Here is a 55,024-nt window from a genome sequence, read left to right on the forward strand (position 1 = left end):
GGCCAGCGTCGTGGTCGTAGCAGGCGACCCGCCGGCCGGCCGTGGATAACCTGGCCGCACTCTCGAATGGGAGATAACTAACGGAAAAACGGATCGCGAAAGGGCTTGACTTCCATTGCCCCATAGAAGAGCGTACTGTCAGGACGATGCCCCGTGACGACGCACGCGGCGGCCTCTCGTGCCAGCGCGTTTTACGGGGATGCGTCGATCTGAGCCGAGTTCGGACTTGAGCCAGTCGGCGGCAGCCGTGTGCCGGTCGCCAGGATATTCGATGTGAGCCTCAAGCGCGTGGGCGGTCGCGATCTGGCTCGCAATGTCGCCGGGTACGGCGCCGCATGCGATGAGCACGCCCTTGCCTGCGATGACGAGCTCCAGTGGCTTGCCTGAATGTGTCAGACGTACTCGAAACCAGGGTTCCTCATCGTCGCCCGGTGAATACACGACGTCGACCGACGAATCAGGATCTGACATGGCTTGCCAGAGCGATTGAAGTTCCAGAGCTTCGCTCGCAAGCAGTTCTGACGCGCGATCAAAGCCGTCATTTACCTTTACGACGGTACGATGGCGCGGATCAATCAGATAACACAGAAACATTCGCGCACCTCTGCTTCTCGTCGATGGCCACAAAACCAGCGTAGCAAGCGGCTCGCCTCCCCGAAAGGCAGAAGGCACACCTCTTTGAGGCGCTACGCGGGGCGCACCGCTGCGGCACGCCGTTATACTGCGCAACACGACAACCAACGAAGCAGCACTCGTTTATGAAGGGAAAAATAGTTGACGGCGAAGCCCGCGACCGGCTGATCATCTGGATACGTCGTCGGATGGAAGAATTCGGCATCACACTGCAAGCGCTCGCTGACTCAATCCAGCACGACCTCGATCACCCGGCGCTCTACCGGGATGCGCACGGTAACGAATGGAATGGGCTGGGCGATACGCCGCATTGGCTTCGCGCGGCGCATAACGCGGGCGTCGACCCCAGCTTTTTTCGCATCGCTCGTGGGCCTGCGCCGACCGAAGCGAACAGCGAGGGTCGCAAGTCCGATCCTCGGCAAATGGATCTGTTTAAGCCGCTTCCGTAGCCTACTTTTTCGCGCCAAGTGCGATAAAAACCTCGCATCAATGCACGCACCTCGGGATCGGGACCAGCTGCCGAATACAAAACAATGCATCCGCGCATTGATTCATATTTTGAAAATACCCGGTTATATGTTTTTCGCTTTTGTTTCAGATTAAGCAAGAGCAACCTGAGCCGGCTCAGGTCCCTTTGTGCCTTCCCAAGTTCGCAACCACCGGGCAGCGCACGGTTAACTAATTGAATTGCTTGATTTTTCTCGACTGAAAGACACCAAAGTTCCGAAAAATGAGCCTGTGGAATGCGTGGAATCCGCTTTCAGAGCCAAACCGGAATAAAAAAACCCCAGCACTCGGCCGGGGTTGGGTTAAGGGAATGAGCAACATCGTGCGCTAACAGATCACTTCGACCATCTCACCGAACGGCGCCTTCTTCGCCCGCTTGAGAGGTGTCGTCGACGCCCACAGGACCGGGTAGTCCGGAGGATCGTCGGGAAACGGGCCGTCCATGTCGGTGAGATAAACCAAGAATGCGGGGCGGATTCCTTCTTTCGCAAGCCGCTCGAACGGCTCGACGAATGAGGTCCCCCCACCGCCGCGCACAGGTAGCAGTTCAAGATCAACCGCGTCACCGCGCTCGAATGTCTGGACCTGTGTTACTCGCGTGTTGCAATCCATCACGATCAGCCGGCGCGGCTGCACACCGGCGTTCACTGCGATGATTTCCGCCGCGAACTGCGCCTGCGTTTCATCCCACACCGATCCGCTTGAGTCGCGGACAAAGACAGCATCGCCCACTGCCGGTTCGTTCAGCGACGGCAGATACAGGCCCATGTGCAGATACCGGCGATTCGGCATCGCGAAGGTGTAGTCAGTCGGCGACGATTCCTGCGCAAAACGATGCAGGATCGGACGCCAGTCGACAACGGGTTCAACAGCATCCGTCACCATCGCTTGCAGCGCACCGGGCAGCGAGCCCCGCATCTTTGCCGCTTTCGCGGCCTGCAACACGGCCACCTTCCATTCCGATTCCTTCAGGGCCTTGTCGTCGCCGGTGTACTGGCGAACCTCGCCACAGGAGGGGGCGGCATCGGGAGTCGAGCCGGGGTCGGGATTGGCGGACGGTGTGTTCGCGCCGTTCGCGTTTGAGGACTGCGGCGGGCTGTTACCCCCGCATGCACTGTCAGGCTGCTTCGGCTGTGGAGCCGACTGCTGGCCAGACTGTGCATCCGGTTTGCCACCGTCCTTCTTGCCCTTCCCTTGCTCGTTTTGCTGCTTTTGCTGCTTTTCCCTCTGCCGCTTCTCCTGCGCGAGAATGCCATAGATCTCTTCGGCCGACTTTCCCTTGAAGCGCGCATCGACCAGCACACCCTTTGGTAGCAGCATGCCTGCCTCGAGCACGATCGGATTGATCGCATAGTCACATGCGTCGTTCCAGAGCTTCGGATCGCGATCGCCCTGACGCCAGCAGTGGCCATTGGCCACGTGCAGAACTTCGTGCGCCAGGACACCACGTGTCTCAAGATCGTTCAGTCCGCCGAGATACGCCGGGTTGTAGCCCAGCGACTCCCCGTCAGTCCAGAACGTCTTGCACGACGGATCTTCGACCGCCTTCAGTCGAAGCGCCAGCGCGCCGAAAAACGGCTGGTCCAGTACAAGCGCCGTACGCTGTTTCGAGATTCGCGGGTCCATGGCCACCTCAGGCAACGAGGCGCAGCAGCGGCGTCTGTTCCGGCTGGACGATCGGTTCGACCGGCGCAAACGCCGATTCGCGATCCACCATCGGTTCCGGCGCCGTGCCCATGAATGCCGCCATCAGCCCCTCGATTTCCGAGGCCTTGGCCGCGACCTGCGAACGCAGCACGTTCGACTCCTTCAGATCCGCACCCGTATGCACGGCGAGATGACGCTTCGCCTGCTCGAGGATGTGATTGAGCTTCGGATCATTCGAGAAGTTCAACTTCGGCAGCAGATCACACAGTTCGCGCACGTTGTTCGTGACGTCCAGGCGAACGTTCGTCGCGCCGTAAAGGCGATCGGCAAGCTTCGAGACTGCTTCGAAAAGACGACCAACGAGATCATTGTTCGCCGTCGAAATCGAGGCGAGCACGTGCTGATCGATTTCCGTACGCAGATCGGTCAACACATCGGGCGGCAGATCCACGCCAAACTGGCTGGCGTCCGGAAACGGCAGCACCGCAAGCTTGACGCCGAACTTGCCCGACATCGCGGCAAGCGTCGGATAGTCCGCCTCGTTGTACAGGTCCTTCTGCTCTTCGCGTGCTTTTTCCTTCAGGTCCAGATAGTCCGTCAGGAAGACCGATACGGCCAGCTCGAACTCGTCTTTCATCTTGCGCAGCTGCTCGGCGACGTCCATGTAGATCATCGTCGGCAACAGGCGCACGCCCAGCTGGTCATACTGCAACGTGTGGGCGTAGTAATACGAGCGGATGCGATTGCCGATCGACATGACCTCGTGATAGCTCGGCGCGTGTTCAGGTAACAGACGCTTGTTAAAGCGGCCGATGCCCTTGGTCTGATGCTTCGCCTCGACGGCTTCAGTTGCCTTCATGTCGAAGCGGCGACCCTGCCAGGCAGAGACGGTGACCGACGACAGCATGACCTTGGATTTCAGTTCGGTGATGTTCATGGACGACTCCAGAAAAGATAGGGATTGGATTCAGCAGACAGAAAAAAGCCACGGGCCGCATGGCGGGCCGTGGCAACAGGAAAGACAGGTAAAGCAGGAAGCGCGGTCCTTATTGACCGCGGATGATCTGACCGAGCGGACCACCCTGTGCGCGGATGAACGCGTGGGTGTTCTGCAGTTCAGGCTTGCGCCGCACTGCGTCACGTGCGAGCAGCGCCGCGAATTCGCGGCGGCCAGCATCAATCAGCCGGTCGTTGTAGGTCAGCACCCGGTCGAAGTTGCCTTCGGTTGAGTGTGCGGCCAGTGCCGTGCTAACCGCATAGAGCGCGGCGGGCGTTTCGGGAATCGGCGCACTATCCGGCGCGAGCAGGATGGCGTCGGGTGATGGCAGCTCGCGGTAGATTGCGAGAAAGCTCATCAGTTCGCCCGCCGCCGCTTCGCCGACCGATCCCGCATACGAGATCAATTCAAGCTCTTTCGGCACGACGCCCATCGTCTTCGCGACGAATCCCCAGGTGCGGGGACTTGCCGAGTTTTCGATGTCGCGCGACTTTTTCTGCACGTACAGCAGATCCGGCCGGAAACGCAGAAACGCGATCAGTTCCGCAGGCACGTTGTTGCGCACTGCCCATGCGGTCCAGTCATCGATAGTCGGCTCCAGCTCCACCACCGTCGCAAAACGCGAGATGACGGGGTCGAGAATGCCCGACACACCAGCGTTGTCGCCGCGCCGGTTGGTAGCGGCGACGAACGTGACGCAGTCGGGCAATACGTGCTCGCCGATACGACGAGCGAGCAGCAGCTGCATCTTCGCTGCCTGCACCGCTGGCGAGGCCTGCCCGAGATCGTCGAGGAACCAGAGCAATGGCGTAGTCGCCCGCAACGCGCGTTCAAGATCGCCGAACGGGAGAAAGCGGGCAATGTCGCCCTTGGGAAACGGCAGACCCTTGGAGTCTGTCGGATCTTCGACGACGGGGTGGCTGATGAGCAGATCGTGACCGGTTGCCTTGGCAACCTGATCGACGATATCGCTCTTGCCGACACCCGCTGGCCCGGTGATGAGCACCGGGAGACGCTTCGGAATGTAGGCAGAGAGCAGTGCAAAGAGTTGCTGGGGATTGACTTTCATGGGGTACCTGAAAAGGAAAAGCCCCACGAAACGACGCCCCAGGGGACGTGGTCCCGAAGGGGCGAGTTGAGTGTGCCGCTTTCGCGGCCGGTCGAATGCGTCGGTTGACGCTTGAAAATCGGTTGGGTATTACGCGAGCGCGCCGGCCAATGCAGCCAGTTGCGCCTGCGTGAGCGATCCGCGCGACACCGAGGCCTCGCGCGTGAAAATCAGCTCGCCGTACAGGTCGGCGAGACAACGTGCTTCGGCACACAGCACCAGCACATCCGAGTCAAACATGGACGGATTGCGGTTGCGCCATACATTGATCGCGGCTTCAACCTGCGCGATCGAAACGCGATCTCGTTCGGAAGCGTTCTGTTGAGTCATGGGGGCCTCAGAATGTAGTACCCCGGTGTCGCCCGTAAAGGGAGGACGTCCCCCAGGGCAGCCTTGTTGCCGGAATCCGGCGGGTCGATGCGTCAGTGACGCAGGTGATGATGCAAGTCTATGCCGGGAAAGCGCCGCTAGTTGCCCGAATCATGCGCAAAACAACCCCGCTTTGACCGCGAGTCTGATACCGACGGCGAAAAAAAAGCCGGCGCTGAGCGCCGGCTGTGTTTCAGGAAAATTGCTTCAGAGCAGCGAGGTCTGCGCGAGGCGTGCACCGTCAATCCGGGCAATCATCGCCACTTCCCGCTCGCGGAACACGCGTGATTTTTCCGCGCCTACGCCATTGTGCTTTTCCATCACATAGGAGAAGCAGACAGGGTTGGCCGGACCGCGCCACGCTTTCCACTCTCCCATGATCAGCTCGCGCACTTCGGCGGGACACGCGAAGTACTCGCGACGCGCGTCACGCCACTGGCGGGCAAACAGGTCACGCATGCGTTGCTCGCTGCGGTCGAACATGCGCTCACGACGCTCCCTTTCTTCGTCGACCGAAAGCGCACGTGGCGCTTCAATCTGGTCGGCAAACAGCGGATACGCCTGCGCAATCCTGTCGGCGGCACGCTCCTGGCGACGCAGGTGCAGCGTCTCCATGCGCGACGTCCAGCGGTAGCCCTCATAACGAGGATATCGATCGAATCGCACGACAGTCTCCTCAGGCTGCAACGCGCTCGAGCATCGCGCGCGCATAATCCAGCGTGCCATCCTTCGCACGCAGTGTCCTCGCCTCGCCACGCTCGGGATTCACGAGCGCATACTGCCTGCTCGCCCCCTTGCGCCAATCGCGGATCTCACGGAAGCCCTCCTCGATCGCAGCTTCGACATGCTGTGCGCCGTCGATGATGACGCCGTCGGCGCGCTGATACTTCGTGCGTTGCGCCGCCTCCTTCGCACGTTGCGCATCTTCCGCCTTTCGTTGCGCCGCCTTGCGTTCCGCATCAGCCGATTCCCACGCTGCCTGGGCCGCTTCATCCATACCGCACAGGGCGAAGATTGCGCGACGCCGGGTTTTCGAGTTACCGCCACGCAGTTTGACGCCGTAATGCTCTTCGACGGCGCGCTTGCTGCTGCGGTTTCGATCGTCGGGGCTGTCCAGCACCTCCAGCAACAACGGGAGGTGATGCTGTTCGATGGCGACGGCCATGCGGTTTGCCCATTCGAAGGTCTCACGACCGTGCGAGAGCAACGCCATCTCACGCTCCAGCTTATGCCGTCGCGCAGTCGTGCGCCCCTGGGTGCGCTCCATGTCGGCCCTGTCCAGAGATTTGTCCCGCTTCGAGTCGGCCAGAATCTGGCGCAGACGCCCGGCGAAAGCATTAACGGGTGTTCCCAACGTCAGCGGCTCGTTGAACATCGGCGGCAATGACTCCGCGGACAGGATACCTGCCGCGAAAAGCGCGTCGTCGACCGAGACGAAATCACAGGCAGCCGGCAAGCCGTCGACGGCCGCTACGATCGCGTCCACGTTCTGAGCCGTAATCGGCAGCTTCGCGGCTCGCATCACCGACACCACCCACCGATGTTTCTCGGCCGGCATGCGCCCGCGTAGCTCAACCACGTTGAGCAACGATTCTGCCCACTCCAGGTCGTAGCGAAAGGCACGCTCCATCTTTCGATAATCCTCGAGCACCACATCAGGCACAGGCTCGTTGCGCAACAGTGCGTACGCCACGTGCACCTCATGCCTGGCGTTCACGCCACCACCCGGCGCGGGCGGCCCGCCTGCCCCGAAGCCGAAGCGCTCAACGGCTGCGTGATGGAACAACGGCGACAGGTCGAAGAACTGGCGAGCGTTGCGCGCTGCTGCACGTTCCGCATCAATCTGGCTGCTGGACAGGAAACGCTCCGGCGCGCGAGAAAGATCGAACAGGCTGAACAGTTCGTCCCAATGCGCCGGGCGGATCTGCCACGGCTTCGGCTCGGCGCCATATTGGCCGAGCCAGTGCGCGCGGACCTCGTCAAAGAGGGATGCGATTACTTCGGCCGCCGTGCCAGCGCGGCGGATCGCCAGCGTGCCGTTGTAGCGCGTAACGGTTGCGGCAGCGCTGTCGCACTGCAGCCCGATAAGCGCCGTTTCGGTTGCCTGCACGCACTCATCACGGAACAGGGACAGCACACCGGCGAGCGTGGCGACAAGGAAGGTTTCACCGGGAATCGTCAGTTTGTACATAGGGAGTTGGCTCCAAAAGAAGCGAGGCCAACACCCCATCTGGGGACGTTGGCCCCGAATGGGTGTGAAGTAGATGAAAGACGGGGGTGATCAGTCGATGTCGAGCATCCGCGACACGACGGCAGCGACGGCCCACGCTCGCGTGCGCGACAAGGTCTTGATGCGCAGAACGGGCTGGCTCTTCCAGTGGCCAGCCTCGCCGGTTTCGATGAACTGGATGAAGTCGATCTGGATCATCCAGCCTTCCGAGTATCCGCGCGTGACAGACAGCGCGAGACGCCGACGCGGGGTGCCGCCATCAGGCCAGTCACGTGTATCGACCAGCCCGAAGTAGTCTTCGTTCGGGTCGCCAACGAGATTGGCAGCATCAACCCATTCCGGTTCGATTTCAGACTGACGAAGGGCATGCTCTATGTGGTCGACGACCTGCCGGACAGTTTTTTCGGCAGGATCAAACGGCGTGCTGGCGTGCACGGCGGGTGGTTCGAGTAGTTCGGGCATAGGATTCAGAAAGCAAAAAAGGCCACACCCGGGTGGGTGCAGCCTTTGATGAATGACGGGCTGAAGAACTCCAGCCCGGATCGAAATTTGATGTCTATCGCGGGATGCGCGGGAAACGACGCTCCCGCTTGACCTTGCGTGCATTGTGCTCCATCAGCGAGCCAATTCCACACATGGCAACCGCGACACCGAGTACAAGAAAACTGATGTCCATGCTTATTCTCCCTTGATGGAAATCATGCCCTGAACGAACGTTAGCACAAAACTTGCGACCAGACTTGCCTCCAGCTTGACGTCGGCGAGGGTCCAAACCTGGGTCGAGTGCCACACACCCACAGCGCCCAGGAGCGCGGCGGCGGCAAGCGTATGACAGAAGCGACCGAGCTGCTGGCGTTGATCCTTTGTAGGATTCAGGAAGAGCTGGAGTACAAGCCCGATAAAGCCGTCCTCCTTCCCAACGACGCCGATTGCATCACCGACAGAGAAGCCCCCGTCAACTCTGCTATCCAGCTGCACGGTCGCGCCATCGATAACGGCCGACACAGCCGGCGGCGCTTCGCTGACGCTGAATTCCCGAAGCAGCGTCTGCAGGCGCTGCGAGGGATATACCTGATCGGTTTCTCGCATATAGGTCGCGCGATCGCTGATTGTCATCCCGGACGGATATCCGACGAAGATCTCGACGATTTCCATTGAACCTTCTACCGGCGTTCGCAATCGAGACCGCCCGCGAGCAGCAGGCCGCCGAGCAGCGTGTCGTATCCCTCGCGTGAGGACAACTGTTCGAGCGACACGGCGTTGTCGCCGCCCCCGGACATGTCCGTGCGGCCGCGACGCGTGCGGAATGACACAGCAACCTTCTGGCGTGTCGGGGTGTCCGCAACTTCCAGCATGACGGCGGGGGTACGGAGGGTGACGCGGCAACCGCGATTGCGGCGAGCCGGTTCGGCGACGATTTCGTGCTCGCCGGAGCGAAGACGAAGATCGCGTGCGACACGACGCAGCATCTGGGTCGCGTGGTGGGTGATAGCGGCGTCACCAGCCGCACCCGCACTGCGGCGGTCGGCATAGAACACCTTCGGAACTTTCAACATTGCTGCCTCAATAAAGAAAAAGCGAGGGTCCCTTTCGGGACGCCTCGCGATGAAGGAATGGGCCGGCAACGCCGGCTGTGGAATAGCGGATCAGTGCGTGACGCGCAGACCCGAGTTGGTGGTGATGAGAAGCACGTGATCGCCCGGCGCGAACGGCTGGTCGTCGGGTTGTGCCACAACGACGTTGCGACCGGTGTTGGTGCGCACAATGATTTCGAGGCCCGAGTGATGCGACAGGACCTGCGAGACCTTCTGCGTGACAAAACCGGATGCAGCACCCGTCAAGGCACCAGCGATGTAGCGGCCGGTGCCATTGCCGATCGTGCGCGAACCGAGGAAAGCACCGACACCTGCGCTGATGAGCGACGTCAGCCCGGAGTTTTCCTGGGTGGCTTCGATCGTGATTGCGCGAGTGCGGACAACCGTACCTTCTTCGAGCGTGCCCGAACGCTGAACGTCATAACGCTGGTACGTGTTCGGCGAACCGAAATCGACACCGGCGCAAGCCGACAGCATGGATGCGAGAACGAGACTGACGATGCTCTTGAACATTTGATTGCCTCAACAAGATGAAGGGCAACCATCCCGTCGGGGAGGTTGCCCTGACGGGAAAGAGATTTGGTATTCAGTGGGCAGCAGCAAAGCGAAGACGCAGATTCACGTTTCGCTCACGCGCACCCAACCAGTTAACTGCGATGAGCAGCGCGGCCGACAGCGGCGCGATAACGAAGACGAACCAGAAACCAACGCCCTGCAGGAAAGCGCCATATGCGTAGCAGTGTCCCGTTATGGACTCGAGCATGAACGCGGCGAACGGCAGTTGATGCGAATCGACGTGCGCCAGATAGGCATCGACAGCAGCCGGTCCAGATGCACGCAGCAGGTCAAGCTGGCTTTGCGCTTCGAACGCACAACCAGAAATGACCAATATGCAGCCGGTTAAGGCGAGAACAGCAGCAACGAGCAGGACAAACTTGAGCGAAACGTTAGCAGCCGTGCTGTTGCGATTCGACATGGAACAGCTCCTTGAAATGCGGGAGCCGGTTCCCCGTTGGGATTGGCTCCCAACGAGAGAAAAAAAATAGTTGCGTCAGGCGAAAGCGCCTGACGCATTGAACAGTTGCTGGTTACGACGAAATGCGGGTGAGGTAATGCAGATCGACGCGACCGCTTCTGACGAGCTCGCGCTCGGCATCAAAGGGGATTTGAAAATCAAACTTCACGGTGGCCGTTCCGTCGCTCCACAGATACAGAATGGAGCCGTGGAACTGCCGGATGGGCAAGGTTGCAACTGCTTGCGCGAAAACGCGTTGGTTCTCACGAAAGCCCCACTTTTCCGAGATACGTTCAGGGTCGTTGGCGATTGCCAGGGACTTGACGAGCTCTGCGGACTGAGTGACTTGCTGCAGCATGGTGCGGCTCCTAAAAAAACGGGAGCGGTCCCGTTGGGATAGCTCCCAACAGGGTTGACAGACGGGGTTGCCCTCGTGGAGGACCGGCATTTGCCGGTCAAAGGTATGAGCACTCCAGAATCTGGAGTGTTCGTTCGATGCGCAGAAGCGCGGGTGATGGGGTGAGTCTAGGGTAGTTCGAACGCGACGAAGCCTGGAAACATCGGCAAAACCACCTCGCTTTCGCATTTTGTGTGTCACGACGAAGGTCATCCCCCTGTCCGGTGCGCCCGAGACAACGAAAAAAAAGCGCCGTTCCTGAGGAACGGCGCTGGCTTAAGATTGTACGGTCACAAACGGCAACATGACGACGCCGTTGCTCCGCCTCGCGCGAGTGACGGGGCAAGGTGCGGCGTCACTCGTGCATCAGGCGGACTTCAGCCCGCCGTCGTTGCCCTCTTCTGGCCAGCAAAGCCAGAAGAAGGCGAAACCCAGCCCGAGAACGTCGGCCAGCATCTGAATCAACTGGCTCGGGTCATGGCTGGCAAGGTATTGGCGCCCGTCGTGCAGCAACGTCGAAGCGACGAAGTAGATAACGACGAACGTCCCCGCGAGCAGCGCGCGGTTGCGCGTCGTCGGCTTAACGAAGATGCCCCAGAACAACGTGAACAGAGCGCAGAGCGCGAACGCCCCGAACAGATGTTCGATGCCGCCCGGCGCCCAGCGTCCGAGGTACTGTATTTCGTCGAGACGGAACCAGACCTGATACGGTTCGGCAAAGCCTTCATAGCGGTGAAACGCCGCCAGAAAGAGCGCAATGAGGGTAATGACGAAAGCGCCCGCGTGCGAATGGACGGTGCTTGCAGTCCGCGCGGGCGCGGTGTTAGTGAAGAAATTTTTCAGCATTGTTTGTGCTCTGAAAAGAGGTTGGATGATTGTTGCGTAGGGATGCAGCGACAAGCAGCACTGCTTCTTGGTATAGCGTTTCAGACCTCCAATAAAAATGCCGCTTCCCAAAGGAAGCGGCATGTCAGTTTGCTGCGGCGGATTTCCGGCTCTTTCGAGCCTTCTTTTCCTTTGGTTTGGGTGCCTCGTATCCGAAGCGCGCCCACGCAGCAGGGTCAGTCGCGACCGGATTCGTTCTCCCCGTTGCGAGGTTCACGAACACAGCCGACCAGTCGAGCGAACCGGTTCGAAACAGCGTCCACAACAGATTGAACGCCTGCACCGAGATCGCCTGATTGATGACCAGCGACTGCTTTCGCAGCGCGTCAGCCATCGAGCATGAAGGCGTATCGTCGCCCTTGTCGTTCTTCGCGTTCAGCAGGTCGGGAAACAGATCGCCCACATGGGGCAGCCTGTCGTGCCGTGCCTTGCCGAACTCGCCGAGAATGACCTGGCCGCGATCCGTCTCGTTGCCACAGTCGAGGTAGTAGGCGCACGACCCGCGGTTCGCGGCCTGCACGATTGCGTGCCGCGCGCGCCGTGTGTCGACACAGCCGATCACGAGGTCCGCGTGCAGCCGGACACTCGAATCGACTCGCCGAGCTTCAGCAACCCAGCGCGTTCCCATCAGGTTGTTCAGCCGGTTCACGAGCAGCAACGCCTTATACTGGCCGACGTCGTTGGGATAGAACCCTTGTCGACCGACGTTCGTCTCGCTGACCGTGTCGTCGTCATACACCGTGCACTCGATTCCACCCGGGTGCCCAAGCTCGATCATTGCGTGGTGCAGACGCGCGAGGCTGGGCAGCAACGCACTGCCCGTGCCGCCCGCGCCGACAACAACAACCTTCCAGGCTCGCGTAAGCATGTGCTGCGGAATCCGGTGTTTGATGGCGGTACTCATGCCGTCACCTCCGAATCCAGCGCCACCCGCCACGTTTCAGGAATCCCGCCCTGCTTCTCGTCGAAAATCCCCTTCACGCATAGCCGGAACGCCACAGACGGCGCACGTTCGCAATGACCGAGCACGAGCGCGAGCTTCACGTCGTGCCGGTCATCGTCGTTGTCCGTCCGCGAGAAGAAGGCCGCGCCCGAGCCATGCGAATGGCAGTCCACCACAACGCTCTCGCCTTCGTCCAGCACAGGCCGCTCGTACCTCAGATGGCCCGGACCGTGCGACAGCGACGGCAGCGGCACCGTGCGGAACTGGCGCGTATGCCGATTCCAGACGATCCAGGCGCCCGCCTCGTTGGGCAGCGCGGCCCGAGCAATCTGGTAAAAGGCGGACACATGCTCAGCCGGTATTGCGCCACAGAGCAGCTCCGTCGATTCGGCAACATCGCCGTACGGAATTGCGGTGGGTGCGTCATACCGCGCGACGCGCCGAACCACGCGAATCCATGGCCTCAGCACTTCGAGCCAGATACCGTTGGCGGCGATCAGCAGCCGCTCGCCGTAGGCGGTCATGGGTTCCACCGCCTCACTGCGCGGCACCATGACCGACGGGAACGACTTCTGAAGAGCGGTGTCGAGGGCGTTCATGCCACACCTCCGACACGACCGTTCACCAGCGCCTGGACCGCAAACTTCATCGGCACAAGGCACTCCAGCGGAAACGAGTCACCGAATTTGCCGTCCAGCATGTCGCGCCAGAAGGCATATTCACCGTCCTTGTACGCCACGCGTTTGCCGCCGGCGTTCGGATGGGTGAATGCCGACTCGAAGAACCCCGCTTCCCAGCGAGGGATCGACGCGACATCCACGCGCTTCGGAACGCGTGCCGTCCCAATGCAGATGCCTCCGTTGTCCCAGGTGTTGAAATACGGCGGTTCATACAGCTTCGTGTCCGCAGCCGGCCGATCGTTTCCAGCGACTGCAAAGACGCGGAACCCGGCATTCGCCGCCTGGAACACGAGACCGGGATGCGGCACGATCGCCGAGCGCTCGCCAAGGGTCTGGCATTTGAAGAACACGCGACGCATGCCCGGCGGGCACCACCACGTCACAGCAGAGGGGGAGATTCCCAACACTGTGGGCGGCAGAAATTCCGCTTTCGGTGCCGCATGCTCAGCCAGCTTCGTGAGCGCCGAGATGAGTGCGTCACGTTGCAGCGGCCGTCCTGCACCGATTGTGGGACGACCTTTCACGAGGGCAATCGGGTGCGCCGTTGCGAACACCGTTTCTTCGTCCTTTGCGCCATACAACAATAACGCGGACTGAAGCGATACATCCGCACTGGCGCGGCCAGTCGAGATACCAGACATGGAAAACTCCTTAAACAATATGCGTCACGAGCGCCAGCAGGCTGTCGAGACGTTTCAGGATGGAAAACCCGAGCGTCCAGTCGGCGTACTGCCGTCGGATCGCGCGCGCGTTGTTGCCCAACGCGATAAAGCCGTGGTATGTCGTGGCTTCACCGCTCTGGGATTCACTATCGAAATGACAGTCCAGGATGTCACTGATGAACTCGTTGCCATCGATGACAATCCCGCAACCCGCGTAGACGGGATTGGTCTCGTGCGAGGCGTCAAACAGCCTTTTACGGCGCGTGCCGTGCATCAGCCGGTTCAGCCTTAGCAGTTCAGTGCAGACCCGCCGGACCGTTCCCCGACTTCTGGAACGCAGGGCGAGCAGCTCTTCGTCATCGAGCGCAGGACGTAGCCGCCAACGACCTCCTGAGAACACGGAAGGCTCCGCGTCGTCGGGACACAGCATCGGTCGTACCGTCGAAGGCAGATACGCCTTTCGGGCCTCTGCGTCTTCGCCAAAGCGCTCCTTGAGCATCTCTTCCGCATCCGCGTCAGTGATGCTTTCGTCGCCTTCCCAGTACCAGCACGCAAACTCGTACATGAACCAGTCCGGCGTGCGCATCCAGACGGTGCGCCAGGCGGCACGATTAATGACGGACATGACCGTACGCAGGAGCAACGGGTGCGCCGCGCGTAGCTTGCTAACCATCGGCCCGAAGGAACAGACCCACTCCTCCGGTGACTCCAGCGCGAAGAACATAGGCGAAGGGTCTTCGTCGTTGCTCGCCGTGCCGGTGTACCGGAGAACGTCCCGGACCGCATAACTATCGAAGAGACGGGGCTGTATCGTGATGCGCGCCAGCGGCCCTGTGTGGCGCTTCGCCCAGGCAAAGAAGGCCTGCTGGAACGCGTCACCGGCATCGATCGGATCGTTCACGTCCGCTGCGCGCAGCGGGCCGTGCAGGAAGTGCTTCCTGACGATCCCCGTCAGTGACACGTCCTCGCGCCACTTCACGCGTGCGACTTGCGGAACATCGTCGCCGACGCTCGGAAGCGTCAGAAAATCAGCGGCAGGTCCACGTCGGGCAAAGGGAGCGCGTGGCGGTTGCCACGACCCACCGGCGCCGAGAGCGAACCGCGAATCAGTTGTTGAAGGATCGAAGAGCATGAGCGGGCTTCCTCGTCATATAAAAAAACCGCCCTTTCGGGCGGTTCCTGGTTGAATGCGCCGTCCTTACCGGACAGGGCTTTGAGCAAGGCGTCCTTACGCATGGGAACCTTTGGCCCCAGCAGCGCGGACGAACGTGTAGCGCATGACCGTCCCCTTGATTTCAGGCCCGTCTACGGCGGCCGTCGTAAGTTCCGGATACTGCGCGGTATAGAGATCGCGAACCTGATCGGGGGTGAACGTGACGCCCGGATCGGGCAGGTTCATACCGTTGTAGGCGAATTCGCGAGTCACTGCGGCGATGGCGATAGACATGGGAAATCTCCTTATCCGAGAAGCGACAGAAGATCCGTGCCCTTCGGCTCGGTCGATGCAGCGGCAGGCGCAGATTCAGTCGGTGTCGAATCCGACGCTTGCGCATCATCATCGTCAGCGTCTTCATCGTCGCCCGCAGTGCTGTTCGATGCCGGCGCTGAAAGCGCTTTTTTCGAACCGCCCCGCAGCGTCTGTTGTGCCTTGCCGACCTGTGCCTTTTTCGCCTCGTCAAGAATTGCCGTCGTGACGGCGACCTGCTCCTCGAGCGACTTGTGCGAACCTGTGTAGGTCAGCAGCGCGTTGGCAAAGCCCTCGTCGAGCTCTGCTGCCGTTGCCGTAAGCATGAGCGGCTGACGTAACGTCGGGTTCGATGCGCCTTGCGGCACCACGAACACAGAGAGTTGGTCACCCGAGGCCTGCAAGGTCATGACGACCTTGCCCGCCGCGCGTACGAGCGCTTCCAGTTGCTGAAACATGAATAACTCCAGAAAAAAGGAACGCCGCGCGGTGGCGGCGTATACATATAGAGAGGAACGGGACGCAGAACGCGCCCCGCGATTTCAGAACTTCAGCACCTTCGGCAGCTTGCCCGTGTAGTCGAAACCTTCGACCTTGAGCAACGCCTCGATGACTTCCGCCTTCGATTTCGCGAACACCTTCTTGAAGTTGTCGCCAAGTGCGGCCCGAATGCCAATTTCCTCGGCGAGCACAAGCATTTCCGACTTCGTGATCAGCTCCAGAAACTCCTTGTCGAGCTTCCAGTGCTTTTTCAGATCCAGCTTGTGCGCCTTGCACAACTGCGTCAGGTTGGTCAGCTCCAGACCTTCGATCGCGGCAAACAGCATCGCGATCATCAGGTCCGCCTGTTTGCTTTCACCCACCGCTTGCACGGCGTCGACAGCTTTGGGCAGGTCGGCCAACGGCGCTTCGCGGTCTGCAATCTTCTCGAAGAACTTGCGAAATGCGCCGTCATCGATCTGACGGGCATGACCACTCAGCACGACTGCAATCAGATACTGGCGAGCCAGTTCGTGATTCATGCCGATGTCCACACGCAGCGCCTTGCGCCACAGCTTCACGCGATACGCCCTTACCCGCTCGGACTCGGCGATTACCGTGACCGACGGGTTCGTGGACGCGGGGGCACTGGCCGACTTGCTGCCGGTCCCGGTCGCGCTCTTCGCCGCGGGCGCTGACTTCGCACCATCGGCCTGTTGGGGCTGCTTCGCAGCCTTTTCAGCCTTGATGCGGGCCGCCACCTTCTGCATGTTGCAGACGGTGTCGAAGCATTGGCCGCGATAGACCTTGCCGATCGAATCCGGCAGGCCGCTCACTGCCGCGCCGTAATTGGCGCAACCGTGACAGGCTTGCGCCTGTTCGAGGCCGACGCCATTCGACCCGTCGACAGCCAGTTGCACTCGCGTGTTGTTGTCGCCAGCCCGTACGATCCGCACGGTCTGGAACTCATCGCGCAGCCCAGCGGCTGTCGCCTCAAGCTGCTTCTCCGTTTTTGCATTGAAGCAGCTACGGTTCGTGCAGTTGCCGGTGCCAATCGCTTCGCCAAACATCTGCGCCTGCGTCGACGAGTTATGCGGGCAACCCGCGCAATCCGCCTTGTCGAAAATGGCCGAGGCCAGTGCGCACGACGCCGATTCAACCAGCTTCTTCACGTCGGCGACGGACCGCTTCTCCGCAACGACGACGGGCAGGACCTTGTCCTGATTCTCTTTCGAGAGCGCCGCCAGCAGTTCGGCGTGAGCGATATTGATCTTTCGCTCGCTGAGCGCATCCAGTACCGCCTTCGAGCAGTTCAGCAGCGCGAGGCGGCTGTCCAGTGTCGAGCGCGACCACCCAAGTATCTTGGCCGTCACGTCACGATCGCCGCCGTGCAGACCGAGCAACTCAGCAGCGTCGACGGCTTCTTCCGAAGGCGACAGGTTATCGCGCTGGATGTTTTCGGTGAGCGCAATACGGCGCGCTTCGACCTCATCGACGTCCTTTACAACGATGGGCATCGGGAAGTGTTCACCGTGAGCGTCCATGGCACCGCGATAGCGGCGACCACCGGCGATCACCTCGTAGTCAAACTCGTCCTCCGTTACGGGGCGGACGATGATGGGCGTGTCAACGCCATGCGCCCGAATCGATTCGGTCAGTTCCGCCATTGCCTTCGGATCGAAGTACGTACGCGGATTCCGGCCGAGCCTGATGCGCTTGAGGGGAGCAGTAAGTTGTTGTTGCATTGCAGGTTCTCCGAAGTGGGAACCTGCCCCCGAACGGGAGTGGTTCCCGATGGGGTCTAAGATGGGTGCCGGATATCCGGCGGATCAATGCGTCAGGGACGCGTAAAAGCGGCTCGTCAGTGCTCGAGATGCGGGCACTGCCAGATTTCGTGGCCCTTGAAGCAGAAGGAGCACATGCCCGACATTTCCTCCTCTGCCTCGTGGATCGCAATGCCTCTCTTCCACGACTCAGCCAGGTTCGGCTCATCGGCAAAGTAGATGGGCACCTTCAACTCACCAGCGTTTGCAGTCGCAGCGTTGCGTTGACCCAACGCCTCAGCATCAGCCATCGGTACCGCAAAGCTGTCATCGTCGGGATCGACGATCGAGGCTATCTTCGCTATCGCGAACGCGACGCGCACATCAAGGTAGGCGTTTGACATACAGGTTCTCCGGGGAGGGAACCAGCCCTGCGGGAGTGGTTCCCGAAGGGGTCAAAATGGATGCCGTGCGAGCCGGCGGTTCGATGCGTCAGGGACGCGGATGATTTATCAAAGATACGCCTCCGCGATAGCGGAATTCCCCGAAAAGCTGCACAAATCCATGCCGCTAAGAAAAAAAGGCCCACCGTCCGGTGGGCCTTCGCGTTACGGCGCGACGCTATCGCGCTGACACTGTTCGAGGACGAAACGTGCGATCGTCCTCGCAAGCGGCATCGCTACCGAGACTTCGCGCCGGTCGGCCGGCGCTTCCAGCACATACAATACGAACGCGATTGAATCGACGACAGGTGGGCTGCCGGTTGCGTGAGTAGCGATCCATTCGATGAGTGACGCCTGATCGCGCTTCCAGTCTCTGTCGTCATGAACATAGCCGAAGCGTTCGCAGAGCAGTCGATGGAAATTTTTGAACTCGTGCTCCGCTCGCGCGCTGGCTTGATTGCCACCATCGGTCGGCGAGTTTAGAGAGGTGTTGCTTTCGGAAGGTTGAGGTTGCACGGCAGATTCTCCTGAAATGGGAGTCGGCCCCCAACGGGAGCAGACTCCCGTTGGGATCAATAGAGGTGCCCCCGTTATCGGGAGGGCTCCGGTTTAGAAAAGCGTTAGCTGGTCGATCGTATCGAACACGGTGCGTTCCCGTGTACCGCTTGCCAGCGACTGCTCGAAAAGCTCAGCCAGCGACGTCGCACTGCGACTTACCTGTGCAGGCGTAGTCCGCGGCGTTTCGCGTTCCAAAACCTCCACGTCCGCAGTTTCGATCTCTGTTGCGACAGCGACTTCCTGCACAACGTCTGGCGACTCAGCCACATCAACGTCCGGCTGCTGTTCCGGCGCGACAGCTTCACGAAGCAGATCCGCCTCGAGTCGGCGCCGTAGCTTGAACGTCCAGCCTCCGAGAATGTGCGCGGGCGTGTACCAGGTGCCCCACACCTCCATCGACAGCGCATTGCCGTGCACGACCGTTGCGGGAACGTGCAGCAGCGACAACTGGACGTACGTCATGTGGACGCAACACGGATCGATATCGATGCAGGTTGCGTGCATCGAGTGCTGAAAATTGTGACCTGCAGCGAGGATTGAATCCGCCGCGGCGATCACCATGCCACCAGCGCCACAGGCCGGTTCATGCACCCGGAGAAAACCACGGCGCTCAACCTCCGCACCTACATCTCCCATCAACATCATCGACATCATGCGGGACACGCTGTAGGGCGTGAAGAATTGCCCTGCCCGATCGTTGCCAAGGCCTAACATCATGTACGTCTCGCCAAGGACGTCGGTCAGGCCGCCGCTAACTGGCAGACCATCTGCGGTTTGCTTGCGGATCACCGCCACGCGTTGCTCGAACGATTCAACGAGGAGACCGAGCATCTGCGGGAACCGCTCCACTTCCTCCCGCTTGTACTTGCCGACGATTTCGAGATAGCGCTTTTCGCGCGCCTCGAACTGCGCGCGATCGGCGCTATTGCTGATCGCGAGCGCGCTCATCTCCACAAAATCGGAAAACACCGTGTGCAGATGGTGGCCGTAGGAAAACGACTGGATGAGCTTGACGAGCTCCTTCTGTGCCGAGTCCGCGGTCAGATCATGCTTGCGTTGCGCAGGTTTTCGGCTCACAGCAGATCCTCCACCGGGCCGAGATGTGCCTGAAGAACTGCGTACAGCTGGTCGAAATCAGGAACCTCTCCCAACGCGAGGGAACGCTCTACATCAAAGCCAGCCATCTTGAATATCGCGGCTCGATCGACCACGGGTCGCACCGACCCAGCTGCGAACTCATCACGCGCCTTCCAGATGATCCGGGTGGCCAGCGTCTCATAGGTACGACGCAGTTCGCTGATAACCTGTTCGGTTGAAGGTACGCGTACCGCAGCGGCATGAGTCTCGCCAAACAGGCGCTTTTCGGTTGCCGCGACAGCGCTGTAATGCCGCCATGCGGCCGTTTGCGCATCAATGAAAGTTTGAATGAAATGATTAAACATGCCGGATTCCGTAGGTGATCCGGAGCGCATCCCCAGCGGGGGCGCGCCCCGGCGGGTAGATGAGTGTTTGATCAGATGCCGTAGTACCGGCGTACACGCCGGCGTCGCTCAGCGAACGGGCGGCCGCAAGTCACTGACAGGGGTGCTTCCGCTACGAGATGACGGAGCGCTGCCGCTCGAAAATGCGCGGGATGGCGCTTCTTCGCTCTGACGATCCGCAGCAGTTGGTCGTGAGGGAGGCCGTAGCTCTGCCAGACCATCAGGCCGAATCGAAGAATGCGTTGTCGGTTCATGGTGTGCTTCCAGTCGAAATGACGGGAGCACGCCCGTCGGGTGTGGGACCCGTCGGGGTAAATAGGAAACGCCTGCAGGTGCAGGCGTTCGGTCGATGCGTCATGGACGCGATTGATAAGACCATCTTAGCGCCCCCGCACTTCCACTCAACGGAAAATGGGCGCGTAATTCGTACGGCTTTTGCGGAGGGCGCGATCCGATATCCGGGCAACCTTATCCACAGATTTTCTGGATAACCCTGTGGATTGCTCGCCAGGAACGTCCGCCAGAAGGGCGGTGACCGGCCTTGCACGCGAGAGCGGCACGAGAGAGTGGCCCGAGAGAGTGACCCGATCCGGCTCAGGTCCCTAACCCGGAAAGCTTCAGAAATCCATATAGCTTTCGCCGCTCTACCGCGCAGATCAAAAGCTTGCCGCAAAGGTCCAGCTTTCGCATGACACCCGAAGCGCCGCGCGATCGACAATTACATGCGCGCATGTACGCGCGCTTAGCTGGCTGTTGCAGTGTCCCCAGTGTCGCGACGTGGCTGCAACGTCAAAGGGCCATCTCAGGGTCGTCGACCTCGCAGCGATGCTTTGCTCACAGGCATTCGTGCCCTGCGACTCGATACACGAAGTCGCTATGGCGAACCGGCTGGTTGCCGAGCGCCGCAGTTTCGTCAAGCCCGTGCGAATGTCGCCGGCAGACGACATGCTTCCCGATTTCATCCTGCGCGATACCAATCCGGAGACTCACATTGAGGTTTACGGCATGAACTGCGTCGCTTCGTATGAGGCACGCAAGAGGGAAAAGCAGGCACTGCGCGCCGCGCGCCGCATTCCCGCCGCCGAATGGAATATCGAACGGGAACCGCTGGAAAACGTCGTGCTCCCACCCTCGCGCATCGCATCGCCGACCTGACGGCGCGCCCGCCTCGATTAATACCCGGCAACATTCTGAACAGGAGACGCCATGTCGCCACAACTCGCCGAGATCTTGCAGGATGCCTTGAACTTCACCCGTTACGCCGCCTCGCCATTTATCCTGAATGGGAGACCAGACTCCATCCGGCTGTGGCTTGACGCGCTGCGGGAGCAGCTTTCCTGTCTCATCGCGAAAGTGGACCGCGCGATGGACGCTGTTGCGCTTCGTCCCGAAGGCGACACATGGACCGACGAGGAACGCATATTGAGCCACGAATGGGTCAGGCGTCACTACCCGAACGAGACGGCCTCGACACAGGCCGCGCTTCGCATGGCCTGGCGCGATGGTCAGCGTCTCAGATCTGCGCACCCGGATTCGCCGCGCGCGTCCGCTGGCACGCAGTTTGAGCGGCTCACGCTGGAAGCATTGCGCGCGCTGGTCCCGTCGGACGACAAAAACTCCGAATGGTGTAGGTCAGCGCACGAGTTACTGCAGGCGCTGCCGGCCGGTCGCGGGTTCAGGTACCTCGACATTAACCGCACCGTGATCCGCGATGTGTTCCTGAAGCACGGCGTGTTCCCTGCGCAGTCGCCCCGCGACATCCCCAACTCGGCGTGTGAGGCTGTCGAGGAGTTGCTGAACCATGCGGAGGAAGCGGACGAGTACAAGCACCTCTATCGCGATGCCGCCCGCGACCTTGCCTCAATCCGGCAGGCGCTGAACATCCCGAACGATGAGATCGGGATCGTCGGCGGAGTCGGACTCGTCCTTGAAACGATCGCGAATCTCAAGCGTCCACAACAGACGGTAGCCTGACCGGGTCGCGCGCCGTCGCGCGCGCAACCTTGACTTTTCGTCTCGCACGCCATGATGCCTATAAGCCGCTCTTCGAGGGGCAACCAACCAACGAGGCATTCATGCAAGGCAAAGCGTTTTTCCTGGAGCGCGCAATTTCACGCGCGCTCGACTGGGCCGGTCGCTACCCGGCGCTCGGCTGCGCAGCCCACGATCCACATTCCATTTCCAACGGCCGGCAGGTCGTCGCCGCCGCTCTCACACCTGACGGAATCCGCTGCGTCTTTTTCAGCGCTGTCGGCTCCGTGCTCGACTTCACGGCGACATGGGCCGAGCTCGAGCGCGCCAAAACGTGGTGGTACTTCGTCCAGCGCTGGTATTTCTGGGTGGTACCTGACGCGAAGACACTCGATCGCCTGAACGTCACGGGCCTGCGGCTCGACCACGCGATCGTGCCGATGCACAGCAGTTCGCTCGACGCAGTCACCTATAGGGTATGGCTCGGCGGCATTGAAGCGCGGGCACGGCTGCGCGGATCACTGGCAGCCGTCCACCTCGAACTCGAAGCGTAGGAGGAAAGTCATGGGTGCGCTTACCGCAATCGAATGGACGGACATGACGTGGTCGCCCTGGGAAGGGTGCCAGAAAGTTGGCCCGGGTTGTGACCACTGTTACGCGGAGTCGATGAACCACTGGCTGCGCCGCGGCGAGAACTGGGGGCCCGGCGCAGAGCGACGCACCTACAGCGACGCGCATTGGGCAAAGCCCGTGCGCTGGAATGAATCGGCCGCCCGCGCCGGTCAGTATCGGAAGGTGTTTCCCAGCGTTTGCGATCCGTTCGACAATGCTGCGCCGGCGGGTGCGCGTGAGCGATTCGGCCAGCTCATCCTCGCCACGCCGCACCTGATCTGGATGCTTCTGAGCAAGCGCATCGGGAACGCGTCCACGATGCTCCGCGCCATGTTCCCCGACGGCACCCCTGACAACGTATGGCTCGGCGCGACGATCGTCAACCAGGCAGAAGCCGACCGGGATATTGAGAAGCTGATAGACGCGCCCGTTGGCACCCGCTTCCTCTCGATGGAACCTTTGCTCGGTCTCGTCAGCCTGTACGACTGGATTGGCCCTTGGGGCAAGCCGAACGAACTCCAGGCCCCACCGATGATCGACGGCATCTTCGTTGGCGGTGAGAGCGGCCGCAGTGCGCGCCCGATGCATCCATCATGGGCGCGATCGCTGCGCGACCAATGCGCCGCCGCCGGTGTTGCGTACCACTTCAAGCAATGGGGTGAATGGGCGCCGGGTAATCTATCTGCTGGTGGCGATTTGATCGAGCGCGACCGATCGAAAATCAAGAGCGGCTTTTTCGACTACAACGACCACTGGAATCCCCAAGGCCCCAACCCGTTCCGTCAGACGATGGACCGCATCGGTAAAAAAGCCGCTGGGCGGATGCTCGATGGCCGCATCCATGATGATTTTCCCCGGATTTCCCCTCTTCTATTATCCGCCTCTGAATAAAGAACCTTTTCTGGATGTAAATCAGGCTTCTCGCGTCTCTAATGTCCAACGATAATCTAGGATAGATATTGGAACGCGGGATTTCCGGAAAATGTACGAACAGCTCTACCCATGCGACCACTGTGGCGGCCGTGCGACCGTCGGCCTATCCCAACGTGTGGTTGCTGAGATCGGCGAACCCGGCTTTGACTACGGCCAGTTTGGACGGCATGCCGGACCGCCCAAGATCGGCGATACCCTCAGGCGCCCCCCGTACGCTCCACAAACAGAACGCCTCGCCTGCATATATTGCGCAGACTGCGGCATGTCGACGCCGTGGTTTCCGTACGCCGAAAACGAGGCCGATGCTCTGAAAGAAGCGGCTCCCATCTGGAACAGGCGCATCAGCCGCCCTAAGATTACCGAAGGCGACCTGCGCGACCTCATCGAAAAAGAGCTTGGCGCATGCGACGCACAGATGGTCATAGACATGCTCTCCCGCAATGACGAGGACTGGGAGACTCGTGGACCCATCTTCAAGATGCTGGCACAGCGTTTGGTCGACGCTTCGGTTTCGACCATCGACAGTTGGCCAATCGAACCGGTACTGCGCGACGCCGCCCGTTACCGGAAGCTGGTTCAACTCGTGAAGTGGCTCGACGTTGACGGCAACCGCTACATCCAGTTTCCGACGATCCCAACACCGCAGGAACACTCCGACCTGATGTTCGAGGACCGGATCGCCGTCGCGATAGACGGAATGCCCGATCGCGACAGGTGGTGATCGCGTGTAGGGGTCTCTCCCGCCGACGCCAGTGCGTTTTCCGTCGGTCTGCGGTTACGCACGAAAAAAAAGCCGGCTGCTAAGAGCCGGCTTCAAAAAAGTTCCGGCACATTCCGAGGGCCGATGCCAGAACCTGAGAGACGATTCATTGTGCGGCAACGCCGGCACCCTGCGTGGGGCATATGGCACACAATATTGCTGCTCATTCCACTGGACGAACGAATCTTAGCCTTGCTTTTCGCCGTCGCCAAGAATCCGATAGAGCGCCTGCCGCGAAATGCCCAGCGCCTTCGCGGCGTGACTCTTGTTGCCAGCCGCAGCCCCCAATTCGCCCCGCGCTTCGTCTAGCGTCGGGAGTTTCCGCTGCATCCGGTCCTGCATCGCGAAGGTCGACAGGTATGCGCCCGACTTGCTCAGGCGCGAGTGACCGGCCGCCTCGACGACGCGGCGCATTGCCTGTTCGTGAAGTTGCGGGTCTGGGCGCTCACCGGCTCGCTTGATCGGAGCCTCCACACCAGTCGTCTCTTTGTAGAGCGTCTGCAGATACTCATGCCGAAGACCGTGACTCGTGATGCCCATGCCTCTTTTGGTGACGCCGTGCTTTTCAAGCACGTAGTAATACCAGTCACGCCATTGGCTTAACGTCCGATCTGCAGGCACCGTCGATCCAGTCAACCCGTTACTGAGTCTCGCCGCTTCTTCAAGTATTCCAATCTTCGTCTCGATAGGTACCTCACGCGGCCTGCCTCCCTTCGTGCCGCGCGTCACTGCCAGCATTCTTGGGTTACGCACGGCTTCCGCCGGTCGCAGCATAAAACTCTCTTCGATGCGCAAGCCAAACGCCGCCTGCAACTTCAGTTGCACGGCGGTGTACGGACATGTTTGTGCGATCTCCTCGATCTTCGCCACCGCGTCGACACCGTGCGCCGCCCATGATTTATCTTCTGTTGCTACGTAACTTCGCTTCAGGCCGAGCGCCTCCCGGTCCGCGTAATCGTCAAGGGAGCCAACCAGGTTTGTCTTGCCCATCCATCGCGCGAACGCGCGAAGGTACGTCAGCTTGTTCTCGATTGTGCCGCCGCTCTGTCCGGCCCTGATCCATGCGCCGACCAAAAACTTCACATGCTTCTCTTTCAGCGACCAAGGCGTCTGGAGCGCGAAGCCGCCTTCTCGCAACTCCTTGAACGCCTTGCAAAGCTTGGCCGCGCGGTACTCCTGTGTCTTGATCGACAACGCCCTGTTGCTGATCCGTGTGGTGCTGTGAACGCGTGAGACGTTCTCGTCGAAAAGTCTAAGCAGCGCATCCCGGAATTCAGGTCCAAACCCATATCCATTAACGATTGCGCGCACATTCAATATTGCGGCCATCCGATACCTCCGCCCGCGGCGCTGCGCCGCGATGCCTTGTTGTTCCGTATTCGCCGATCGATCGCTGCATCCCTACCTGATGCCGTCACCCGACCACCCGGGCTTGCCTGTTCGCCGCACTGTGCGGCTGCGCCGTATCCCCGTCGCGTGGGTCCTGCCTTCCGAGCCTTTAGCGATTCCATCCGATCGGCCAGTTGCACGGGAAGAACATGCAATCCGACTGTCCAACCTGCTGCCTGCCAGCCTGAATCGCGCTTCGCGCAATCCACCACTGACGTATTCCGCGCGTGGCATCTCTGCCGTCGCGCTCCGCGGTGCACTACCCGCGCGATGCAGCTTCGTGGCTACCCTGCCAGCATGACGCTTTCGCGCCTCCGAGCCGTGTTCCGCTTCGCGGATCTCCGACCGGTGCTAAATGCCGGGTAATACCTGTACGCGTTTTGTGTACGGCCGCGCGCGCCGTGTCCTCTTCCGTCAGGGAATCGCGATGACCCGGCCTGTGCCGATCCCGCAAGAGTTCCCCCGCCCCCAAGCACGTTCATCCTTGCCGCTGTGTGTCGGGCAAGTCGAACGCACCCAGCCGTAGCTGTAAAGGCGTGTACAGACGCTGCTGAGATGCGGAAAGCTCTGGTGTCCAGACACTCCACATTTCCTCAACGCGTCACAACTCGGCTAACCGCCGCCAATCGTATGGATATCGCACTGTCCGGTGGTCCTCAACGTGGACCAACTCGGACTTGATTTACTTCAGAAAAAGGCCGCATCACTGTGCGGCCCGGTCAGTGGGATATTTCTGGCCCATTGCGGGCGTGGGGTATAGACGTGCGGGTGCCTTGCACTCGCATTCGATGCGTCAGAGACGCGGTAGGTAAGCCAAGGATAAAGCTACTCGCACAAGCGTCGCACGCCGAAAGATGGGCAGAACCGGTCGGCTTTCGTTGACTTGACTTCGCTACGCGCTCGCTAGACTGAAACCAGGTAGAACTGACAGAAAACTGTTAGTTCGCTCCGATAGAACCGGTGCGACGCCCAAACTGACACTTAAGTGTCAGTTATCTGATAGTTCGCCGGCCCCATGAGTCCGACCCGATACAAACTGATACTTTACTGTCAGTTTTCTGTCACTTCGGCGCGTGGGCAACTTTAACGCATGGAGTCATCTTGAAAACTTCCGTCTTCGCAATCGACGTTGGCTATGGCAACACCAAATACGCTCACCGCGCCGCAAGTGGCACCATCGCTACTGGTATGTTCCCGTCACTTGCTCCGGTAGCCGCGAGCGTCGCATTGTCTGGTTATGACGATAGAAAATTGGACCGCAAAGTCCTCGCCAAGATCGCCGTCGACAAAATCGACTACGAAGTCGGTCCCGACGTGTCGCTCACGGCCGCCTATGGCAAGACGGGCCGCGCGTTGTCGGACGATTATGTGCAGTCGAAAAACTACGCAGCCCTGCTCTACGGCGCAATCCATTTCGCTGGAGTTACCCATATCGAACGGCTAGTGCTGGGATTACCGGTTCACAACATGCCGAGGTACTCGAGCGAACTGCGAGACCGGTTTACGGGCGACCACGATTACGGCCTGGGTCGGGTCACCATCGAGAAGGTCGTCGTGATTCCACAGCCGCTCGGGTCGCTGGTAGCGGCGTCGTCTAACCGCCAGAACGAATTCGGGCGCGACAGCGCACATCTCGTGATTGACGTTGGCTATTTCACGACCGACTGGGTCTACGCCAACGGATTCACGATGGACGACCGGCGCAGCGATGGCATTCAGGGCGGCGCATCCCAGATCTATCAGAGAATCGCCGAACTCTTAACGAAAGAGTGGAAGCGAAAGGTTGTAGATATCGAGCGCATCGATCAGGCATTGCGAGAGGAAAAGCCATTCTTCTTTTACAACCACAATATCAATCTGGCTCCCTACCTTGACCAGGCGCAAAACGTTATCGATGGGGTCGTCGATGTGATGAAAAACAACGTCGGCGAACTTTCGAATGTGCGCTCTATCATCCTTTCTGGCGGCGGCGGCGCCCTGTATCGAACGGGCATCCTGAATGCATTTCCCCTTAACACAGTCGAGGTCATCGAAGCGCCCTGCATGGCGAATGTGAAGGGCTTCCTGATCGTCGGCGAAGCCGGGCTGATCCGTGAGCGCGCGACAGCGAAAGCATGAGCGAGAAGTTCGACATGAAGCTGGTCATCGATGCGGTGACCACGCCTCTCCTTCATGCCAGGCTGAGTCAGTCCACCTCATACAGGGAGCGCGCGGCGCTCCTGCGCTCCCTGGCCGAGGCAGCACTGCGGGGGAATAACGTCACGTCCGAATCTGAGCGGCAAGTCGCGGTGCGTCATGTCGATGGCGTCGCCACGCCGGAGCGCAATTTCATCCAGTCGCCTTTTTCCGGTCAACCTTCGCCGGCCACCCGCGTTGCGACTGAATCGAGCGTCGAGAAGGTTCAGATTCTCTCAGTCAACGAGCAAAATGGTCCCGAATCGCACGACACGGATCAAATCGCTGATGCATTTGATGCGTTCTTCTGAGCCAAGACTTGACTTTGGCGCAATGATGCGATGATGGGTCATGGCTTCGATGTTCATCGCGCGCGGGGCGGTGCATCGAAGCATCAATCACCACCGGCGGGAAGAATATGCTGGAATTTATTGAGATCGTGCGCCATGGTCTGCCGCTGACCGAGCCGCGCTCGTGGCTCTTTATCGCGACGGTCATTGCTGCGGGCATCGCGGGCTGGAAGAGCCTGAATGTCGTCGAGCGCTTCGCAAAGAACAACGAGGAGTAAATGGACGCTGACGATCGACTCACCAGGTACTACACGAAGTTTACGGCGCTGCCGTTCTTCACGCGCCGTGCAATCATCTTCGGCGCGTCGCTCGCGCTCTGGTGGTTCGGCGCGCTGCTTTCTAGCATGCATGTCAACAACAATCTGTGCGTCATGTTTCTTCTCACGGGCGCCGCCGGCGCTATATGGTCTAGCGGGTTGTGGCGCATGTGGAAGGTCTTCGCAGTCATCGTTGCTGTTTGCGTAGCGATCATGCGATGAACGGAACGAACGGACGAAAAAAAACGGCTCCCCCTAGATTCTGGGGGAGCCGTTTTCACTTTAGCGGTTCAGTGCGGCCGAGGGGTCGCAGTAACAAGAAGGCGATGCGCGCAAAAATCCCACGCATCCACAAAAGTTTTGTCGCGGCACGCGTATGCAGTGTTGCCACTGGCCGTTCGATCAATCACGTCGAACGCGACAGCCTCTGACTTCCCTACCCGCTGGCGGCCACCTTCGGCGCCGTTGGTTGCGACGATTGCAAAGCCACCCACGAGAACCTGAAATGAAGCCATTTCCACTCCAAAGAAATTGGCCCGACGAGACAATCCCCGATGGGGAATATCCCCACCGGGCAGGTTGAATAAATGTGCGGCTCTAGCCGCGTTAGAAAATCGATGCCGCTTACGCGGCGACGTGTTGCGGGACAGCAGATTGCGAGACGCGAGCTACGTTTACCGTCGGGACGTCGTTGGCGAAACGCGCGCACCACTGGTCGGCGTAGTCGGTTCCCCGCACGCGAGGCCGGTGAACAAACACGGTGAAGCCTTCCGACTTGAGCCGCTTCGCCAGTTCGAGACCGCCCGCGACACCTACCGACTTACCGGTCTTCGGGTCAATGTCGTCGAAGTCCACGAAGATGTGCACGACGCGGATGCCGAGGCCATCCGGGACCACGAACTGGCGCAGCAGGCCGATGTTGAGGCAGTACCACATCGGAACACCGGACTCCATGTAAGCGCCAAGGGCCGATTCCAGCCCTTCCGCCACTCCGATCTCGCCGTCTACCGGCTCCATCAGGCGTACTGCGCCACCCTGGAGCGGATTCAGCGTCATGTCGTTGAGCCTTGAGTCGAGAATTTCTCCGTCACCCGAAATGATCTTTGCCTTCGACGGCGTCGATCGCTCAAGGTATGTGCGGTGAAGCGTGCCGAGACGACCATCGGGCAATTCGAACCGGGCGAGGATGCCCGGCCAGCTGCCGATGACCTTCTTTTCGTGCCGGTACTCGAGCATGCCGAGTCGCAATGCGCGCGACGGCACGAAACGGAGGCCCGGCACGCGTGCGCCCAGATACCGCATCACCAGATCGCCGCTCGACACGGGCTTTGCTGCGTCCCACATCGAGTTAAGCCGGTTTGCGATGAACTTCGGGTCCGCCTTGCGCTTCGGCTTCGGTGCCGTGGCTGCCGCAGCGTTGTTAACCGCATGCGGTGCGGGGCCACCATCCAGTTGACGCATCAGGCGGTACAACCCCAGCCGGTTCAGACGCGTGATCAGCTGGAGGCCGTCACCGGCCATTGCCTTTCCGTTGTTGCATTGACGGCAAACCCAATCACCTCGCCCACGCTTGTTGTCGTAGGTGAAACGATCGGTACCGCCGCAGATCGGGCACGCGCATGGGTCGCCAGTGAGACGATCCGCAGGCACGCCATAGCTCACAAGGAGCGAAATCCATTGCTCCGGGGAACGCTCGAAGCTGGCGAGCTTCTGCTGAAGCCACGCGTACTGCTCGGGCGACAGCTCTCTTCCTCTTACAGTCATGAGTCACTCTCCTTGTGTTGAGTGGGTTAGGTCGGTGCCTGAGGCAGGCGTGAAAACGCGTGCTCAAAAAAGCGGTCCGCGTGCGTGAGCGGGGGGCTTTTTTCAGCAGACGGGGGTGTTGGATATGGAACGCTGGCGCAGAAGGCCGGATGGAAGAACCGCCGCACGACACACCCGTAAGTGTGCCGTTGCGAAGGTGAGGTGATACGGGAGTAGAAGTTAGTGAATGGTGAGAGCTTCCGGGATCAGATCGCAGACCATCCCGCCCGGCTCAGGTATGGCCCGAACGGTTCTGTGTTGGAACTACGTAAAGATTGCCAGCGGACGACCTGAGGACATGCTTCCCACCAGGGTGCATGCGAACAACTGTAAAGATATGGCAATACGGGGCATTGGCCCTGAATTGATCGTCGATGCGCAATCTGCGCGGGGATTGGACTGATTCTAGGCCGAGCCTAGGCGATCACTTCTTCGAATCGTGATCAATTCGACCCAGCTTTCTTCCTTGGGAATCGAACGCCAGTTCAAACTCTTCCTCCCCTCTTGCCATTTATTCGATATTTCGACTAATATCGAATCATGGAAACGAACCAGACCATTGCCGCTCTTGCGGCGCTCGCGCACGAGTCCCGACTCGCGGTCTTCCGTGCACTGGTACAGGCGGGGCCCGAGGGCCTGCCCGCGGGCCAGATCGCCTCGCTGCTGGATGTGCCACCGTCATCCCTGTCCTTCCATCTCAAGGAGCTGGCACACGCGCAACTCGTCACGAGCCGCCAGGAAGGTCGATTTGTCATCTACTGCGCGAACTTCGCAACGATGAACGGCCTGCTGGCCTATCTCACCGAGAACTGCTGTGGCGGCAACCCCTGTTCGCCTGCATCAGCGTGTTCTCCTTCCCGGGAGAAGCAGTCATGAAACGCTTTCATCTTCACGTCGCCGTCACGGACCTCACTGCGAGCATCCGCTTTTACTCGGCGTTATTTGCAGCAGAACCGACTGTCGTCAAGAGCGACTACGCGAAGTGGATGCTGGACGACCCGCGCATTAATTTCGCGATCTCGCAACGCGGTGCAAAGCCCGGCCTCGATCATCTCGGCGTGCAGGTCGAGAACGAAGCCGAGCTGGCCGAGATGCATGATCGGCTCCGGGGGGCCGACTTGCCGATCGATGAGCAGATGGGGACCGCCTGCTGCTACGCGAACTCAAACAAGTACTGGACCGTCGATCCACAGGGCATCGCGTGGGAGTCGTATCACACGCTGAGCGACATTCCCATGTTCGGCGAGTCGCGCAATGCGCACAGCGGTACGGCCACTTCCGAGGTTGCGGCGTGCTGCGCGCCGTCGGGCACACCTGGCGTCAAACAGGTCAAGTCCTGCTGCTAAGTCCTGCACACGTCTAACCGAGAAACGTATGACGACCAACGTATTGATCCTGTGCACGCACAATTCGGCTCGTAGTGTGTTGGGCGAAGCCATGCTGAACCATTGGGCCTCGAAGCTCGGCAAGGAGGTGCGAGCTTTCAGCGCCGGCAGCGCGCCGCGTGGTCAGCTCAACCCGTTTGCTGTCGAGGTGCTCAAGCAGGCAGACATCGACGTGAGTGGCTTCTACAGTAAGAGCTGGGACGAGTTCTCCCGCGATGGCGCGCCCTCGATGCGCGTCGTCATCACCGTATGCGACAGCGCTGCCGCCGAGACATGCCCGTACTGGCCCGGCAGTCCGGTCAAGGTTCACTGGGGTTATCCGGACCCTTCAGACGCGCGAGGAGAAGATGATGGCAAGCGGGTAGCCTTCGAACTCACCCGTCAGGCGCTTGGGTACCGCATGCTGCAGCTGCTCGCACTACCACTGGAAACGATGAGCAACGAGGAGCTGCAGCACGCACTCGCGGCGATCTCGACATCATGAACACCCCGATCGGACTGAAGCGCAAGATCCTCGCTGAACTCCTCGGTACGGCCCTGCTGCTCGCGATCGTGATCGGCTCCGGCATCATGGCCGAGCGGCTTGCGGGTGGCAATGTCGCGATCGCCCTGCTCGCCAACACCATGGCGACGGTCGGTGGCCTGTACGTGCTGATCGACGTCTTCGGGCCATTGAGCGGGGCACACTTCAATCCCGCTGTCAGCGCTGTCATGACGCTGCGCGGTGAACTGCCTGCCTGCGAACTGCTGCCTTACATCGCTGCCCAGCTGATCGGTGCGGTGCTAGGTGCATGGCTCGCCCATGCAATGTTCGGTCTGCCGATCATCGAATTTTCAGGCAAGGTGCGCGCCGGAACCGGCCAGTGGATTGCCGAAGCCGTGGCCACGGCTGGCCTGCTGCTCGTCATCCTGCGCGCACCGGCCGCACGCGCGTCGGCCATGGTCGCAGCGTACATCGGCGCCGCATACTGGTTCACGGCGTCAACCTCATTCGCAAACCCGGCGGCGGCGTTCGGCCGTATGTTCAGCGACAGCTTCGCAGGCATTGCGCCATCCAGCGTGCCTGGGTTCATCCTTGCCGAACTGATCGGCGCGGCACTAGGCCTCGCGCTGCATACGGCGTTCGAGCCACGCACGCGCCGTATCGGCCATCCGAATCTGATTGAATCCTCTGGCGAGCACGGGGACGTGCGCTAAGGTGGCCCCGCGGCTACACGCCTTTCCGGTTGAGATCGTCAAGCGGTTGATCGAGCTCCTCAATGCTCATGCCCTTTCGGGAGCAGTGGTAGGCAATGCGCTGCCAGCGCTGCAACCATTGCTGTTCCAATGCTTCGTACCGCCTGATCTGCGAATGTAAATTCGCCAGTGTCTGATCGAGATACGCAATTTCATCACTGTTTGCGCGTGACCGCGAACGCCGGGCAGGATCCGCGAGCGCACGCTTCGCCTCCTTGTAGGCATGACTGATCTCCTGATGTCGACTCAGTGCCTGCCGTGTGAACCCTGAGAACGCCTCAATCCGCTCCCATGTCAACTTTGTGCCGAGTTCGCCCTCCCGCCAGCGCTCGAGTTCGGCGACGATGCCTGCCGCCTTGCTCTCACTAATTTTCGAGTTAGCGCGGATCGCCTTCGGCATTACAGCCTCCTTCGTCGATACATCGCACAAGATCCGTTTCATCGAAGTCCAGCGTGGCCAGTTGGGTCATGAGCTGGTCGTAACGGATACGGAGGTGCCTCAGCCAGTCCGGCTCGACCAGCGCCTTCCTGTCAATCTGGATCTGGGCATTCTGCAGGCTCAGATAGGCGACGGCTGCCTGTCGTTTGAGTTCATCCGCGCCCGACACGTCATGCCGCAGCCAGATGTATTCGTCGCAATTGACTGTGCACTGCAGATGACGCGGACACGGTGACATCTGGAAGTCGTGGATGCACATGCCCGGCCCGACATCGTGGACGGCATGAATGCGTGCTGCGAGAAACGTATGCGCAACCCCAACCGGCAGCACCTTCACCATCTCCGCCACTGCGCCGCCCACTTGCCCGTCCATGATGTCAGCGACCACCTTCGCGGCTTTCTGGCCGGGCGTCAGGTGCTGATAGGCCTTGGTGTCGGCAGCGTGCTTGCGCCCGAACCATTTGGTTTGCACGAGATCCGGCGCACCGCCCTCGTCCAGGAGATGGTTAAGGAAGTGACGGAACCCGTGTGATCGAACGTTTATCCGGCCACCGTGACCGTCCACGATTGCATGACGATCGAAGATCGAGCCGAGGAAGTCCCGCACGTTCTGGTAGGTGATTGGACGCGCCGCATAGGTCAGGGTTGACCTGGTTCCCCGGTGCATCTGGTTCGTGTAGGCCACGCAGAGCGCTTCGTGGAGCCGAAGCCCGCTGTTAGAAGATCCCGGTATCGTGGGCAACGTCCAGTGGTCGCCACGAAGGCCTCGAAGCAGCGCGTCGCGGTTCACCCGTATCCTCTTCGCCACGACGTCGTACGCAATGTTCCGCGCCTTCAGGAATTGCGCGACGTTCTTGCTGCGTAATCCCAGTATTGCAGGCAACGAGCCCCCGTCAATCTCTACCGGTAACGGGATGTCTAGCAGTTCACCTGACGCATTGAACGAGCGGGCAACCTGTCGAGCGCCCTCCGTCGCCTCGTGCAGTTCGACCAGCGCTGTCTCGACGACCTGTTCCGTCTCTGTCAGAAGCGGTTTGCTTTCCCACTCAACAGCCACGCCATCCGCGCGTCCTTTCAGACGTGCATAGCGCAACATCTTGCTACCGTCCTCGGCAAGCGAGATCGGCTTTTCGGGCAACGTCAGCATTTCGCCGATACGCAGCCCCGTGCACACCATCACCGTTGCAATCAGGATCATGATGCGATCGGCGCTGACCGGATCATGCGGCGATGCACCACGTGGGATCTGCTGATAGAGATAACCGATCGCGTGAATGGCCTCCTCATCTGGCAGACGGTTCCGTGGCCTGGTCTCCTTAGCCTCAGCGTCGATACGGTCAGGCGTCATCGATCTCGGACGGGTTTTTCGCCGGCAACGCCAGTCGAGTCGTATGCGGCACAGACCGTTGCGATCCAGTGCATCGGCAAACTCTTCGATGTGACCAACGACCTTGTATGCCGATGACTCCCGCTCACGTTCAAACAGCGTCGCGGCGGCAGCGTCCAGATGATCAGCCGTTAGCTCGCCGATGTCGTGGTCACGATCAACCAGGGCATCGAAGACGTAGCGCGTGGCCCGGACGAACACCATATGGCTGTTTGCCGATTGACCCCGTTGACTATGTCGCAGGCAAACGAGCGACTTCACCACATCGCCAAATGAGCCGCCCAGCGGCGCTCCGGGCGCGCGTGGCCTGCAGCCGTGCTGCGTAAACAGCAGCCGCTGTGCAGGCCTGTCCGCCTTGTACCCACGGGTGCGATGCTGGTAAGCCTCCGATACGTCCCAGATCGGACTGTCCCAAGACACGCCTGTAAATGGAACAGCCGACTTGGCTCTGGATACGAGCGTCGCACGATTGACAAGCCAGTTATCCGACAGCGCACCGACCGCGCAAGCTACCGCAGCCATCGATTTACGCTTTCTTGCGAAGCTGGCGGACATATTCATCAACCTCCCGGATGACCTGCGCGACTGCGTAAATGACATCATCGAGCTGGATCGACAGGCGCAAACCGTACTTCGTTTGACGATTCTCGCGGCTCGCGAGCAGCTCGTTCAGCACGGCCTGATGGTCGGCTTCCACATAGGGCTGGAATTTCGGGCAGAGGTAGCAGGAGAAAGGGGGATCGAGAGCACACAGCCGGTCTTGTCCACACGCTCCAATATCAACCGACGGCACGGCAGACATGTCTCCGATGAACCTGATGCTTTTCGCGGGATCGGAACCGTTCACGGCGGTCGCCGACGACGGCACCAGCGTTCCGCGAAACAGCCTCATCAGCGGTCCGATCTTCAGCGCGACGGCACGATCCAGGATTGTCGTCAGTCGCCTCCCCTTCAGCGCGTAGTAAACCTGAACATGCCGTGTATCGGAGTGATCGAGCATGGCGGCCAGCACCTTCCTGGATACGCCCAACTCAACCATCGTCGTCGCAAACGTGTAACGCAAGCGGCGCGAACTGATGTGAAGGGGCCGCGATGTGCGAGGCGATACGAGATTCATGCGCTTCGAGAACTGCCTCAACAATAGGGTGAACGACTGGGAAGTGAGGTGATACCCGTAAGTGACCGTATCCGTTCCCTCACGCCATTCGTCGACGTTGAGCCGCATGAAGAACGGCCTGGGACGGTCACCGCAGTCGATCGTCTGGTTGACCGCAATCAGCTCCCTTAAGAGGCCTGCCAGTTCATCGCTCACCCGCTCCTCGATGAACGCCTGTCGCGCGCCGACGCCCGGCTTCTTGATTCTCGGAATGGCCAGCATCCATTGAGGGGGTACTTCGAATTCGTCAAGGGCATTCCTCAGGTCCGTCTCCCGAAGCAGACAGAAGTTGGCCGGATTGCGCCCATACGCAAGACTGAGCGCGACGGCCGCGCGCTGCATCACAGCGCACCGGTCCATCGATCTGTCATCGAGCAGCGCGCGACGCAGCAGCGTCACCTCAGTATCCCAGAGCGGGCCACACTCCTCATCGTCCAGCTCTACTGCAAGGCGTGACGGCCGCGTTGGTATCCGGATTTCATCGAGTTCCAGCGCAAAGTCCTCGTCGAAGCCAAGACAGTCCAGCATTTCTGATGACCAGAGGTACCAGCTACGCAGGACGTAAAGCACTTCCATTGCTTTTCGCGCGCGCAAGCCTTGGATCGCTTTTTCCATCAAGGCCCGCAGGGCGCCCCGCAGGCTTGACGGATCATTGACTGCCGACAGAGCCTGCCACATCCGCTCCAGTTCGCCCGACACACTCCCGCCGTTGCGATACCGACCGCACAGCGCACCAACGATGGCACAGATACCCGTCTGAACCGTACTACCGGACTGCTGGGCAAGTAGCAGCACTGCCCATCGACGCAGTGCATAGCCCACAAACACGTTGCACCCTGGAATGCGTGACCAGTCGACGGCCACATGCTCGGTAACGACGTTGAATTTCCATACGACACCTTGGAGGTCCATCCGCCGCCCATCGCGGTCGACGATGTACTCAGGCAGCGGAGGCAGTCCATACCGTCGCAAGTGCGCAGCCATGGCGCAGTTAATGTCACTGTTTGTCACATGTCACTCCCCACGATCGGCCTACCGAATAGTGCAGCCTGGTAGCTCAGGCTGATCTCGCCCGATTCGCGACGGATTGCGGCATCGATGTACGGCCTCACCGAGTCGGCCGAACGCCAGCCGAAGAAGTACATCATGTCCTTGTCGACACGCTCCTCATCCAGGCCATTGCGCAAGCCTGCTGCCCGGAAGTTGGTGGCGCATGTGCTGCGTAGGCTGTGCGGGTGCAGATCGTCGTATTCGGGATGCACGGCGGCAACCTGATCGAGCAGACCGTTCACGCGCACAAGGCTCATCGGCTGCCCGATCCGGCTGAGAAACAGAAACGGACTCCTGTGGGCTCCGGGAATCTTCCGGCGCGCTCGGCAGATATACTCGTTGAGGTATCTGGCCAGCGAGGCATCGCACGGCAGATGTCTCGACTCGGTCTTGACCTGTGGCTCGTTGATCCGGGGATCAGCGGGATCGTCGGGCGAGCGCTCGACGCGAATTTCGGGAATGGAACGGGACAGCAGGCAGTCCGAAACCCGGAGCTTGAGCAACTCGCCCCGCCGCACGCCGAGCGTCACCATCATCAGCACGATCAGGTAGTTCCGTCGGCGATATGGCAGTTTCCAGGGATTTTCGTGAGACTCAGGGTGGCAGATTCGCAATAGCCGCTGCAGCCGGTCGTCGGACAGTGGCGCCGCATGCTCGGCCGATGGCAGGCGGGCCCGCGCCGCAGTCGCAAAGCTGCGCTCGATGAGCGTCAGCCGTGCCCGCATGCCGCGGATTTCCGGACTAGCGACCGGCATCGCCGACATCGCGCACTCAAGGTGCCACACGACGAACTGCGAAACGACTTTTAGCCGGAACGCCACGGTGTTGGATGAGACGACGAGCCTGCGGACTTTCGCAGTCGTCTGGAAGTTGCGCCGCAGCCAGGGGTAAAGCTGACTGACGATCTCGTCCTGAGTCAGACCTTCACCGGATACGAGTCGCGCCTCAAGCGGGAACGCCCCCGCGGAAGCCCAAGCCCACAGGTAGCCGAGGACGCGCAGCGTCCTGACAAGGCTGCTGACGGACAGCCGGGGGCGCAGGCGCCTGATGAGATACGCGTTGACCCAAGCTACGGGTTGCCTCTCGGCATCCAGCAGGATTGGCAGACGTTCGCCGCCAGGATGCAGCACCGTGACTACGTGAAATCTGGGCTCCATGGGACATCTCCCGGATGCTCCCGATCCACCGTAGGCAATGTTTACGACTTTTTCGTGGCAGCCTTCGCCGAATACCACCGGTCCGGGCCGTCAGCGCCGGAAGTTGACGGTAAGAGTTACGAACAAAAAATCCCCGGCAGCCGCGGTACCCCTCCGGCAAATGTTGCAGGTCAGGAAACGACCTGAATCCCAGATACATAAAGAAAAACCCCACCAAAAGGCGGGGTTGATGTTTACAGATTTTCGTTACGAGACTTCAAAACGGAATATCGTCGTCCATCTCATCGAAGCCACCGCCAGCAGGTGATCGCATGCCACCACCACCGCCATGCGAAGGTTGAGGCGGATTGGCGCGAGTTCCGACATTGTCGGCAGCGCGCGATGTATTCGCGTGCGTCGCCGGACGTTGAGTACGACCGTTGCCACGCTGCTCGAAGCCGTTGTCGCCTTCATCATCGTTGCGACGGCCGCCGAGCATCTGCATCTGGTCTGCCACGATCTCCGTCGAATAGCGGTCGGTACCGTCCTGCGCCTGATACTTGCGCGTGCGGATGCGACCTTCGATGTAGACCGACGAACCTTTTTTCAGGTACTCGGAGACGATCTCGGCCAGACGGCCAAAGAACGACACACGGTGCCATTCCGTCATTTCCTTGTACTCGCCCGACTGCTTGTCTTTATAGCGGTCGGTTGTCGCGAGTCGGACGTTCGCCACAGCGTCGCCGCTGGGCAGGTAGCGCACTTCAGGATCAGCGCCGAGATTACCGACGAGGATCACCTTGTTAACAGATGCCATTTGAGTTTCCTCACTATTTAGATATTGACCAGAGCCACTTGTCCCACATGAGAGGCTTACCGTCCTTCATGATCGGTGTGCCGTCGGTCTGTCGGATGGCCGGAACCTTGACCTTTCCGGTGCGGCGCACAGATACAACGTCGCCAACAACGCAACGACATTCAGCGATCGCTTCCTTCAGGCCTTCACCCTGGAGGGTTCGCTCGCCCGAACTGGTGTCGATATGCATCGCGAACGAGGTGTAGTGCCGTCCTGGCCGCTTGCGATCCGGGAACCGTTCCTCGCCCCACGAAACGATGCGCCCAATTACGTTCGATGCATCGGCGTTGTGAGTACGACGCGGCCGGCCAGGCGCGCGTGCTTCGGGCTCGAACGTCTCTTGCACTTCCGACGCTGACGCTTGATTCGAATCACTGTCAGTTTCCTTTCCTTGCGGCAAGGGCATGGCAGTCGGAGGTTTACCGTTTTGACGGATGGCCGCGGCCACCGCCTCCTTCAGCGCGCAACGATGAACAGAGCGCTGCGACCAGTGAGGGACAAGATCAGGGACGATCTTCAGGCCGAACTCGGTTTCTTCAGCGTGATCGTCGAAGGCCGGAGTAAACTCGACGATGTGATCGCCTTCGTCGACGAACAGATGTGGGATGTCGCCGATCGTCACAATCGTTTCGTTCGACGCGCCCTGCCCTACAACGTGGGACACAGATGCTTGCGTGTCTGCTGGCTCGGGCGTTGGAGAGGGTGCCGCTGGTGCCGCAGCGTGTGCGGCAGTGGCAGCGGGAGATGCAGGTTTGCCAGAGAAAACGTCCGCCATGACGCGGGCGAACAGCGTTGCTGCGTTGGGCATGATTCGCTCCTACAGCAGCGTGCCGAAGCACACGCGTTGAACCTCGCGCAGATCGCGCTCCAGAAGCGGCGTGCTCAATATCGCGTCCTGCAGAATCTCCGGATCGACTCCGTTGACCTTGCACACGTAGATATAGGGAAGTGCGCCGTCCCAGTAACCCATGATCCAGCCGAGGGTCGCGCGGTAGTCGTCAACGTCGATCTTGCGATTGCGGAGCCGTTCAGACAGCAGGTCGGCGCAATCCATCAGCGACTCAGGCATGCTGTCGCCGCGACGGCTGTCGCTCGCGAGCGAGATCAGCGCGTCGACCATCTTCGCGCGTACCGACTCGCTCCACAGATGCGGGTCGGGTAGCGGATCGGGCTTGGGAGGGGTGATGTGAACCGGCGACGATTCGCCGAACATGTCCAGCTGCCAGGCAGCCACTTGCGTTTCCATGGGATTGCTCCGGTGATACCGGGAATCTCATGGCCCGTGTCCGGGAATGGGATTCCCGGTGGGGTTAAGGGTGCCGTCACCATGGGCAGAAGCCCAGGTGACGGTAGGTAGTAACGGCGCTCGATTAACGAGTACCGGTCTTGAACGGAAGAACGACAGCCGACTTGGCGTATTGCTTCGCCGGTGCCGGTTTCACATTGCTGTCGTTGGCGGCTGCCGTTGCAGCGGAAGCGACTTCCGGTTTCGCGTTGGCGGCAGCTCGTGCAGCGAGCTTTTCAGTCTCGATGCGAGCAGCTTCGGCCTCGGCTTCAGCTGCGTGGATGGCCTTCGCCTTCTTCTTCATCTCCTTGACCACCCAGTGGGCGGCAAGCAGGAAGAGGAAAGTCGAAACGACGAACGAGATGGTCGCGAAGTACGCGATAAAACACAGCGCCAGCACTTTGGCCGGGGACTTGATTGCGTCTTTGAAAAGGACCGGCAGCATTTTTCTCTCCAGAAAAATTTTCAACAGGGCATGTCCGGACCCTTGTCCGGTGGTTTCGATGCTCGATGAGCAAGGAAACTCGGCGCTGAGCGCTTTCGTGCGTGTCCACGCGAGGCACGCACGAAAGCACAGGCTGAAGGGAACAACGGGGAAAAGAAGAAACAGAAGACGCGCGCGATCACTTGCGGCAGGTCGATGCGTCGGGAGACGCCATTGGATAAGCCAAGCTTAGCGTGCAAGCGCCCCCATAAAGCCACGAATGCTTGCCAATGTCATACAGCTTTGAAGGACTAGGGCCAAAGGTCCCTAAAGGGCAGGAGGGACCTGATCCGGCTCGGCCCTCTAACCCGGAAAGCTCGACTAAACCACGTAGCTTTTCAGGTTTCGATGAAAGCGCGTCGTAATAACGTGCCATTCGCCTGCGATAACTTGACTTCGGAAAATGCCTGGCAGACTGGACTCGTCTACTTAAACAGGAGCGAGGTCCATGTACTGGTTTCTCATTGCGGCCGCGGTGATCTTTTACGCGGTAAAGCGCCACAACCGGCGCCCGATCAGTCCGACAGGATCGCGCGTACCCGCCTCACGCAGCCAACGAAGCGGTGAGCAAGGCGAGGCTGTTGTTCAGGCCGAACTGCGTGCCGCACTTGAATGGCTGTGCGGCGACAATTTCTATCTGCACCCGGGCGCCCTTCTGCTCAACCATGCGCCCGGCTCGGCTTTCCCGACTGCCGAAGTAGATCACCTTGCCATTACCCCGTTCGGCATCTTCGTCGTCGAGACGAAAAACTGGGCGGGTCGGATCGAGCCCGGGCCAGATTTAAAGAGTGTTGTACGCATCGGCGCAGACGGTCAACGCGAAATGCGCCGGTCACCAATTCAGCAGAATCGCTCAAAGGTCGCATTTCTTCGCTCGATGCTGCCGGGAAGCTGGCTCGTCGAGGGCATCGCAGTCTTCCCCAACCCGCATTGCGACCTGTCGTCAGCGCTGCCCGTGAATCTGATGCGCGCCACCGATCTGCGCCAGTGGCTCCGTGACCACAAGTCGAGGCACGACGCCAGAAACGCCCTGCCGGTCGATGTCGTGCAGGCCCGACGAGCGGTCCTCGCAGTCGCCGAAACAGGTGCTGTCGCCATAGAAATGCATCGAGCGAAACTGAGGGAAAACCCTAAAAAATTACCGTGTCTTCCCTAAAGTTTCGGTCGGGGTTGCCGATTGAAACGTTTTCCTCGGCGTTTCTCGTAGCCGATACCCGTGAAAGCTATATGAATTTGAGCTTCTTAGCGGGATGGCGGTGGCGAAACGACGCGTATTCTGGGCGGGTGTAGCCCCGGGGAAAACAGGTTGCACCCGCCGCCGAGCATCTGGCGCTTCGACCTAAGCGCCCGAATAAGATCCAAGAAATAGTCGGAGTTTGTCTAATGAAGAACGAAAAAAAGTCATCCGCACTGCGTCCTGAAGGCGACCTGGCCGGTCGTGAGGACGATCTGATTGCGCGGTCTGACCGGGATGCCGTCCGCGCCGCTTTTGCCGATCGCTGCCATCTGCACGTCGGTATGCTCTTTTCCCAAATTATGGAAAAGGCCGTTGCGTGCTACACGGCGAAACACGGAGATTCGCGCGAGAACCGTAAGCATGTCATGGATGCCGTCTACGGAGGCCTTGAGAAGGAATTCGGACGCACGCGCGAAGCGGTACGCCTGTACATCCGCTGCTACCAGCGCTTTGCCGACCAACCCGAGGAATTCTCAAAACTCACGCTTCGCGACATGATGTTGCGCTTGAGTGGATCGAACCCTGCCGGCGCGGCTTAACGGCGATCAACAGCGATCAAAAACTATATAGAGAGCACCATGACCAAACGAAACTCCGCCCTGGTCGTCGACGACGACGAATTCGACCCGACCCGTCCCGAGGGTAACGACGACAGCAAAAACGACGACAACGCTATCGAACGTGAACTGCCCCTCGCCTTTGCGCACGTGCCGTCCGACGAGGAGATCGGCCTGAAGGTCACAGAATTCTTCGGTGGTGACGAGATATCGGACGCGCTTCGCGCTTCGATCGCCGAAGAAGCTGAGGAAGTCGCGCACTCGACCAGAAAGATCCTTCTCGAACATATGCGTATCGGCGGCTCCTTCTATCACATCCGGACGCGGATTGAAGGTCACTACGTGAGCACCTTCGGCGACACGACTCAAGTCCGCAGAAACGCAGCGAATCGCGTCTACAACTTCCTTGAAGCCACGTTCCGGAAGAAGCGCGACTCCGTCAGGCTGTATATGCGTTGCTATGAACGCTTCAGCACGAACAGCGGAGCCGTCGAAATGCTGTCGATCAGCGACATGCAGTTGCTGGTGAACAAGAGCGACGAAGTCGTGGAAAAAGTCCTTCAGGCCAAGCGCGAAAAGCCCGATATGGGTAAGCGCGAGCTCAAGCAGATCATCGAAGATTACGAAGCGCGCCTCATGGAGAAGGATAGCGCGCTCGAGACCGCCACAAGCCAACTCTCTGAGATCTACGGTCAACTGGACGACGCAAAAAACGAGAATCAGCGTCTCGCCGAGGAAGCGAGGCGCCTCAATCTGGACGTTAAGGCCGACCGCGAAAGACTCAAGAAGACGCTGGTCGACCTTGCTTCGGCCGAGCAGACGGCAAGCGGCCTGCAAAGCACCATTGCGGATCTTGAGCGTGAGGTCACAGCCAAGAGCCGCGAGCTTAGCGAGGCCCAGGCGAAGGTTACGATCAAGGAAGTTCAAGTCGAGGTCACGCCCGAGCACCTACGGAACCTGGAAAGCGTCACAAAAGGCCGATTTGAGGAACTCAGCAGGCTGACGGCTGAATGTGACGCCGCGAGAAAGCGCCTCGAGGAACTGTCCGAGCTTAAGAAAAGGCAGGAAGCGGAAATCGAGCAGAAGGAGGCCGTCGAAAAACGGGTCGCCGGGCTGGTCGAGCGCTTTGGATCGTTCGTTCAGGAATACCACAGCGTGCAACTGCTGGTCACGGCGGACGGTTCAATTGGCCGATTCAAGGGCCTGCTGACGGGTTTGGCCGACCTTACAGGGAAGTTTCACGGGGAATTGCAAGCAGCAGTACGGGCTGCCTGAAGCTGCAGGCAAATTGAGAGAACAAAAGGAAAAACGCAGTGAACAATAAAGAAAGCTATCGCGCCATTGACCGGTTCTACGTCCCGGAGTGGCTCACGGGCCAGATCCAGGTGGCCAACTTCACTCTCGTCGACCACATGAAGTGGTTGCTCAAGCAGGACGGCCGCTTCAACGAGGTGTTCAACGTCGAGCGCAAGGAGATCGAGCAGCTCCAGTTGAACCAGTCGTCCCTGCGTAATCTGCTACGCGCGCCGTTTCTCATGGTGGAACCTACCCTGCAGACCGTTGAGGACTGGCGCTGCTTCGTCGACAACACGGCGACGACCGTCGCGGTCGACGTGCTCCGACGCAAGACGCCGGAACTCGACTCGCTGATGGCCTATGCCGTGAACCAGCAGAATTCGACATTCGTGTCACTCGTGACGCAGGTTCTCAACGTAAGCGTGATGGGCGCGCCGCTTCTCGGCATTTCGACAGAAGTTGCGAAGTATCTGATGTCGGTCCCCCACCACAAGCTTCACGTTGCAATCGGCCGGATGAAGGAACTGCCGCTGTTCCGCTGGCGTTTCAATAGCCCGACCTTCTGGTGGGAATTCGCCGGCAGCACTCTGACTGACGAGACCATCGCTCATCAGATCATGTTGACGTCGCCCTCACGTGTTGGCGAATTGCCTTATGCCGCTCACTGGGGAGACCTTCGTCTTGGCCGACTGAAAAATGAGGCGTATGCCAGCGCTCTCATGGCTTATGGCCTGCGCGCGTCCACGGCTTCAAACCTGTTCGGCATGAACCAGCACTCCATGCGCATCCGTTACAGCGAGATCCACGGCAAGAGTTCGCCCTGTGGCAACACGGCGACGTCACTCACATGGTTTGTCGAGACGCCGGTGCATCGACTGCACGCCACCGTCTACGCATGGCTGTATCGGTCGGCGACTGCGATGGGTGCGAATCCTGCCGAGGCACTGATTGCAACCAATGACGTCTATGACCGCCTCTTCGGTGGTAACCGGGTGATCATGCCGGATCGCGGCTGGAACCTGATCCGCTCGATGGCTGCCGACGCTCGCCTCACCATCGCGCCGTGCCGCACGTGCTGCACGCACTACGTCGTGTCGAACAACGACACGAAGATCGAAATGCACAGTCGCTTCACGTGTCCGGCATGCAACCAGCAACTCGGTGCAAAAAAACGTGCGGCGCGGAGGCCGAACAGTGACGCCTGATACCAAATCGCCCCTGCAAGAATTGCCCGCCGGACTGGTTATCTTCGGCAGTGATGGTCGAACCCAGTTCGGTTGGCAAAATCCTGAAACCGGCGCCTTTTACGCCGAGGCCGACGGGAGCATCATCGCCGACGCGATCGGCGCGATTGCCTGGCATGCGGGCCACATCCACTGACGAGGCGCACAACTATGGAAGACTTCGCCTATCTTGCCCGTGAGAGCAATGCGGCGTGGCTCGCGGGCCGCGGTGACGGGCGGTTTGAGCGTTACGAAAAGTTCTACCAGAGCGAGCGCGCGGTAGACGTCACGGGTTTTGACCTGGAGAAGGCCAACGAGGGATACGTTGAGTATGCAACCAGCCAGCCATCGCGCTTGCTGTCGTTTCTGAACGCGCCGTGGGTCGGTCGAGTCGTAGTCGCGCTATTCGCCCTCTATACGGGAACCCGAGTCGTTCCGCAACTCGCGAAAGTCGGGCCTGCCGTTACTGGTATTGGCCTGATCGTCGCCTTCGTTGGTCTGCGAGTTTTCCATCGACGCGCTCGCAAGCGCCGATAGATGCGCTACGCCCGTCTTTTGGCGGGCTTTTCTTTGCCCATATCACCGTCAGGCTAAACCCTGATCGGATTTTTTCCGATAGCCATAAAATGACGCACGCATTCCGGCGTCGACGCGACAGCCCGACGATAGCGGGAACGCAATCGAGCGGAAACTTGACTTTGTTTCTCGTTCGATAGACTGGATTCAAGGTCGTGCAAGGGGCGCGACCCAGAACAACTCCGAGGATTTATAACGATGAAGAAGATTTCCGTACTCACCGCCGTTTCGTTTGCAGCCGCCCTCGCCCTTTCTGCGTGCGGTGGTGGCGGTGGTGGTGGTGGCAGCAGCGCGACGTCATCGGCGGCTCCGGCCACGGGTGCAAGCGCTCCGGGGACTGCCAATCTTACGACGCCTCAATACACGGCGGACAGCGCGCAATCGGCAGCATTTACATTGCTGAACCAGCAGCGTCAGCAATGCGGCCTACCGGCCATGCAAGAAAACCCGGCACTGGACCAAGCGGCACAGGCTCACGCGCAGTACATGGCCACGAATAACGTGGTGTCCGATACCGAGACTTCGGGGAATCCGGGCTTCGTTGGCACGACCTACTCCGATCGCAACACTCACTTCGGGTACTCGCAAAACGTCTATTCGGGCGGGGTTAGCGGCGGGTTCTACACCAACGCGAAGTTGACTGAGACACAGTACGGACAACAGTTGGTCTATGGTTGGCTTTCGGGTGTCTATCACATCGCAATCGGCGCATGGCCGCTCACTGCGGTCGGTATCGGTGACGTCGAGACGACGTTCAACGGTTTCCCGCAGGTGTGGGCGTCAATGAGCATCGGCACCCTGCAATCGATCTCGCAAAGTGCTCCGTTGACCTTCCCCTGCCAGGGAACGACTGGTGTCGCTTATAAGGGTGCAGGCGAGACCCCGACGCCGCCCAATACATCGGGCGCCTGGGGCACACCAATCGCCGTCGTAGGCAACCAGCAAGACAAAATCGTGATACAGTCGGGCACGATGACCGACACGTCGGGTACGGTTATCACGTTGCAGGTTCTCGATTCGTCGACAGACCCGAATAAGCTGTTGCCTGCATTCGAAGGTGTTGCCTACCCGGCTACGCCGCTGTCGCCGAACGCTTCCTATTCCGTCACCTTGACGGGAACCATTAACGGTACACCGTTCTCGCGAACGTTCACGTTCACGACGGGCAACGTTGTAGGCTGACGCGCACGGATTCTGCAAGGAAAAAAGAGCCCCACAACACTGCATTTTGTCGTGTGGGGCTCTTTGGTTTTGAGCAAGCACACCTGCTCTAGTGCGCCCCCCCGCAAGTGCCGCCAGTGAAAGAAGCAACCCAAAAATCAAACCTCAGGACATTGTTGGAATTTGGATCAATCCAGCAAACCGGAATGTACCGGTTATCGGTCCCGTGACAAACGTCGTACGGAGTCCCATCCCATTCCACTCCGTTTCCATTGGCAAACGACGAATACGGTACAGAGTTTGATGGCAATCCATAGATCATTTGATATACCGACCAATTCGTACCTGCGCCCGACGGTTGAGTCGTGGCGTTCTCCCATGAGTAAGAACCTTCAGGTGTATAACCAGCCGTTGATTGAGCGGCGCACACGCTGCCAGGAGTTGGAGGTGGATTGTTCGGTTGACAGGCTAGGCCGGCCCAAGACGAGCCGTTCCACGAGGGGGTAGAAATCTGGGTAAATCCACCGGGGCAGGTTGGGGGAGGTTGGTAGCTACATTGCGGGGCTGAGTATTGCGATCCGATCCACTTCGCTGGGACGATGGTCGTCCATCCAGCCGACGTCGGACATATTGGTGCCGTCTGCCACGCCGTCGTAATCTGACCTACGCACGTCGAGTCTTGATTGTTGACCGAGCACCTCGCTGGGCCGGCCAGTGCGGTGCGCCCGCCAAGAACGATGCTTGCAATCAGCAGCATCCTGATGACTGCCTTTGTCAGACTCATTTTCTTTTCCATTTAGTAAGAGCAGAACGTTGAGGCGACGGCGTTACCTGAAATCACATTTCCGTTGCCGTCCGTGATGTAGACCGTCCACGGTCCGGTTCCAACTGTCGGGTAATTGATCGCGGCCGTCGGGTCTACGTATAAGCTTTGCCCTGAGACGACTATCCCGGGCGAACCGCCTGCGGGACAGATGGGGTTCGGCACGAACGTGCCCCCGCCACCATTGATAGCCGTGTAGCCATACCAGAGTTTCTGTCCACCAACGGGCATCCATTGGAGAACGCCCGACAAGTTCTGACAGGACAACAGCAGTCCCGAGTTGTCGCTTGCACCCGTCATGGCACCGGCCTTCGTGCATGCAGTCCGGGGCCAACCGACATTGCCTGTAGAAACTGTGGTCCCCGCCGAAACTGTGGTCCCGGCAGAGAGTGTTGTACCGGCGGCAACAGCACCGCTCGCCGCGATAGCTCCCGTCGCGCCGACGTTCGCGGCGTTGACGGTTCCCTCCGCGTCGATATCGTGGACGTTGCGCAGGCTCACGTGATTGACATTCTGATCACCCGTCCACGTTAGTGAACCATCGCGCCGGATATAGACCGAATTGCCGTCAGTCGTTGGCCCGTTTGTCGCGAGGATCGCGGCCGCCGGATTGCCGGCGAGCGGATTGGTCGCGGTCCATGCACCGTTGAGGCCGGTGATCGTTCCCGGGTTCTGCGCTTTCGAGTAGCCGAACGAATTGCCGCCAGCCTGCGCAATCTGGGACGCGCCGACGACATCGGGCTTGCCGCCACGCGTGAGCGGTTTCGACGGATACATGAAGTAGGACACGTGGCAGTCGCCCGCACTGACCGTACACGTTGCTGGCCCGACACTCATGCTGATCACATACGTACCTCCCCAGAACGGTCCATTTGCATGGGGTTGCTTGAGGTTGCCTTGTGTGAAGAGGTCATCGATGGTCGGCGGGTTGGCGATCACGGTGGCGGGTCCGCCAGCAATCAGCGTCGCGTACTTGTTCGTCACCCAGTCCGACAGCGCTGAGTTGATGACCGCCTCGTTCTGGCCTTCCGCCGTCAGGACCTGCGTGCGCCGCTTCGCTGCGTCTTCCTTGATCGCGACCGTGGTCATCAGCGCGGCGGCCACCAACACGACCACCATCTCAACGATGCTGAACATGGGCAACGATCCTTAGTTGTTGTGCGTCGCGTACATCGCAATGCTCGCCGTCGCACCGGCCGAACTGCACGCCTGCCCTGCGGTTGATCCGTTAAAGGTCGTGTTGGGATCGGAGACGGTTGTCCCGTTCACAGTCACCTTCGTGTACGCGCCCGCCACTGCGCCGATCGCGAGCGAACACACCGTTGCGGGAACCGGATAGGTCATGGCCATTGCGTCGTCTGTAGTTGCGATGGTGGCCGGTGCTGCCGTCACGGAGCCGCCGAAGATGCCCGTCAGCGTTCCCGCCGTCGCGTTCACACGCGAGCCAGCGGAATCGAATGCGTGGTTTTGCGCGAGCGTTTGAAGCGACTCGCTCGAAAAATCAATGTCGTTCGACGTTGCATCCTGAATGCCGCTGCGGAATAGTTGCGCCTCACTCTTGAACTGGTGCGCGTGGATACGATCCATCACGAAGCTGCGGCCCTGATAAACGATGAGTGCCAGCAGCGCGGCACCCGCCATGACGGCTGCCGCCTCAATCATCGAGAGTTCGCCCGACTGCTTGCGTCGACGCGCCATGCGCAGCAAGGCGGTCTTGCGTTGTTCGGGAGTCTGAAGGTGGATCGTTTTCTTGTTCATGTGTTGCCCTCTGTCAATTGATTGCGCCTGATGCGGTCGGAGAAGAATCAAAGCTCACAGCGCCGGTCGCGACGTACGATCCGATGCCGAGCGCGAAGAACATGGAAACGGCGAAGCCGAGGAGCACGTAGTGCGTGATGCGCGCGTTGCGGCGCACGGTCGCGACAACGCGATCGAGCGAAGTGCGGCCGAGCGTCTTGATGGCCCGCACGAACTGGTCGCGCCCCGCCGCGTCCGCAATCGTGTCGATGACCATCTCTGAAAAGATGCCCGTGTCGAGTGCGCGCATCGGTTCGTCCGCGCGCTGCGTAAGACGGCGGCTCATCCGGTCGATATGCCACTTCAGCCACGGATCGGCCGTCTTCGACAGACGGTCGAGGGCCGCCCGCAGCGTCAGGTTCGAGTCGAACAGTCCAGCGAGCGACACGATGAGTAGCGCAGCGCGCAGATCACGGCGGTTGCGCCACATGAGCGGCAACGCATCGACCTGGTTGCGGAAATGCCCCGTCCAGCGCTTGAGCGTCCAGAAGTACAACGAGACCAGACCTGCGACGATTGCACCGCTCAGCCACCAGTAGTCGTAGCAGAAGGTGTCGATCGCGTAGAGCGCCTGACCCATCGGCAACCATTGCTCGACCGGCTTCGTGTCTGCGACAGCCGGAAAGATCTCTCCGCCGAACAGCATGCAGAACACGTAGAGATAGACGATCAGAAACGCGGGATACGCCATCTCCAGCGATGTCGTCGACGCGAGCACGCCCTCTGCATGCGCGGCCATCTCCGCCAGCTCGAGCCCCCGCACGGCGGCGTCTTCCCGCGTCGACGTGCCCGCGATGTCGAGCAGCGCGTGTTCCTGGGTTGGAATGAACTGCCTGATAGCAGTTGCAAAATCATCGCCCGCGACCATGCGCTTTGCGACCGCCTGGAAGACGGGCCACGTGAGCCACTGACGCGAGCGATGACGCTTTTCAAGCGTAGTCAGCCGCTCCAGCAGCGTCTCCCGGTTGCGCAGTCCCTTGGCGGCGACATCCAGTCGCGTCTCGCGATAGAAGGTCTCGCGCATCTTCTGGAAGCGCCAACGTGCAATGCGCAGCCGCTCCTTCTGCGGCAGCGCCATAAACAGCGAATGGATCAGTCCACGAATCACGACGGCATCCTCCCATCGCGATCAGCAAAGATCCTGTATTCGTCAAACGGGCGCATAGCCGAATCGATGAATCGCGGATCAATCAGACCTTGCGACGCCTTATAGAGCGCGTGCTCGTAGATCGTTTTGCCGGTCATGTCTTCGTCGCCGAAACCGGTTGTACGCGTCGAGCGCCACACGTTCTCGGCGCCGCGCCAGTCGCGCGCCGCAACACAGTCAAGAAATTCCGAAGTCGGGCGGAAGATCTCCATCGCAAGCGTCTGCCCTTTCGTGCCAGCGGCCACCTTCCCTGCGCGCGTGAACAGACCGTCCAGGCGGCAATGCTCGCATCCGGCTTCGTCACGGCATGCCATCTTCGAGGTGTCGAGGCCGAACTTGCGTTCCAGCGTCTCAATCTGTGACGCAGGCATTACTTCGCGTGCTGGCAATTTGCATTTCCGGCACAACAGGGGGATCAGCTTCTGGTTCGCGACGGCATTGACGAACTTTTCGGATGAGACCTCGTCCATCGGCAACTGAAGCCGCCCACCGGCGAGGCGCATGAATGCACCGATCGCGCTGTCCGCGTGAAGCGTGGTCCGGACCGGGTGCCCGGTCAGCGCCAGCTCCGCCACGAGCCCGGCGACAACACGATCGCGTACCTCACCCACCGTCACGTCGTCCGGGTCCATACGCATGAGCGAGCGGATCACTTCCGCGCACTTGCGGTTCGCTTCCTCATCGGTTTCGTCGGGACGGCGCGGGATCGAAATGTCCGAAAGCCATGGCTGCGGATACTCGGACGGCTCATTGACGGCGAACTGCTTGCGCAGGTCGCGCGACGCGAGCATGAACGACATCGCGCGAAGGAGTGTGGATTTTGCCGACCCTGTTTCGCCCGTCAGGATCGTGACGCCACCGCTCACGTTGCCCAGCGCCTGGATGATGCGCAGCTGCGACGTCTCCAGGCCCATCTTGTCGGGCATGAGCACCTTGCAGTTGCGGAAGTTGCCGTCGAGCAGACGCAGCGCCACGTCGAAGCCTCCGACGAGCGGCGTGCTCTGCCAGCGGATGTTGAGAATATCGGTCTGGACAACGAGCGGGATCATCGCCGACTGCGGCGCGGTCGGCTGGAACGTCTCGCCGGAGTTCGTGTTGCGCGCGACGAGATCCTGATACGCTGCAGACAGTGCACGACGCACCAGCGCTTTCGGCAGCCTGCGGTATGTGTAGAGGTCGCCGTTCACACGGAACCGGACTTCGACATCGTCGTTGAAATCGCGGTACTCAAAGTGGATATCGCCCGCGCCGTAGGCGTGAGCGGCTTCGGACACGTCTCGGAACGTACCGATGGCGCGCGAACTCTCCGGAATGATGGCCGCAGCCCGGTTGCGCTCGGTTGCGTAGATCGCGGCAATCACCGCGTCCGTTGCGATCATCTCCTCATGCACCTTGATGTCGGCACGCTCGAGGTCCTTCACATAGGTCGGATAAAGCGCCGACTCGTGAAACGTCCGCGTCGTGACGACGATCGCCATACCTGCCTGTACTTCGACCGCCACGAACTCACGGCGCGCGGCATCCGTGATGCGCAGCGTCGCATCCTGGCCCCGCTCGCTCAGGATGCGCTTGAAAGTCAGTGCATCGGCGGCCACCAGTTGCGGCAGGCCCGATGGCAGGAATTCTGTCTGCTGCTTGACCAGATCCGCATGCGCGTGGACCTCGTGCACCTCGTCGACAGCTTCGGTCGACCGTACTGTCGGCGGCACGTCGTGCGCTTCGACCGGCGGCTCCCCGGACTCAACAATGGGAAGCTTCATCGCAGAATCACGAGCGACAGCCTCCATCGGAGCCGCGACGCTTTCGGAGACCGGTTGCGCTTCGACCGCCCCATCAATCGTCGGCTCGTCCCGCACCGGATGCTCGGTCGCTTCGGGCTGCGTCAGGTCAATGTCCGGTCGACCCTGCGAGTCTTCGTCAGTGGCGTCGACGTCGGTGATGTCCGCCATTCTCAGCCGCATGCCCAGCGTCATCGGCTGTCCCGGCTTCGTGTCCACAGGCTCTGCCTTCAGCGGCTTGCTTCTGCGCACGAAGCGCGGCTCGCGATTGACGTCCTGTTTGGCGTCTGCACCTGCGATAGGCATTGACGCCGGGGATTCTTCCGTGAACCCGGCGCGCAACGCACGGAATCGCCCAAGAATGCCGCGCGAAGACGGCTCATCTTTTTCAATACCGTTGAACAGACTCATCGTTATTGCCCCATCGCAGAAAGAGGAATGGCAGGAGGCAGCGGACCACCCAGATCAGTCAGCGGTCGCGTCGGAATGCCGAATGGCCGCGGGTTATCCGAAGTAGTGGCCGTGCCGCCGCTGATCGTTTCCGTCCAAGTACGCTTGCCATCCCCGACGGTGACGACGAACCCATCGACCCGCTTTACGGTCCAGCCATTGAGCAGCTTCGCGCCGACGTGCGCGGGATAAGAGGCGTTGCGGAACTCGTAGAGCACCGACGTACCGCTCATGTCGCTGAAAGCGCCAACGAAGCGCACCGGTTCCGCGCGGGGACTCGGCGGCGTCGCCTTGATGACGGGCACAGTTGCGGGCGCGCTTGCGGGCGCGGGCGCATTGAGCGCGACAGCACCACCCTGCTGCCCGCCATCGCCCCCAAGGTCGCGCGCGATCTTCGAACGGGTGATCTGGTCGATGTCGTCGATCGACAGACGCGGCCGCGCCGGAGTCGAGGACGTCTGCTGTGCGACCGGTTGCGACACCGCCGTGGGTGCCTGGGTCGTTGCCCCCTTAGCTGAAGCGGGCATCCCCATGTCAATGTCGGCCGCGGGCACGTGCGCGCTTACCGGCTGCGTGTGCGACACAGCCGGCTTGTTTTGTTGTGCTTGCGCAGCAGCGGATACCAGTGCCAAGGCACAGGCAATCACTGTCAGCCGTTTAGTCGAGAACATAGTATTTGCCCTTCGCAATGAAATGGATACCGACCCGCTCGTTTGCTGGATTGGACTGGTTGCGTGAAGCGCCGCGCTCATCGAGCAAAAGCTCGATCGTCATACTGTCGAGCGTCATGTCCGGCGGCAGCTTTGAGAGCAGCACCGACTGCCATCGGTATCCGCTGATCTCCCACGCGCCGACACGGATCATGTGTGCGGGGCGCTGGCCGGGCGTGCCGGGCGGCATCATCAGCAGTGGTTTCGATGGCTCGAGTTTCACCTTGTAGCCGTAGCTCGCAAGCTCAAATGGCTTTGTCGACAACCGCTGCGGCGGCGTCTGTAGCATGTCGATGAGCGCCTGTTCCGAAGGCCACGTCTTCGCATCGTGATTCGAAACGGGCGTGACCACCGGGATCGCGGGTCCGGTTGCGCTCAGATGCAGACCATCCGCCTCGAAGTGAAGCGGACGCAGCGCCTGTAGTGCAGCGCGACCAAAATCGTCGAAGCTGCCACCGGAGCGCTTGTAGGTGATCGTGCAATTGCCCTTCGACGGGCAGACGGCCTTGTCGAAGACCCACCCCGCGACGACCGCTTCGCTGTTGCCAAGCGAGGCGAGGATTGCCGGCGCCAGCTCATTCGCGCGCGGTATCTTCGCGGCGAACGTCTGCCGCACCAGCGCGGCATATTTCTCCTCGAACGATGGCTCCTTCGGTGCGGCCGGCGGCGGCGGATTGAGGGAATCCATCAACTGGATGCCGCCGAACACAACGGCCGCGCCAATCACCAGCACCGGCACGACCGTCGGAAGGTTGACGGGCACCTTGGCGATGCGGCCATTCTTGCGATCATCCAGCAGCGCGGCGGCGCCGAAGCTCTCGTCCACGTCTCCAACGGCCTGGCCGGAGCCGAGCGTCGTCAGCGTCAGGTTCAGCTTCAGGCATTCCTGCTCGATCGCGAGGCGCCTTTCGTGCGCCTTCGGGATCGTCAGAACTTCGTCGCTGCGTACGACACCGCGCACAACGAAAACGAGATGCACGCGCTGATCGTCCTGAAGCAGGATGAGTACAGCAGCCTTCCCCTTCACACGGTCGTGCTGGGCAATCCGCGCCGCGCCCGAATACAGTTTCGCGCCGTTGATCTCGCTCGTGTCAGGGGCGCAGAAGCCGCCGATTGCGTCTTTGCCGATCTTGTATTCGACGTAGTGCGTCGCACCGAAGTCATCGGCGTAACGACGGCGCTCGGCCCGCATCTGTTTGGCCGGATAGGCGCGCCAGTCCAGCCCGAAGACCAGGCGCGCGTTCTTTTCGCGCGGCAGTGGATCGGTAATGTGCATGCCCGCGCTCACATCGACGGGACGACCGTAGCCGTCAGCATGATCACCTGGAAGGTCTTCGACTTGTTCCAGAGGCCGGTGATACCCGCGATACCGCTATTCGTCGTGCTGTCCGCGAGGTCCGTCATCTGGCCGTAGAGCACCACCGTCTGGCCGTCAGAGAGCGCGATCGTCTGATCGTCCTTGCTGCCGATCGTGTGCGCCAGCTGGATCTGCTGCGACGTCTGACCGGAGCCCACTGACGCCGACGTGAACGGGCCGTTCAGCTTCGAACTGTCGCTCCAGTACGCGAGGACGATCTGGTTGTGATCGTTGACCGACGGCAGGATATTGACGAAGTCGCCCGTCGTCACGGTCCCGGGCGTCAGGCCGGGCACGCCACCAGAAGTGGCCGTGAGGCTGCCCGCCGAAGGCGTGGTTGAACGCAGATAGTCGTCGCTCTGGAACGACGCAATCGAAACCGGCAAGCCG

Annotated in this window: 64 protein-coding genes (1 of these 64 cut by a window edge); 21 read left to right on the forward strand and 43 right to left on the reverse strand. The window is 60.3% G+C overall.

Features of this window, described 5'->3' with window-relative positions; translation table 11 throughout:
• Positions 1-138: 138 nt before the first annotated feature.
• Entirely contained in the window at positions 139-594 is a 456-nt protein-coding gene (locus AB4Y32_RS28565) for a hypothetical protein (protein WP_368724544.1), read from the reverse strand.
• Between the two features lie 164 nt (positions 595-758).
• Between AB4Y32_RS28565 and AB4Y32_RS28570 the strand changes: the two genes are divergently transcribed.
• Positions 759-1,082 carry an H-NS family nucleoid-associated regulatory protein gene (locus tag AB4Y32_RS28570; RefSeq protein WP_368724545.1) on the forward strand — a complete coding sequence of 108 codons (324 nt, stop codon included), beginning with the start codon at positions 759-761 and terminating at the stop codon, positions 1,080-1,082.
• Positions 1,083-1,467: 385 nt separating this feature from the next.
• On the opposite strand, the gene AB4Y32_RS28575 is transcribed toward AB4Y32_RS28570, so the two are convergent.
• The 24 genes from AB4Y32_RS28575 to AB4Y32_RS28690 form a co-directional block, all read right to left on the reverse strand.
• Positions 1,468-2,766, reverse strand: coding sequence for a vWA domain-containing protein (locus AB4Y32_RS28575; protein ID WP_368724546.1), 1,299 nt, complete (start codon positions 2,764-2,766; stop codon positions 1,468-1,470).
• 7 nt (positions 2,767-2,773) lie between these two features.
• Positions 2,774-3,724: a hypothetical protein gene (locus tag AB4Y32_RS28580; RefSeq protein WP_368724547.1), complete on the reverse strand. Its 951-nt coding sequence runs from the start codon at positions 3,722-3,724 to the stop codon at positions 2,774-2,776.
• A gap of 109 nt (positions 3,725-3,833) precedes the next feature.
• Positions 3,834-4,853 carry an ATP-binding protein gene (locus AB4Y32_RS28585; protein WP_368724548.1) on the reverse strand — a complete coding sequence of 340 codons (1,020 nt, stop codon included), beginning with the start codon at positions 4,851-4,853 and terminating at the stop codon, positions 3,834-3,836.
• A 129-nt stretch (positions 4,854-4,982) separates the two neighbouring features.
• A complete protein-coding gene (locus AB4Y32_RS28590; RefSeq protein WP_368724549.1) occupies positions 4,983-5,222 on the reverse strand; it encodes a DUF3717 domain-containing protein in 240 nt (79 codons plus the stop codon).
• Between the two features lie 246 nt (positions 5,223-5,468).
• A complete protein-coding gene (locus tag AB4Y32_RS28595) occupies positions 5,469-5,876 on the reverse strand; it encodes a hypothetical protein (RefSeq protein ID WP_368724550.1) in 408 nt (135 codons plus the stop codon).
• A gap of 61 nt (positions 5,877-5,937) precedes the next feature.
• The gene (locus tag AB4Y32_RS28600; RefSeq protein WP_368724551.1) at positions 5,938-7,452 is read right to left on the reverse strand and encodes a hypothetical protein; all 1,515 of its coding nucleotides are present in this window, start codon (positions 7,450-7,452) and stop codon (positions 5,938-5,940) included.
• 90 nt (positions 7,453-7,542) lie between these two features.
• The gene (locus AB4Y32_RS28605) at positions 7,543-7,953 is read right to left on the reverse strand and encodes a hypothetical protein (RefSeq protein WP_368724552.1); all 411 of its coding nucleotides are present in this window, start codon (positions 7,951-7,953) and stop codon (positions 7,543-7,545) included.
• A gap of 216 nt (positions 7,954-8,169) precedes the next feature.
• The gene (locus tag AB4Y32_RS28610; RefSeq protein WP_368724553.1) at positions 8,170-8,646 is read right to left on the reverse strand and encodes a hypothetical protein; all 477 of its coding nucleotides are present in this window, start codon (positions 8,644-8,646) and stop codon (positions 8,170-8,172) included.
• An 8-nt stretch (positions 8,647-8,654) separates the two neighbouring features.
• Entirely contained in the window at positions 8,655-9,047 is a 393-nt protein-coding gene (locus AB4Y32_RS28615; protein WP_342937826.1) for a hypothetical protein, read from the reverse strand.
• 90 nt (positions 9,048-9,137) lie between these two features.
• Positions 9,138-9,599 (reverse strand): hypothetical protein, encoded by a 462-nt coding sequence (locus AB4Y32_RS28620; protein ID WP_368724554.1) that lies wholly within the window; start codon positions 9,597-9,599, stop codon positions 9,138-9,140.
• A 73-nt stretch (positions 9,600-9,672) separates the two neighbouring features.
• On the reverse strand, positions 9,673-10,062 hold the full coding sequence (locus AB4Y32_RS28625; RefSeq protein ID WP_368724555.1) for a hypothetical protein: 390 nt from the start codon (positions 10,060-10,062) through the stop codon (positions 9,673-9,675).
• 112 nt (positions 10,063-10,174) lie between these two features.
• A complete protein-coding gene (locus AB4Y32_RS28630) occupies positions 10,175-10,459 on the reverse strand; it encodes a hypothetical protein (protein WP_342937829.1) in 285 nt (94 codons plus the stop codon).
• Between the two features lie 405 nt (positions 10,460-10,864).
• Complete coding sequence (locus AB4Y32_RS28635) at positions 10,865-11,467, reverse strand: hypothetical protein (RefSeq protein WP_368724556.1); 603 nt, start codon at positions 11,465-11,467, stop codon at positions 10,865-10,867.
• A gap of 1 nt (position 11,468) precedes the next feature.
• Complete coding sequence (locus tag AB4Y32_RS28640) at positions 11,469-12,287, reverse strand: PRTRC system ThiF family protein (protein WP_368724557.1); 819 nt, start codon at positions 12,285-12,287, stop codon at positions 11,469-11,471.
• A complete protein-coding gene (locus AB4Y32_RS28645) occupies positions 12,284-12,925 on the reverse strand; it encodes a PRTRC system protein A (protein WP_368724558.1) in 642 nt (213 codons plus the stop codon). Before AB4Y32_RS28645 ends, AB4Y32_RS28640 begins: the two co-directional genes overlap by 4 nt.
• Positions 12,922-13,647 (reverse strand): PRTRC system protein B, encoded by a 726-nt coding sequence (locus AB4Y32_RS28650; RefSeq protein WP_342937794.1) that lies wholly within the window; start codon positions 13,645-13,647, stop codon positions 12,922-12,924. Before AB4Y32_RS28650 ends, AB4Y32_RS28645 begins: the two co-directional genes overlap by 4 nt.
• 10 nt (positions 13,648-13,657) lie before the next feature.
• Positions 13,658-14,800, reverse strand: coding sequence for a PRTRC system protein F (locus AB4Y32_RS28655; protein ID WP_368724559.1), 1,143 nt, complete (start codon positions 14,798-14,800; stop codon positions 13,658-13,660).
• Between the two features lie 96 nt (positions 14,801-14,896).
• Positions 14,897-15,115 (reverse strand): PRTRC system protein C, encoded by a 219-nt coding sequence (locus AB4Y32_RS28660; RefSeq protein WP_342937796.1) that lies wholly within the window; start codon positions 15,113-15,115, stop codon positions 14,897-14,899.
• Positions 15,116-15,126: 11 nt separating this feature from the next.
• Complete coding sequence (locus AB4Y32_RS28665) at positions 15,127-15,591, reverse strand: PRTRC system protein E (protein ID WP_368724560.1); 465 nt, start codon at positions 15,589-15,591, stop codon at positions 15,127-15,129.
• An 84-nt stretch (positions 15,592-15,675) separates the two neighbouring features.
• Complete coding sequence (locus AB4Y32_RS28670) at positions 15,676-17,358, reverse strand: PRTRC system ParB family protein (protein ID WP_368724561.1); 1,683 nt, start codon at positions 17,356-17,358, stop codon at positions 15,676-15,678.
• 116 nt (positions 17,359-17,474) lie between these two features.
• Positions 17,475-17,780, reverse strand: a complete 306-nt coding sequence (locus AB4Y32_RS28675; protein ID WP_368724562.1) for a hypothetical protein — start codon at positions 17,778-17,780, stop codon at positions 17,475-17,477.
• A gap of 204 nt (positions 17,781-17,984) precedes the next feature.
• Complete coding sequence (locus AB4Y32_RS28680) at positions 17,985-18,335, reverse strand: hypothetical protein (RefSeq protein ID WP_368724563.1); 351 nt, start codon at positions 18,333-18,335, stop codon at positions 17,985-17,987.
• 93 nt (positions 18,336-18,428) lie between these two features.
• Positions 18,429-19,454, reverse strand: a complete 1,026-nt coding sequence (locus AB4Y32_RS28685; RefSeq protein WP_368724564.1) for an N-6 DNA methylase — start codon at positions 19,452-19,454, stop codon at positions 18,429-18,431.
• Positions 19,451-19,819 (reverse strand): hypothetical protein, encoded by a 369-nt coding sequence (locus AB4Y32_RS28690; RefSeq protein WP_368724565.1) that lies wholly within the window; start codon positions 19,817-19,819, stop codon positions 19,451-19,453. The genes AB4Y32_RS28685 and AB4Y32_RS28690 overlap by 4 nt, the downstream gene beginning before the upstream one ends.
• A gap of 816 nt (positions 19,820-20,635) precedes the next feature.
• On the opposite strand from AB4Y32_RS28690, the gene AB4Y32_RS28695 reads away from it, so the two are divergent.
• The 5 genes from AB4Y32_RS28695 (at position 20,636) to AB4Y32_RS28715 (ending at position 24,095) form a co-directional block, all read left to right on the forward strand.
• Positions 20,636-21,013, forward strand: a complete 378-nt coding sequence (locus tag AB4Y32_RS28695) for a DUF1173 family protein (RefSeq protein ID WP_368724566.1) — start codon at positions 20,636-20,638, stop codon at positions 21,011-21,013.
• Between the two features lie 51 nt (positions 21,014-21,064).
• Positions 21,065-21,832, forward strand: coding sequence for a hypothetical protein (locus AB4Y32_RS28700; RefSeq protein ID WP_368724567.1), 768 nt, complete (start codon positions 21,065-21,067; stop codon positions 21,830-21,832).
• A 101-nt stretch (positions 21,833-21,933) separates the two neighbouring features.
• The gene (locus AB4Y32_RS28705) at positions 21,934-22,383 is read left to right on the forward strand and encodes a hypothetical protein (RefSeq protein WP_368724568.1); all 450 of its coding nucleotides are present in this window, start codon (positions 21,934-21,936) and stop codon (positions 22,381-22,383) included.
• A gap of 10 nt (positions 22,384-22,393) precedes the next feature.
• Positions 22,394-23,332: a phage Gp37/Gp68 family protein gene (locus AB4Y32_RS28710; RefSeq protein ID WP_368724569.1), complete on the forward strand. Its 939-nt coding sequence runs from the start codon at positions 22,394-22,396 to the stop codon at positions 23,330-23,332.
• Between the two features lie 91 nt (positions 23,333-23,423).
• Positions 23,424-24,095: a Lar family restriction alleviation protein gene (locus AB4Y32_RS28715; RefSeq protein ID WP_368724570.1), complete on the forward strand. Its 672-nt coding sequence runs from the start codon at positions 23,424-23,426 to the stop codon at positions 24,093-24,095.
• 225 nt (positions 24,096-24,320) lie between these two features.
• On the opposite strand, the gene AB4Y32_RS28720 is transcribed toward AB4Y32_RS28715, so the two are convergent.
• Entirely contained in the window at positions 24,321-25,463 is a 1,143-nt protein-coding gene (locus AB4Y32_RS28720) for an integrase domain-containing protein (protein ID WP_368724571.1), read from the reverse strand.
• A gap of 1,161 nt (positions 25,464-26,624) precedes the next feature.
• On the opposite strand from AB4Y32_RS28720, the gene AB4Y32_RS28725 reads away from it, so the two are divergent.
• From AB4Y32_RS28725 to AB4Y32_RS28740, 4 genes are all read left to right on the forward strand, one after another.
• Complete coding sequence (locus tag AB4Y32_RS28725; protein ID WP_368724572.1) at positions 26,625-27,641, forward strand: PRTRC system protein D; 1,017 nt, start codon at positions 26,625-26,627, stop codon at positions 27,639-27,641.
• The gene (locus tag AB4Y32_RS28730) at positions 27,638-28,009 is read left to right on the forward strand and encodes a hypothetical protein (protein WP_368724573.1); all 372 of its coding nucleotides are present in this window, start codon (positions 27,638-27,640) and stop codon (positions 28,007-28,009) included. Before AB4Y32_RS28725 ends, AB4Y32_RS28730 begins: the two co-directional genes overlap by 4 nt.
• 107 nt (positions 28,010-28,116) lie before the next feature.
• Positions 28,117-28,266 (forward strand): hypothetical protein, encoded by a 150-nt coding sequence (locus tag AB4Y32_RS28735; RefSeq protein WP_368724574.1) that lies wholly within the window; start codon positions 28,117-28,119, stop codon positions 28,264-28,266.
• Positions 28,267-28,527 (forward strand): hypothetical protein, encoded by a 261-nt coding sequence (locus AB4Y32_RS28740; protein ID WP_368724575.1) that lies wholly within the window; start codon positions 28,267-28,269, stop codon positions 28,525-28,527.
• A gap of 68 nt (positions 28,528-28,595) precedes the next feature.
• Here AB4Y32_RS28740 and AB4Y32_RS28745 read toward each other — a convergent pair whose 3' ends face one another.
• Positions 28,596-28,820 (reverse strand): hypothetical protein, encoded by a 225-nt coding sequence (locus AB4Y32_RS28745; protein ID WP_081767700.1) that lies wholly within the window; start codon positions 28,818-28,820, stop codon positions 28,596-28,598.
• A 109-nt stretch (positions 28,821-28,929) separates the two neighbouring features.
• On the reverse strand, positions 28,930-30,069 hold the full coding sequence (locus AB4Y32_RS28750; RefSeq protein WP_368724576.1) for a primase-helicase zinc-binding domain-containing protein: 1,140 nt from the start codon (positions 30,067-30,069) through the stop codon (positions 28,930-28,932).
• A 579-nt stretch (positions 30,070-30,648) separates the two neighbouring features.
• Here AB4Y32_RS28750 and AB4Y32_RS28755 point away from each other — a divergent pair.
• The 4 genes from AB4Y32_RS28755 to AB4Y32_RS28770 are packed head-to-tail and all read left to right on the forward strand — an operon-like array spanning position 30,649 to position 32,690.
• Positions 30,649-30,984, forward strand: a complete 336-nt coding sequence (locus AB4Y32_RS28755) for an ArsR/SmtB family transcription factor (RefSeq protein ID WP_368724577.1) — start codon at positions 30,649-30,651, stop codon at positions 30,982-30,984.
• Positions 30,981-31,454, forward strand: a complete 474-nt coding sequence (locus AB4Y32_RS28760) for an ArsI/CadI family heavy metal resistance metalloenzyme (RefSeq protein WP_368724578.1) — start codon at positions 30,981-30,983, stop codon at positions 31,452-31,454. Before AB4Y32_RS28755 ends, AB4Y32_RS28760 begins: the two co-directional genes overlap by 4 nt.
• Before the next feature lie 28 nt (positions 31,455-31,482).
• Positions 31,483-31,977 carry an arsenate reductase ArsC gene (locus tag AB4Y32_RS28765; protein WP_368724579.1) on the forward strand — a complete coding sequence of 165 codons (495 nt, stop codon included), beginning with the start codon at positions 31,483-31,485 and terminating at the stop codon, positions 31,975-31,977.
• Positions 31,974-32,690 (forward strand): aquaporin, encoded by a 717-nt coding sequence (locus AB4Y32_RS28770; protein WP_368724580.1) that lies wholly within the window; start codon positions 31,974-31,976, stop codon positions 32,688-32,690. Before AB4Y32_RS28765 ends, AB4Y32_RS28770 begins: the two co-directional genes overlap by 4 nt.
• A 13-nt stretch (positions 32,691-32,703) precedes the next feature.
• On the opposite strand, the gene AB4Y32_RS28775 is transcribed toward AB4Y32_RS28770, so the two are convergent.
• From AB4Y32_RS28775 to AB4Y32_RS28810, 8 genes are all read right to left on the reverse strand, one after another.
• On the reverse strand, positions 32,704-33,129 hold the full coding sequence (locus tag AB4Y32_RS28775; RefSeq protein ID WP_368724581.1) for a hypothetical protein: 426 nt from the start codon (positions 33,127-33,129) through the stop codon (positions 32,704-32,706).
• Positions 33,107-35,116 (reverse strand): integrase, encoded by a 2,010-nt coding sequence (locus AB4Y32_RS28780; protein ID WP_368724582.1) that lies wholly within the window; start codon positions 35,114-35,116, stop codon positions 33,107-33,109. The genes AB4Y32_RS28775 and AB4Y32_RS28780 overlap by 23 nt, the downstream gene beginning before the upstream one ends.
• Positions 35,082-36,722, reverse strand: coding sequence for a tyrosine-type recombinase/integrase (locus AB4Y32_RS28785; RefSeq protein ID WP_368724583.1), 1,641 nt, complete (start codon positions 36,720-36,722; stop codon positions 35,082-35,084). Before AB4Y32_RS28785 ends, AB4Y32_RS28780 begins: the two co-directional genes overlap by 35 nt.
• Complete coding sequence (locus tag AB4Y32_RS28790; protein WP_368724584.1) at positions 36,719-37,918, reverse strand: tyrosine-type recombinase/integrase; 1,200 nt, start codon at positions 37,916-37,918, stop codon at positions 36,719-36,721. Before AB4Y32_RS28790 ends, AB4Y32_RS28785 begins: the two co-directional genes overlap by 4 nt.
• Positions 37,919-38,174: 256 nt before the next feature.
• On the reverse strand, positions 38,175-38,714 hold the full coding sequence (locus tag AB4Y32_RS28795; protein ID WP_368724585.1) for a single-stranded DNA-binding protein: 540 nt from the start codon (positions 38,712-38,714) through the stop codon (positions 38,175-38,177).
• Positions 38,715-38,727: 13 nt separating this feature from the next.
• Positions 38,728-39,561, reverse strand: coding sequence for a hypothetical protein (locus AB4Y32_RS28800; protein WP_368724586.1), 834 nt, complete (start codon positions 39,559-39,561; stop codon positions 38,728-38,730).
• 9 nt (positions 39,562-39,570) lie between these two features.
• Positions 39,571-39,999, reverse strand: a complete 429-nt coding sequence (locus AB4Y32_RS28805) for a hypothetical protein (protein WP_368724587.1) — start codon at positions 39,997-39,999, stop codon at positions 39,571-39,573.
• A 124-nt stretch (positions 40,000-40,123) separates the two neighbouring features.
• A complete protein-coding gene (locus AB4Y32_RS28810) occupies positions 40,124-40,507 on the reverse strand; it encodes a hypothetical protein (protein WP_368724588.1) in 384 nt (127 codons plus the stop codon).
• A gap of 463 nt (positions 40,508-40,970) precedes the next feature.
• Here AB4Y32_RS28810 and AB4Y32_RS28815 point away from each other — a divergent pair, with 463 nt between their 5' ends.
• From AB4Y32_RS28815 to AB4Y32_RS28845, 7 genes are all read left to right on the forward strand, one after another.
• The gene (locus tag AB4Y32_RS28815) at positions 40,971-41,678 is read left to right on the forward strand and encodes a nuclease-related domain-containing protein (RefSeq protein ID WP_368724589.1); all 708 of its coding nucleotides are present in this window, start codon (positions 40,971-40,973) and stop codon (positions 41,676-41,678) included.
• 227 nt (positions 41,679-41,905) lie between these two features.
• Positions 41,906-42,298 (forward strand): hypothetical protein, encoded by a 393-nt coding sequence (locus AB4Y32_RS28820; protein ID WP_368724590.1) that lies wholly within the window; start codon positions 41,906-41,908, stop codon positions 42,296-42,298.
• Positions 42,299-42,337: 39 nt separating this feature from the next.
• Positions 42,338-43,591 (forward strand): hypothetical protein, encoded by a 1,254-nt coding sequence (locus AB4Y32_RS28825; protein ID WP_368724591.1) that lies wholly within the window; start codon positions 42,338-42,340, stop codon positions 43,589-43,591.
• 38 nt (positions 43,592-43,629) lie between these two features.
• The gene (locus tag AB4Y32_RS28830; protein ID WP_368724592.1) at positions 43,630-44,817 is read left to right on the forward strand and encodes a FlhC family transcriptional regulator; all 1,188 of its coding nucleotides are present in this window, start codon (positions 43,630-43,632) and stop codon (positions 44,815-44,817) included.
• Positions 44,807-44,992, forward strand: coding sequence for a hypothetical protein (locus tag AB4Y32_RS28835; RefSeq protein ID WP_342937764.1), 186 nt, complete (start codon positions 44,807-44,809; stop codon positions 44,990-44,992). The genes AB4Y32_RS28830 and AB4Y32_RS28835 overlap by 11 nt, the downstream gene beginning before the upstream one ends.
• Positions 44,993-45,006: 14 nt before the next feature.
• Complete coding sequence (locus AB4Y32_RS28840) at positions 45,007-45,372, forward strand: hypothetical protein (RefSeq protein WP_368724593.1); 366 nt, start codon at positions 45,007-45,009, stop codon at positions 45,370-45,372.
• A 237-nt stretch (positions 45,373-45,609) separates the two neighbouring features.
• Positions 45,610-46,593 (forward strand): CAP domain-containing protein, encoded by a 984-nt coding sequence (locus AB4Y32_RS28845; protein WP_368724594.1) that lies wholly within the window; start codon positions 45,610-45,612, stop codon positions 46,591-46,593.
• A gap of 775 nt (positions 46,594-47,368) precedes the next feature.
• On the opposite strand, the gene AB4Y32_RS28850 is transcribed toward AB4Y32_RS28845, so the two are convergent.
• From AB4Y32_RS28850 to AB4Y32_RS28880, 7 genes are all read right to left on the reverse strand, one after another.
• Positions 47,369-48,532 (reverse strand): hypothetical protein, encoded by a 1,164-nt coding sequence (locus AB4Y32_RS28850; RefSeq protein WP_368724595.1) that lies wholly within the window; start codon positions 48,530-48,532, stop codon positions 47,369-47,371.
• 12 nt (positions 48,533-48,544) lie between these two features.
• A complete protein-coding gene (locus AB4Y32_RS28855; protein ID WP_368724596.1) occupies positions 48,545-49,153 on the reverse strand; it encodes a type 4 pilus major pilin in 609 nt (202 codons plus the stop codon).
• Between the two features lie 13 nt (positions 49,154-49,166).
• Positions 49,167-50,300: a type II secretion system protein gene (locus AB4Y32_RS28860; RefSeq protein ID WP_368724597.1), complete on the reverse strand. Its 1,134-nt coding sequence runs from the start codon at positions 50,298-50,300 to the stop codon at positions 49,167-49,169.
• Entirely contained in the window at positions 50,297-52,528 is a 2,232-nt protein-coding gene (locus tag AB4Y32_RS28865) for an ATPase, T2SS/T4P/T4SS family (protein WP_368724598.1), read from the reverse strand. The genes AB4Y32_RS28860 and AB4Y32_RS28865 overlap by 4 nt, the downstream gene beginning before the upstream one ends.
• Positions 52,529-52,530: 2 nt before the next feature.
• Positions 52,531-53,094, reverse strand: a complete 564-nt coding sequence (locus AB4Y32_RS28870; RefSeq protein WP_368724599.1) for a hypothetical protein — start codon at positions 53,092-53,094, stop codon at positions 52,531-52,533.
• Between the two features lie 130 nt (positions 53,095-53,224).
• Entirely contained in the window at positions 53,225-54,553 is a 1,329-nt protein-coding gene (locus tag AB4Y32_RS28875; protein WP_368724600.1) for a hypothetical protein, read from the reverse strand.
• 8 nt (positions 54,554-54,561) lie between these two features.
• Positions 54,562-55,024 carry the 3' portion of a type II secretory pathway protein gene (locus tag AB4Y32_RS28880; protein WP_368724601.1) on the reverse strand. 1,172 nt of this gene lie beyond the right edge of the window, so 463 of the gene's 1,635 nt are visible here — the last part of the coding sequence; the start codon falls outside the window, past its right edge — the gene reads right to left on this strand; the stop codon is at positions 54,562-54,564.

The sequence above is a fragment of the Paraburkholderia phymatum genome, assembly GCF_040965635.1.
GTDB lineage: Bacteria > Pseudomonadota > Gammaproteobacteria > Burkholderiales > Burkholderiaceae > Paraburkholderia > Paraburkholderia phymatum_B.

Bases quoted from the DNA above. Each gene is read 5' to 3' on its own strand.
- AB4Y32_RS28565 (WP_368724544.1), bottom strand. From the start codon at position 594: ATGTTTCTGTGTTATCTGATTGATCCGCGCCATCGTACCGTCGTAAAG.
- AB4Y32_RS28570 (WP_368724545.1), top strand. From the start codon at position 759: ATGAAGGGAAAAATAGTTGACGGCGAAGCCCGCGACCGGCTGATCATC.
- AB4Y32_RS28575 (WP_368724546.1), bottom strand. From the start codon at position 2,766: ATGGACCCGCGAATCTCGAAACAGCGTACGGCGCTTGTACTGGACCAG.
- AB4Y32_RS28580 (WP_368724547.1), bottom strand. From the start codon at position 3,724: ATGAACATCACCGAACTGAAATCCAAGGTCATGCTGTCGTCGGTCACC.
- AB4Y32_RS28585 (WP_368724548.1), bottom strand. From the start codon at position 4,853: ATGAAAGTCAATCCCCAGCAACTCTTTGCACTGCTCTCTGCCTACATT.
- AB4Y32_RS28590 (WP_368724549.1), bottom strand. From the start codon at position 5,222: ATGACTCAACAGAACGCTTCCGAACGAGATCGCGTTTCGATCGCGCAG.
- AB4Y32_RS28595 (WP_368724550.1), bottom strand. From the start codon at position 5,876: ATGGAGACGCTGCACCTGCGTCGCCAGGAGCGTGCCGCCGACAGGATT.
- AB4Y32_RS28600 (WP_368724551.1), bottom strand. From the start codon at position 7,452: ATGTACAAACTGACGATTCCCGGTGAAACCTTCCTTGTCGCCACGCTC.
- AB4Y32_RS28605 (WP_368724552.1), bottom strand. From the start codon at position 7,953: ATGCCCGAACTACTCGAACCACCCGCCGTGCACGCCAGCACGCCGTTT.
- AB4Y32_RS28610 (WP_368724553.1), bottom strand. From the start codon at position 8,646: ATGGAAATCGTCGAGATCTTCGTCGGATATCCGTCCGGGATGACAATC.
- AB4Y32_RS28615 (WP_342937826.1), bottom strand. From the start codon at position 9,047: ATGTTGAAAGTTCCGAAGGTGTTCTATGCCGACCGCCGCAGTGCGGGT.
- AB4Y32_RS28620 (WP_368724554.1), bottom strand. From the start codon at position 9,599: ATGTTCAAGAGCATCGTCAGTCTCGTTCTCGCATCCATGCTGTCGGCT.
- AB4Y32_RS28625 (WP_368724555.1), bottom strand. From the start codon at position 10,062: ATGTCGAATCGCAACAGCACGGCTGCTAACGTTTCGCTCAAGTTTGTC.
- AB4Y32_RS28630 (WP_342937829.1), bottom strand. From the start codon at position 10,459: ATGCTGCAGCAAGTCACTCAGTCCGCAGAGCTCGTCAAGTCCCTGGCA.
- AB4Y32_RS28635 (WP_368724556.1), bottom strand. From the start codon at position 11,467: ATGCCGCTTCCTTTGGGAAGCGGCATTTTTATTGGAGGTCTGAAACGC.
- AB4Y32_RS28640 (WP_368724557.1), bottom strand. From the start codon at position 12,287: ATGAGTACCGCCATCAAACACCGGATTCCGCAGCACATGCTTACGCGA.
- AB4Y32_RS28645 (WP_368724558.1), bottom strand. From the start codon at position 12,925: ATGAACGCCCTCGACACCGCTCTTCAGAAGTCGTTCCCGTCGGTCATG.
- AB4Y32_RS28650 (WP_342937794.1), bottom strand. From the start codon at position 13,647: ATGTCTGGTATCTCGACTGGCCGCGCCAGTGCGGATGTATCGCTTCAG.
- AB4Y32_RS28655 (WP_368724559.1), bottom strand. From the start codon at position 14,800: ATGCTCTTCGATCCTTCAACAACTGATTCGCGGTTCGCTCTCGGCGCC.
- AB4Y32_RS28660 (WP_342937796.1), bottom strand. From the start codon at position 15,115: ATGTCTATCGCCATCGCCGCAGTGACTCGCGAATTCGCCTACAACGGT.
- AB4Y32_RS28665 (WP_368724560.1), bottom strand. From the start codon at position 15,591: ATGTTTCAGCAACTGGAAGCGCTCGTACGCGCGGCGGGCAAGGTCGTC.
- AB4Y32_RS28670 (WP_368724561.1), bottom strand. From the start codon at position 17,358: ATGCAACAACAACTTACTGCTCCCCTCAAGCGCATCAGGCTCGGCCGG.
- AB4Y32_RS28675 (WP_368724562.1), bottom strand. From the start codon at position 17,780: ATGTCAAACGCCTACCTTGATGTGCGCGTCGCGTTCGCGATAGCGAAG.
- AB4Y32_RS28690 (WP_368724565.1), bottom strand. From the start codon at position 19,819: ATGTTTAATCATTTCATTCAAACTTTCATTGATGCGCAAACGGCCGCA.
- AB4Y32_RS28700 (WP_368724567.1), top strand. From the start codon at position 21,065: ATGTCGCCACAACTCGCCGAGATCTTGCAGGATGCCTTGAACTTCACC.
- AB4Y32_RS28705 (WP_368724568.1), top strand. From the start codon at position 21,934: ATGCAAGGCAAAGCGTTTTTCCTGGAGCGCGCAATTTCACGCGCGCTC.
- AB4Y32_RS28710 (WP_368724569.1), top strand. From the start codon at position 22,394: ATGGGTGCGCTTACCGCAATCGAATGGACGGACATGACGTGGTCGCCC.
- AB4Y32_RS28715 (WP_368724570.1), top strand. From the start codon at position 23,424: ATGTACGAACAGCTCTACCCATGCGACCACTGTGGCGGCCGTGCGACC.
- AB4Y32_RS28720 (WP_368724571.1), bottom strand. From the start codon at position 25,463: ATGGCCGCAATATTGAATGTGCGCGCAATCGTTAATGGATATGGGTTT.
- AB4Y32_RS28730 (WP_368724573.1), top strand. From the start codon at position 27,638: ATGAGCGAGAAGTTCGACATGAAGCTGGTCATCGATGCGGTGACCACG.
- AB4Y32_RS28735 (WP_368724574.1), top strand. From the start codon at position 28,117: ATGCTGGAATTTATTGAGATCGTGCGCCATGGTCTGCCGCTGACCGAG.
- AB4Y32_RS28740 (WP_368724575.1), top strand. From the start codon at position 28,267: ATGGACGCTGACGATCGACTCACCAGGTACTACACGAAGTTTACGGCG.
- AB4Y32_RS28745 (WP_081767700.1), bottom strand. From the start codon at position 28,820: ATGGCTTCATTTCAGGTTCTCGTGGGTGGCTTTGCAATCGTCGCAACC.
- AB4Y32_RS28750 (WP_368724576.1), bottom strand. From the start codon at position 30,069: ATGACTGTAAGAGGAAGAGAGCTGTCGCCCGAGCAGTACGCGTGGCTT.
- AB4Y32_RS28755 (WP_368724577.1), top strand. From the start codon at position 30,649: ATGGAAACGAACCAGACCATTGCCGCTCTTGCGGCGCTCGCGCACGAG.
- AB4Y32_RS28760 (WP_368724578.1), top strand. From the start codon at position 30,981: ATGAAACGCTTTCATCTTCACGTCGCCGTCACGGACCTCACTGCGAGC.
- AB4Y32_RS28765 (WP_368724579.1), top strand. From the start codon at position 31,483: ATGACGACCAACGTATTGATCCTGTGCACGCACAATTCGGCTCGTAGT.
- AB4Y32_RS28770 (WP_368724580.1), top strand. From the start codon at position 31,974: ATGAACACCCCGATCGGACTGAAGCGCAAGATCCTCGCTGAACTCCTC.
- AB4Y32_RS28775 (WP_368724581.1), bottom strand. From the start codon at position 33,129: ATGCCGAAGGCGATCCGCGCTAACTCGAAAATTAGTGAGAGCAAGGCG.
- AB4Y32_RS28780 (WP_368724582.1), bottom strand. From the start codon at position 35,116: ATGAATATGTCCGCCAGCTTCGCAAGAAAGCGTAAATCGATGGCTGCG.
- AB4Y32_RS28790 (WP_368724584.1), bottom strand. From the start codon at position 37,918: ATGGAGCCCAGATTTCACGTAGTCACGGTGCTGCATCCTGGCGGCGAA.
- AB4Y32_RS28795 (WP_368724585.1), bottom strand. From the start codon at position 38,714: ATGGCATCTGTTAACAAGGTGATCCTCGTCGGTAATCTCGGCGCTGAT.
- AB4Y32_RS28800 (WP_368724586.1), bottom strand. From the start codon at position 39,561: ATGCCCAACGCAGCAACGCTGTTCGCCCGCGTCATGGCGGACGTTTTC.
- AB4Y32_RS28805 (WP_368724587.1), bottom strand. From the start codon at position 39,999: ATGGAAACGCAAGTGGCTGCCTGGCAGCTGGACATGTTCGGCGAATCG.
- AB4Y32_RS28815 (WP_368724589.1), top strand. From the start codon at position 40,971: ATGTACTGGTTTCTCATTGCGGCCGCGGTGATCTTTTACGCGGTAAAG.
- AB4Y32_RS28820 (WP_368724590.1), top strand. From the start codon at position 41,906: ATGAAGAACGAAAAAAAGTCATCCGCACTGCGTCCTGAAGGCGACCTG.
- AB4Y32_RS28825 (WP_368724591.1), top strand. From the start codon at position 42,338: ATGACCAAACGAAACTCCGCCCTGGTCGTCGACGACGACGAATTCGAC.
- AB4Y32_RS28840 (WP_368724593.1), top strand. From the start codon at position 45,007: ATGGAAGACTTCGCCTATCTTGCCCGTGAGAGCAATGCGGCGTGGCTC.
- AB4Y32_RS28845 (WP_368724594.1), top strand. From the start codon at position 45,610: ATGAAGAAGATTTCCGTACTCACCGCCGTTTCGTTTGCAGCCGCCCTC.
- AB4Y32_RS28850 (WP_368724595.1), bottom strand. From the start codon at position 48,532: ATGTTCAGCATCGTTGAGATGGTGGTCGTGTTGGTGGCCGCCGCGCTG.
- AB4Y32_RS28855 (WP_368724596.1), bottom strand. From the start codon at position 49,153: ATGAACAAGAAAACGATCCACCTTCAGACTCCCGAACAACGCAAGACC.
- AB4Y32_RS28865 (WP_368724598.1), bottom strand. From the start codon at position 52,528: ATGAGTCTGTTCAACGGTATTGAAAAAGATGAGCCGTCTTCGCGCGGC.
- AB4Y32_RS28870 (WP_368724599.1), bottom strand. From the start codon at position 53,094: ATGCCCGCTTCAGCTAAGGGGGCAACGACCCAGGCACCCACGGCGGTG.
- AB4Y32_RS28875 (WP_368724600.1), bottom strand. From the start codon at position 54,553: ATGCACATTACCGATCCACTGCCGCGCGAAAAGAACGCGCGCCTGGTC.